52 protein-coding genes and 1 pseudogene (1 of these 53 cut by a window edge) are annotated in these 57671 nt (G+C 64.8%); 12 read left to right on the top strand and 41 right to left on the bottom strand.

Translation table 11 applies throughout. From position 1 onward, the window contains the following. Positions 1-542, top strand: partial view of a flagellar biosynthetic protein FliR gene (fliR, locus tag HWY30_RS04755; RefSeq protein WP_090802523.1) — the 3' portion only. It extends 241 nt beyond the left edge of the window; only the last 542 of its 783 coding nucleotides appear in the window; the start codon falls outside the window, past its left edge; its stop codon occupies positions 540-542. 68 nt (positions 543-610) lie between these two features. Here the strand turns inward: fliR and flgL are convergent, their stop codons facing one another. The 12 genes from flgL to flgB form a co-directional block, all read right to left on the bottom strand. Further along, positions 611-1837, bottom strand: a complete 1227-nt coding sequence (gene flgL, locus HWY30_RS04750; RefSeq protein WP_090802522.1) for a flagellar hook-associated protein FlgL — start codon at positions 1835-1837, stop codon at positions 611-613. A gap of 9 nt (positions 1838-1846) precedes the next feature. Further along, positions 1847-3841 (bottom strand): flagellar hook-associated protein FlgK, encoded by a 1995-nt coding sequence (gene flgK / locus HWY30_RS04745; protein WP_090802520.1) that lies wholly within the window; start codon positions 3839-3841, stop codon positions 1847-1849. Between the two features lie 235 nt (positions 3842-4076). Beyond that, on the bottom strand, positions 4077-4850 hold the full coding sequence (locus HWY30_RS04740) for a flagellar brake protein (protein ID WP_176078843.1): 774 nt from the start codon (positions 4848-4850) through the stop codon (positions 4077-4079). A gap of 355 nt (positions 4851-5205) precedes the next feature. Then, positions 5206-6210 (bottom strand): flagellar assembly peptidoglycan hydrolase FlgJ, encoded by a 1005-nt coding sequence (gene flgJ / locus HWY30_RS04735; protein WP_090802517.1) that lies wholly within the window; start codon positions 6208-6210, stop codon positions 5206-5208. 12 nt (positions 6211-6222) lie between these two features. Beyond that, positions 6223-7392, bottom strand: coding sequence for a flagellar basal body P-ring protein FlgI (locus HWY30_RS04730; RefSeq protein ID WP_090802515.1), 1170 nt, complete (start codon positions 7390-7392; stop codon positions 6223-6225). A gap of 2 nt (positions 7393-7394) precedes the next feature. Next, positions 7395-8093 (bottom strand): flagellar basal body L-ring protein FlgH, encoded by a 699-nt coding sequence (gene flgH, locus HWY30_RS04725; protein WP_090805528.1) that lies wholly within the window; start codon positions 8091-8093, stop codon positions 7395-7397. A 29-nt stretch (positions 8094-8122) separates the two neighbouring features. After that, positions 8123-8911: a flagellar basal-body rod protein FlgG gene (gene flgG, locus HWY30_RS04720; protein ID WP_090802514.1), complete on the bottom strand. Its 789-nt coding sequence runs from the start codon at positions 8909-8911 to the stop codon at positions 8123-8125. Between the two features lie 104 nt (positions 8912-9015). Further along, positions 9016-9774 (bottom strand): flagellar basal-body rod protein FlgF, encoded by a 759-nt coding sequence (gene flgF, locus HWY30_RS04715; RefSeq protein ID WP_090802512.1) that lies wholly within the window; start codon positions 9772-9774, stop codon positions 9016-9018. Positions 9775-9791: 17 nt separating this feature from the next. Beyond that, positions 9792-11306: a flagellar hook protein FlgE gene (locus HWY30_RS04710; RefSeq protein ID WP_090802510.1), complete on the bottom strand. Its 1515-nt coding sequence runs from the start codon at positions 11304-11306 to the stop codon at positions 9792-9794. Positions 11307-11349: 43 nt separating this feature from the next. Further along, entirely contained in the window at positions 11350-12084 is a 735-nt protein-coding gene (locus HWY30_RS04705; protein ID WP_090802508.1) for a flagellar hook assembly protein FlgD, read from the bottom strand. Positions 12085-12094: 10 nt separating this feature from the next. Continuing rightward, the gene (gene flgC / locus HWY30_RS04700) at positions 12095-12520 is read right to left on the bottom strand and encodes a flagellar basal body rod protein FlgC (protein WP_090802507.1); all 426 of its coding nucleotides are present in this window, start codon (positions 12518-12520) and stop codon (positions 12095-12097) included. A gap of 128 nt (positions 12521-12648) precedes the next feature. Then, complete coding sequence (gene flgB, locus HWY30_RS04695) at positions 12649-13149, bottom strand: flagellar basal body rod protein FlgB (RefSeq protein WP_090802505.1); 501 nt, start codon at positions 13147-13149, stop codon at positions 12649-12651. A 218-nt stretch (positions 13150-13367) separates the two neighbouring features. Here flgB and flgA point away from each other — a divergent pair, with 218 nt between their 5' ends. The 5 genes from flgA (at position 13368) to HWY30_RS04670 (ending at position 16804) form a co-directional block, all read left to right on the top strand. Next, entirely contained in the window at positions 13368-14846 is a 1479-nt protein-coding gene (gene flgA / locus HWY30_RS04690) for a flagellar basal body P-ring formation chaperone FlgA (protein WP_090802504.1), read from the top strand. Positions 14847-15023: 177 nt separating this feature from the next. Further along, positions 15024-15383 carry a flagellar biosynthesis anti-sigma factor FlgM gene (flgM, locus tag HWY30_RS04685; protein ID WP_090802502.1) on the top strand — a complete coding sequence of 120 codons (360 nt, stop codon included), beginning with the start codon at positions 15024-15026 and terminating at the stop codon, positions 15381-15383. Positions 15384-15477: 94 nt separating this feature from the next. After that, the gene (locus HWY30_RS04680) at positions 15478-15924 is read left to right on the top strand and encodes a flagella synthesis protein FlgN (RefSeq protein ID WP_090802500.1); all 447 of its coding nucleotides are present in this window, start codon (positions 15478-15480) and stop codon (positions 15922-15924) included. 290 nt (positions 15925-16214) lie between these two features. Continuing rightward, entirely contained in the window at positions 16215-16397 is a 183-nt protein-coding gene (locus HWY30_RS04675; protein WP_013090886.1) for a type II toxin-antitoxin system HicA family toxin, read from the top strand. Further along, positions 16394-16804, top strand: coding sequence for a type II toxin-antitoxin system HicB family antitoxin (locus HWY30_RS04670; protein WP_090802498.1), 411 nt, complete (start codon positions 16394-16396; stop codon positions 16802-16804). The genes HWY30_RS04675 and HWY30_RS04670 overlap by 4 nt, the downstream gene beginning before the upstream one ends. Before the next feature lie 93 nt (positions 16805-16897). Here HWY30_RS04670 and HWY30_RS04665 read toward each other — a convergent pair whose 3' ends face one another. The 20 genes from HWY30_RS04665 to flhD form a co-directional block, all read right to left on the bottom strand. Next, complete coding sequence (locus tag HWY30_RS04665; protein ID WP_090802497.1) at positions 16898-17632, bottom strand: RNA polymerase sigma factor FliA; 735 nt, start codon at positions 17630-17632, stop codon at positions 16898-16900. A 30-nt stretch (positions 17633-17662) separates the two neighbouring features. After that, positions 17663-18532 carry a MinD/ParA family ATP-binding protein gene (locus HWY30_RS04660; RefSeq protein WP_090802495.1) on the bottom strand — a complete coding sequence of 290 codons (870 nt, stop codon included), beginning with the start codon at positions 18530-18532 and terminating at the stop codon, positions 17663-17665. After that, a complete protein-coding gene (gene flhF / locus HWY30_RS04655; protein WP_090802494.1) occupies positions 18525-20576 on the bottom strand; it encodes a flagellar biosynthesis GTPase FlhF in 2052 nt (683 codons plus the stop codon). Before flhF ends, HWY30_RS04660 begins: the two co-directional genes overlap by 8 nt. A 246-nt stretch (positions 20577-20822) precedes the next feature. After that, entirely contained in the window at positions 20823-22925 is a 2103-nt protein-coding gene (gene flhA, locus HWY30_RS04650) for a flagellar biosynthesis protein FlhA (protein WP_090802492.1), read from the bottom strand. Continuing rightward, positions 22922-24157, bottom strand: a complete 1236-nt coding sequence (gene flhB / locus HWY30_RS04645; RefSeq protein ID WP_090802491.1) for a flagellar biosynthesis protein FlhB — start codon at positions 24155-24157, stop codon at positions 22922-22924. The genes flhA and flhB overlap by 4 nt, the downstream gene beginning before the upstream one ends. A 175-nt stretch (positions 24158-24332) precedes the next feature. Continuing rightward, positions 24333-25658 carry a DUF3443 domain-containing protein gene (locus HWY30_RS04640; protein ID WP_090802489.1) on the bottom strand — a complete coding sequence of 442 codons (1326 nt, stop codon included), beginning with the start codon at positions 25656-25658 and terminating at the stop codon, positions 24333-24335. A gap of 14 nt (positions 25659-25672) precedes the next feature. Continuing rightward, positions 25673-26218 (bottom strand): DUF2844 domain-containing protein, encoded by a 546-nt coding sequence (locus tag HWY30_RS04635; RefSeq protein WP_090805527.1) that lies wholly within the window; start codon positions 26216-26218, stop codon positions 25673-25675. Between the two features lie 337 nt (positions 26219-26555). Beyond that, positions 26556-27266 (bottom strand): protein phosphatase CheZ, encoded by a 711-nt coding sequence (gene cheZ / locus HWY30_RS04630; protein WP_090802488.1) that lies wholly within the window; start codon positions 27264-27266, stop codon positions 26556-26558. Between the two features lies 1 nt (position 27267). After that, positions 27268-27663, bottom strand: a complete 396-nt coding sequence (cheY, locus tag HWY30_RS04625; protein ID WP_018418782.1) for a chemotaxis response regulator CheY — start codon at positions 27661-27663, stop codon at positions 27268-27270. Between the two features lie 61 nt (positions 27664-27724). Beyond that, entirely contained in the window at positions 27725-28813 is a 1089-nt protein-coding gene (locus tag HWY30_RS04620) for a protein-glutamate methylesterase/protein-glutamine glutaminase (RefSeq protein WP_167368668.1), read from the bottom strand. Between the two features lie 5 nt (positions 28814-28818). Continuing rightward, the gene (gene cheD / locus HWY30_RS04615) at positions 28819-29535 is read right to left on the bottom strand and encodes a chemoreceptor glutamine deamidase CheD (RefSeq protein WP_090802485.1); all 717 of its coding nucleotides are present in this window, start codon (positions 29533-29535) and stop codon (positions 28819-28821) included. Further along, positions 29532-30503: a CheR family methyltransferase gene (locus HWY30_RS04610; protein WP_090802483.1), complete on the bottom strand. Its 972-nt coding sequence runs from the start codon at positions 30501-30503 to the stop codon at positions 29532-29534. The genes cheD and HWY30_RS04610 overlap by 4 nt, the downstream gene beginning before the upstream one ends. Before the next feature lie 204 nt (positions 30504-30707). Continuing rightward, positions 30708-32564, bottom strand: coding sequence for a methyl-accepting chemotaxis protein (locus tag HWY30_RS04605; protein ID WP_090802482.1), 1857 nt, complete (start codon positions 32562-32564; stop codon positions 30708-30710). Positions 32565-32603: 39 nt separating this feature from the next. Beyond that, complete coding sequence (locus HWY30_RS04600) at positions 32604-33137, bottom strand: chemotaxis protein CheW (RefSeq protein ID WP_090802480.1); 534 nt, start codon at positions 33135-33137, stop codon at positions 32604-32606. 78 nt (positions 33138-33215) lie between these two features. After that, entirely contained in the window at positions 33216-35576 is a 2361-nt protein-coding gene (gene cheA, locus HWY30_RS04595) for a chemotaxis protein CheA (RefSeq protein ID WP_090802478.1), read from the bottom strand. 96 nt (positions 35577-35672) lie between these two features. Further along, positions 35673-36050 (bottom strand): response regulator, encoded by a 378-nt coding sequence (locus HWY30_RS04590; RefSeq protein ID WP_018418789.1) that lies wholly within the window; start codon positions 36048-36050, stop codon positions 35673-35675. Between the two features lie 83 nt (positions 36051-36133). Further along, positions 36134-37144, bottom strand: a complete 1011-nt coding sequence (gene motB, locus HWY30_RS04585; RefSeq protein WP_090802477.1) for a flagellar motor protein MotB — start codon at positions 37142-37144, stop codon at positions 36134-36136. Positions 37145-37166: 22 nt separating this feature from the next. Then, entirely contained in the window at positions 37167-38027 is an 861-nt protein-coding gene (motA, locus tag HWY30_RS04580; RefSeq protein WP_090802475.1) for a flagellar motor stator protein MotA, read from the bottom strand. A gap of 136 nt (positions 38028-38163) precedes the next feature. Further along, positions 38164-38814 carry a flagellar transcriptional regulator FlhC gene (gene flhC, locus HWY30_RS04575; RefSeq protein ID WP_090802473.1) on the bottom strand — a complete coding sequence of 217 codons (651 nt, stop codon included), beginning with the start codon at positions 38812-38814 and terminating at the stop codon, positions 38164-38166. Beyond that, positions 38814-39134, bottom strand: coding sequence for a flagellar transcriptional regulator FlhD (flhD, locus tag HWY30_RS04570; RefSeq protein WP_090802472.1), 321 nt, complete (start codon positions 39132-39134; stop codon positions 38814-38816). Before flhD ends, flhC begins: the two co-directional genes overlap by 1 nt. An 800-nt stretch (positions 39135-39934) precedes the next feature. Between flhD and HWY30_RS04565 the strand changes: the two genes are divergently transcribed. Continuing rightward, complete coding sequence (locus HWY30_RS04565) at positions 39935-40999, top strand: glycosyltransferase family 4 protein (RefSeq protein WP_090802471.1); 1065 nt, start codon at positions 39935-39937, stop codon at positions 40997-40999. A 299-nt stretch (positions 41000-41298) separates the two neighbouring features. Here HWY30_RS04565 and HWY30_RS04560 read toward each other — a convergent pair whose 3' ends face one another. Beyond that, positions 41299-41601: an H-NS histone family protein gene (locus tag HWY30_RS04560; protein WP_013090908.1), complete on the bottom strand. Its 303-nt coding sequence runs from the start codon at positions 41599-41601 to the stop codon at positions 41299-41301. A gap of 287 nt (positions 41602-41888) precedes the next feature. Here HWY30_RS04560 and aqpZ point away from each other — a divergent pair, with 287 nt between their 5' ends. The 3 genes from aqpZ to HWY30_RS04545 all read left to right on the top strand — a co-directional run bounded on the left by aqpZ (position 41889) and on the right by HWY30_RS04545 (position 44152). Further along, the gene (gene aqpZ / locus HWY30_RS04555) at positions 41889-42629 is read left to right on the top strand and encodes an aquaporin Z (RefSeq protein ID WP_090802469.1); all 741 of its coding nucleotides are present in this window, start codon (positions 41889-41891) and stop codon (positions 42627-42629) included. A gap of 173 nt (positions 42630-42802) precedes the next feature. After that, complete coding sequence (locus tag HWY30_RS04550; RefSeq protein WP_090802467.1) at positions 42803-43570, top strand: histidine phosphatase family protein; 768 nt, start codon at positions 42803-42805, stop codon at positions 43568-43570. Between the two features lie 288 nt (positions 43571-43858). Further along, a complete protein-coding gene (locus HWY30_RS04545) occupies positions 43859-44152 on the top strand; it encodes a PXPV repeat protein (protein WP_090802466.1) in 294 nt (97 codons plus the stop codon). Between the two features lie 101 nt (positions 44153-44253). On the opposite strand, the gene HWY30_RS04540 is transcribed toward HWY30_RS04545, so the two are convergent. Together HWY30_RS04540 and HWY30_RS04535 are read right to left on the bottom strand one after the other, a co-directional pair. Continuing rightward, a complete protein-coding gene (locus HWY30_RS04540; RefSeq protein ID WP_090802464.1) occupies positions 44254-45075 on the bottom strand; it encodes a Cof-type HAD-IIB family hydrolase in 822 nt (273 codons plus the stop codon). Between the two features lie 47 nt (positions 45076-45122). Then, positions 45123-46013, bottom strand: a complete 891-nt coding sequence (locus HWY30_RS04535) for a glucosamine kinase nucleotide-binding domain-containing protein (protein ID WP_090802463.1) — start codon at positions 46011-46013, stop codon at positions 45123-45125. Positions 46014-46153: 140 nt separating this feature from the next. On the opposite strand from HWY30_RS04535, the gene HWY30_RS04530 reads away from it, so the two are divergent. After that, positions 46154-46750, top strand: coding sequence for a DNA-3-methyladenine glycosylase I (locus HWY30_RS04530; RefSeq protein ID WP_090802461.1), 597 nt, complete (start codon positions 46154-46156; stop codon positions 46748-46750). Positions 46751-46912: 162 nt separating this feature from the next. Continuing rightward, positions 46913-47337, top strand: a pseudogene (locus tag HWY30_RS04525) (hypothetical protein). 100 nt (positions 47338-47437) lie between these two features. Here the strand turns inward: HWY30_RS04525 and rpsU are convergent. The 6 genes from rpsU to HWY30_RS04495 all read right to left on the bottom strand — a co-directional run bounded on the left by rpsU (position 47438) and on the right by HWY30_RS04495 (position 57314). Next, on the bottom strand, positions 47438-47650 hold the full coding sequence (rpsU, locus tag HWY30_RS04520; RefSeq protein WP_006050883.1) for a 30S ribosomal protein S21: 213 nt from the start codon (positions 47648-47650) through the stop codon (positions 47438-47440). 418 nt (positions 47651-48068) lie between these two features. Continuing rightward, positions 48069-49010 carry an aldo/keto reductase gene (locus HWY30_RS04515; RefSeq protein WP_090802459.1) on the bottom strand — a complete coding sequence of 314 codons (942 nt, stop codon included), beginning with the start codon at positions 49008-49010 and terminating at the stop codon, positions 48069-48071. Between the two features lie 1143 nt (positions 49011-50153). Beyond that, a complete protein-coding gene (locus HWY30_RS04510) occupies positions 50154-53588 on the bottom strand; it encodes an O-linked N-acetylglucosamine transferase family protein (protein WP_143037126.1) in 3435 nt (1144 codons plus the stop codon). Positions 53589-53799: 211 nt separating this feature from the next. Beyond that, positions 53800-54099, bottom strand: coding sequence for a flagellar protein FliT (fliT, locus tag HWY30_RS04505; protein ID WP_090802452.1), 300 nt, complete (start codon positions 54097-54099; stop codon positions 53800-53802). Between the two features lie 19 nt (positions 54100-54118). Beyond that, positions 54119-55747 (bottom strand): flagellar filament capping protein FliD, encoded by a 1629-nt coding sequence (gene fliD, locus HWY30_RS04500; RefSeq protein ID WP_090802450.1) that lies wholly within the window; start codon positions 55745-55747, stop codon positions 54119-54121. 148 nt (positions 55748-55895) lie between these two features. Continuing rightward, entirely contained in the window at positions 55896-57314 is a 1419-nt protein-coding gene (locus HWY30_RS04495; RefSeq protein ID WP_090802449.1) for a flagellin N-terminal helical domain-containing protein, read from the bottom strand. Positions 57315-57671 lie beyond the last annotated feature (357 nt).

The raw sequence follows: 57671 nt of genomic DNA, 5'->3' as shown, positions 1-57671 counted from the left end.
TCGGCATCGCGCTCGGCGTGACGATGCAGGTCGTGTTCCAGGCGATCGACGCGACCGGCTACTTCATCGGCCTCGGCATGGGCCTTGGCTTCGCGACCTTCTTCGACCAGCAGGCGACCGGCTCGGGCGTCGTGATCTCACGCTACATGACGACGATCGCGACGCTGGTGTTTCTCGCCGTCGACGGTCATCTGCAGATGATCGCCGCGCTCGTGACGACGTTCCAGTCGGTGCCGGTGTCGGCGAACCTGCTCGCGCCGCACGGTTGGCAGACGCTCGCGAACTGGGGCGGCTCGATCTTCTCGGCGGGGCTGCTGCTCGCGTTGCCGGTCGTCGTCGCACTGCTGATCGCGAACCTCGCGCTCGGCATTCTCAATCGCGCGGCGCCGCAGATCGGCGTGTTCCAGATCGGCTTTCCGCTGACGATGCTGGTCGGCCTGCTGCTCGTGCAGCTGATGCTGCCGAACATGATCCCGTTCTTCGTGCGCTTGTTCGATAACGGCATCGATGAGATGGGACGGGTCGCGGCGGCGCTGGGATAACGCCGAAAATCGCGGACATAAAAAAACCGGCTCGCGCCGGTTTCTTTATTGCGCCGCCGGGAGCGGCATCAGCTGTTGATGTACTGGAACAGCGACATGTTCTGGATCTGCACGAACGCTTGCTGCGAAGCCTGCAAGGCCGCCTGCTCCATCGAGTACTTGCTGATCGTCGAGACCATGTCGGTCTGGGTCAGGTCCGCGAGATCGCTTTGCGTTTGCAGTGAGTTGGTCTCCGTAACCGTTTGCAGCGCCTTGACTTCCTGCTCGCGGCCGCCGACCGATGCCTGCACCGCGGTGACGTTGTTCAGCGTGTTGCCAAGCTGCGACAGGCCCGTATTCAACGCGTTCTGCAGGTTCGCCGAGGCCGCGGGGTTGCCGCTCACCGGCTGCTGGAGCGCGGCGATCATCGCGTTCAGGTTCGCGAACACGTTGGTGCCCGCCTGGTTGGCCGGCTGCACCGTGAATTTGTCGTTGGCCGCCGGCGTGCCTGTGATTTCGACGGTCTGGCCCGCGATCGTGATGTCCGAGCCCGCCGTGTACGGCTGCGCCGTGCCCGCGACGCCGGTCGTCGTGTCAGTGACCGTGTAGGTGAGCGAGCTGCCGCTGCCGCTGAACTGGATCTGGTACGAGTCCGCGTTCCCCGCGTTGGTCGGATCCTTGACCGACACCGCGCCGATCACGCCGCTGCCGGTATTGGCCGGGTCGCCCGAGGCGATCGGCTGCGCGTTGGTCGCGCCGACGCTCATGAACACCGACAGCCCATTGTCACCGGTCGAGACCGCGTTGCTGCCGGTGACCTGCACGGTGCGCGTGCCCGTGTCGCCCGTATAGGTGACGTTGCCGGCCGCATCGGTCGTGAAGGCCTGGGTCGAATTCTGGAAACCGGCGAACAGCGCATTGCCCGAGCTGTCGGTCGCATTCGCGGAGGTGACGAGCTGGTCGCGCAGGGCGGTCAGCTGCGCGGCGATCGCCGTGCGGTCGGCGTCGTTCAAACTGCCGTCGCCGGCGCGCAGGCCTAACGTGTTCGCGCTTTGCAACGTCGTAATGACGTTGGAGAGCGTCGAGTCCTCGGCCTGCAACGACGTGAGCGCCGCGTTCTGGTTCGTCGCGTACTGCGACAGCGCGGACGCCGTCGAGCTGAGCTGCACGGCCTGCGCGGCGCCGAGCGGATTGTCGGCGGGCGTGGTCAGGCTCTGGCCGCTCGAGATTTCCTGATAGATCTGCGACAACTGAGCCTGCTGATTGCTCATGTTCGCGACGTTCATGCTGAAGTACTGCTGGGTCGAAATTCGCATGGTTCCGCCTTACGAGAAGATGCCAAGCAAAGTCTGGAACAGCGTCTGCGCCGTCTGGATGACCTTGCTGTTGGCCTGATAGAGCTGCTGGTACTGAAGCAGGTTGGCCGCTTCCTCATTGATATTGACGCCCGACACCGACTGCTGCGCCGACGTGATCTGCGCGACGAGCGTGCTTTGCGCGGTCGCCGAGGTCTGGATCTGCGTGGTCTGGTTGCCGATGTTGTTGACGTAGCTCGCGTACGCGCCCGTCAGCGTCGAGGTGCCGCCGTTGAGCGCCTGCGCCGAAGTCAGGTTCGACAGCAGTTGCGCGTTGCGGCCGTCGTTGGTCGCGCCGGTGTTCGGTCCGATCGTGAACGAGTCGCCGTTGGCGGGCGTGCCGCTGATCGTGACCGTCACGTTGTTCATCGCGCCCGCGCTCGTCGAATTGCTCGGGTTGGTGATCGTCAGCGTCGCGCCCGAGCTCGGCGAGTATGGCACCGCGGTCGTCGCCGAGCTGATCGTGTACTGCGTGGACGGCGAGCCGGCGACTGTCACCACCGTGCCGACCGGGAAGCCGGTCAGGCCGGTGCCCGCGGTGTAAGTGATCGTCGAGGTGCTGGTCGGCGCGCTGTAGCCGGCAGATACCGTGCCTTGCGTGATCGTCCCGGTGCCGGTGTTCGACGTCGACGCCGACGCGAGCACCGGCGCCGCGGCCGCGATTGCCGACGCCGACGTGGTGGTCAGCGCGAAGCCGTCGAGCGCGCCGCGGGTCGGTTCGACCGAGAACGAGTCGCCGGCCTTCATCGTGCCGCTCGCGACCGAGAACTGCAGGCCGCCGATCGGGTTGGTCAGGTTCGCCGCCGAACCGACGATGCTGCCGGTCTGGTTGTCGGTCAGCGTGTAGGTGCTGCCGTCGTACGAGAGCGTGTAGTCGCCCATGGTCGGCTGGGTCGCGTCGGCGAACGAGACGCCGAGCGTAGCGTTGCCGGTGTTCTGCGAGTTCGCGTACACGGTCGGCGAGCCGACCGTGAACAGCGCGCCGCCCGCGGTGCCGTTCAGCGTCAGGCCGAGTTCGTTCTGCGCATTGACCTGCGCGGCGAAGCTGGTCGCGATCGCGCCGAGTTGCGCCTCGGCCGGATCGAGCGTTTGCGAGCGGAATTGCAGCAGTCCGCCCAGCGTGCCGCCGGACACGCTCGTGTCGGACAGCGTCTGCGGCGTCGGTGTCGGCTTTGCCCCGGCCTGCCCGAGATACTGGACCGACAGCTCGCTCGGATCACCCGACGAAGTCGCCGTGCCGAGATTGAAGCTGTTGCCGGCCAGCACGAGCGGCTGTCCGCTCGACATGAACAGGCTATAGCTGCCGTTGTCCTGAACGACCGACACGCCGATCAGCTGGGACAGGTTCGACACCGCCTGGTCGCGTGCGTCGAGCAGCTGGTTCGGCGGCTGGCCCTGGTTGCTCGCCTGCGTGATCTGCGTATTCAGCGACGCGATCTGCGCGGTGTAGGTGTTGATCTGCGCAACAGAGTTGCTCAGCTGCGTGTTGACGCTCGAGCGCAACTGGTCGTACTGCTGGCCCGCCGCGTTGATCTGGTTCGCGAGCGTCTGCGCGTCGCTGACCGCGGTCTGCCGCGCCGACACGCTCGACGCGTTGTTGGCGACGTTCTGCAGCCCCGTGAAGTAACCGCTGATCGCGCTCGCAATCCCGGCGGTCGGACTGCCGACGAGGTTGTTGAGCTGGGTGATCATCGTGTTGTACGCGGTGAGCGCGCTGCTCGACGACTGCGCGTTGTTCAGCTGGGTCGTCAGGTACTGGCTGTACGCGCGCGTCACGGTGTCGGTGGAGACGCCCATCGGCAGGTAGCCGGAGCCGGTATACGTGCCGCCCGTCTCCGAATACACCGGGGTTTCCATCGTATAGCCGGGTGTCGACGCGTTGCTGATGTTCTCACCAGTCGTCGTCAAACCCCACTGGGCCGCGTTGAGTCCGCTAAGGCCGATATTCAACAGATTGCTGGACATGCGTCATCCTGAAGGGCGGCATCGCAGACATGCCACCGCGTTAGTGGAACATCCTCTTTAACGGCCCGACGTGCGAAAAATTGAGGGCCATGCCACTTCGTTTGCGCTCGCCGCGACGTTTGCGCGACCTTGCCGCGCCGTTGCCTCCGACGCGAGTGCAACGTTTGCTTCGTCGGCCAAAGCGTTCGCGCGGTGCCGGGCGTCACGCGCACGGCACCGCGCGTTGGCTCGCCGCTCAGCGCGCCAGCGAGCGGCGCTTCATTTCGAGCTGCGTGATCAGCCGCTGCAGCGTGTTTTCCGCGCTGCCCGGCAGCGACAGGAAACGGAAGCCGAGCTGATAGCGCTGCGTGCCGTTCGGCAGCGCGAGCGAGCGATGCGACACGAGCTGCAGATCGAGCGACAGACGGCCGAGCGCGCCGAGCGTGAGCTCGCAGTCCATCAGGCGCGCGCCCATCGGCAGCGCGGCGACGCGCAGGTCGGTCGTGCGCATCCCGACGCCGCCGAGCGACAGGTCGTGCACCTCGAAGCGGAACGTGTCGCCCTCGGGCAGGCGGCCCGTACACATGAACGGGTCGAGAATCGGCGCGGCGACGCGGAAGTACTCGCGGCGCTGCACGTAGAACAGCACCTCGGGGAAGTCGGCCTCGAACGCCGGCATTCCCTCGAAGCGCGTCTCGCGTGGCGTCGGGGTCGTGAACTCGACGCGCACGCCGTCGGGCGACGCGTGGAACTGGCAGCGCGGCGCGTTGAGCAGCCCGTTGTTCTGATCGGCAAGCGCGCCCCAATCGAAGGTGAAGGTGCGCTCGCGCACGTCGACGTCGAGCAGGCGCGTGACGATCTGCCCGCCCGCATATTCGACGGTGAGGAAATCGCCGCGATTGACGATATTGCGCAGCTGCACGCCGATTTCCAGCGGATTGCGGCGGCCGAAATCGGAAGCGCTCTCGTTTTGCGGGACGTGCGGCTGACCGTTCGTGTCAGTCAGGCCGTTCGACTGGTTCATATCCATGGGCTTGCCGGTAAGCATGTTCTTGCGGGCACGTGCCAGGGCCTAGTCATGGACTCTGAGGGTCTTCATGCAAAGCCGCAACACACGCGTTCGACCGGACCTTACAGCGCTATTCCGGTATCGGGTCTAACTCGTTAGCGGCAGCATCGAGCCAAAATTTAGGGGCTCAATTTAAATATTCGCCGGAAAATTTCGCGCAAACGTTAAAAGCGTATCTGCCCTATTTTTCCGCGACCTTGCTCGCCCCGGACCCTGCGGAGCTTTTTACCGATGCCGGTTTTTCTGCTGCCTTTATCGCCGCTTTTACCGACATCTTTAAAACCGCTTTAATGCCCGTCGCGTGCGTTATTTTTAATCAGCTCATTTTCTGCATGATCGACAGCAGCTTTTTCGCGTAATGCGGATCGGTTGCATAACCGGCGCGCTGCATGCCGTTCGCAAAACCGTTCACGTCGCGCGACGAATTGATCACCTGCGCGTAACGCGGATTGCTCTTCAACATGCCCGCGTAATCGGCCATCGCTTCCTGGTATGAGTCGTACGCGCGGAATTTCTCGACCGTGCGCTGCGGCTTGCCGTTCACGTATTCGGTCGTGACCGTCGACACGGTCTTGCCGGTCCAGTCGTTGCCCGCCTTGATGCCGAACACGTTGTGGCTCGTCGAGCCGTCGGCCTTCTTGATCTCGCTCTTGCCCCAGCCCGATTCGAGCGCGGCCTGACCGATGATGAAACGCGCCGGAATGCCGGTCGCCGCGCTCGCGGCCTGCGCCGGCGTGGCGAGCTTGTCGACGAAGGCGTCGACCTTCGACGAGCTGCCGTCGCCGCGCACCGGCGGCGTCAGCGCGCTATTGGCCGAGTAGGCGCGGCCGAGCCCGAGCTGACCGTTGGCCTGGGCGTTGCCGTAGGCACGCGCGAGCGCGTTGAGCGCCGCGCTCTGGCCTTCGTCGCCGCCGCTACCGCCGCCGAGCGCGTTGGCCATGCCGGCGAGACCACCCGCCGCGCCCGCGCCGCTCGCGCCACCCACCTGCATGCCCTGGTTGCGCATCAGCTGCTTGAGCATCGCGTCGGCGACGCCGATGCCCTTCTTCGACAGCTGCTGCGCCATCTGCTGATCCATCATCGACGTGAACGTCGCCGTATCGTGCGAATCGAACGGACCGTCCTGCGGCGTTGCATCGCGCATGCTCTTCAACATCATCTGCGTGAACACGGCGTCGAACTGCTGCGCGGCCATCTTCATGCCGGCTTGCGGCGAGGCCTTCGCCTGCGCGCTGAGTGCGCCGAAGCCCTGCACGTCGAGCGCGAACCGGCTGGTCAGATCGTTGGCGGAGTTGACGCTATTGGTCGTATCGGAATTCATCTCGCGTGCTCCTTAGATGATTTCAAGGTCGGCGCGCAATGCGCCGGCTGCTTTCATGGCCTGCAGGATCGACATCAGATCCGCGGGCGTCGCGCCGAGCGCGTTGAGCGCTTTCACCACTTCGGCGAGGTTCGCACCGGCGTTCACGAGTTTCAGCGAGCCGTTGTCCTGCTTCATCTGGATCTGCGACTGCTGCGCGACCACCGTGCGGCCGTTCGAGAACGCGCCCGGCTGGCTCACCACCGGCTGCGTATTGATCACGACCGACAGATTGCCGTGCGCGACCGCGCAGTTCTGCAGCGTGACCATCTGGTTCATCACGATCGAGCCGGTGCGGGCGTTCAGGATGACCTTCGCGGCGGCCTGCCCGGGCCGCACTTGGAGGTTCTGCAATTGCGCCATGAACGAGACCTGCTGCTGCGGATCGGCCGGCGCGCGCAGCTGGATCGTGCGGCCGTCTAGCGCGGTCGCGGTGCCGCTGCCGAACGCGTTGTCGATCGCCGCGACGACGCGCTGCGTGGTGTCGTAGTCCATGTCGTTCAGATCGAGCTGCATGGTGCCCCCCTGCGACACCGCCGTCGGCACCGAGCGCTCGACGATCGCGCCGCTGGTGATGCGCCCCGCGGCGAGCTGGTTGACCTGCACCTTGCTGCCGTTCGCGCTCGCGCCCGCGCCGCCCACGGCGACGTTGCCCTGGCCGAGCGCATACACCTGGCCGTCGGCGCCCTTCAGCGGCGTGAGCAGCAGCGTGCCGCCGCGCAGGCTTTTCGCATTGCCGAGCGACGACACCGTGATGTCGATCGCTTCGCCCGGCCGCGCGAACGGCGGCAGCACCGCGGTCACCATCACCGCGGCGACGTTCTTCAACTGGATGTTCGACAGCGACGACTGCGAGTTGCTGGAGCCCGCCGCCTGGTTGTTGATCGAGATGCCGAGGTTCGCGAGCATGTTCGCGAGCGTCTGCGTCGTGAACGGTGTCTGCGTGGTCTGGTCGCCGGTGCCGTCGAGGCCGACCACGAGGCCGTAGCCGATCAGCGGGTTGTCGCGCACGCCCTGAATCTGCACGAGGTCCTTCAGGCGCTCCGCGTGCGCCGGCGTCGCGGCCGGCAGCGCCGCGCAGGCGAGCGCGACGAACATCAGTGCGCGGCCCGCGCGCGACAGCGTGTTGAAGACGGTACCCATGATCACCACGGCGCCACGTTGAGGAAGAACCGCTGCAGCCAGCCCATGGTCTCCGCTTCGTTGATGTAACCCTTCGCGGAGTATTCGATTTTCGCGTCGGCGACCTGGGTTGAGTACACGGCGTTCAGACTCGAAATCGTGTTGGGATTCACGACACCGGAAAAGCGCACGAATTCATTGCCCTGATTGATCAGCATCTGTTTCTCACCGCTCACGATCAGGTTGCCGTTCGCCTGCACGCCGGTCACGGTCACGGTGATCGTGCCGTTGAACGTATTCGACGCGTTCGCGCCGCCGGTGCCGGTAAAGCCGTTGGCGCCGGTCGCGTTCAGGTTGGTCTTGGCGAACAGGCCGCCGAGAAAGCCCGCGGTCGGCACGCTGAAGTTCGTGCTGCCGTCGCGGCTCGCATTCGCGCCCGAGTTCTTCGTTGCGTTGATGTTCTCGGCGATCACGATCGTGATGATGTCGCCTACGTTGCGTGGCCGCTGGTCTTCGAACAGCGGCCGACCCGCGAAGCCCGGGTTGTAGATCGAGCCCGGCGCCTGCGCCTGCGGTGGCATCGGCGGCACCGCGTTCATCGGCTGCTGGGTGATCGGTTCCCTCGGCAGTTGGGCGCAGCCGCCGAGCGCGGCGAGCAGCGCGAGCTGCACGAGCGCCTCGGCCGTGCGCGAATGAACCGGAGTGCGAGTGGAGTGCGACATCATCGTTTACCGCCTTAAATTTCCAGTCCTCAAACCTGCATCTGGCTCAAGGTCTGCAGCATCTGGTCGGAGGTCGTCACGGCCTTGCTGTTGATTTCGTACGCGCGCTGCGTCTGGATCATGTTCACCAGTTCCTGCACGACGTTCACGTTCGACGCTTCCACGTAACCCTGGTTGAGCGTGCCCGCGCCGTTCAGACCCGGCTGCGACACGTTCGGCGCACCCGACGACGCCGTCTCCGAAAACAGGTTCTCGCCCTTGGCGTCGAGGCCGGCCGGGTTGATGAAGGTCGCGAGCTGCATCGTGCCGAGCTGCTGCATATTGCTCGAGTTGGCCACGGTGATCGACACCGCGCCGTCGCTGCCGATCGTCAGCGAGGTGGCATTGGTCGGGATCGTGATCGCCGGAATCACCTGGTAGCCGCTCGACGTGACGAGCTGACCCTGCGCGTTGGTCTGGAACGAGCCGTCGCGCGTGTAGGCGGTCGTGCCGTCGGGCATCTGCACCTGGAAGAAGCCCCCGCCGTTGATCGCGACGTCCTTCGAGTTGCCGGTCTGCTGCAGGTTGCCCTGCGTGTACAGACGCTCGGTCGCGACCTGTTGCACGCCGGTGCCGAGCTGGATGCCGGACGGCAGTTCGGTTTGCTGCGTCGAGTTCGCGCCCGGCTGGCGGATGGTCTGGTACAGCAGATCCTCGAACACCGCGCGCGAGCCCTTGAAGCCGTTGGTGCTGACGTTCGCGAGGTTGTTCGAGATCACGTCCATCTGCGCCTGTTGCGCATTCATGCCGGTGGCGGCGATATACAGTGAGCGGTTCACTTATGGTTCTCCAATGTCGGGCGGAGTTGGCGCTTTAGCGCTTGCTCCGGGCCCATGCAAAGCGGTCTCGGAGCGCGCCTCGTAGGGCGCCCCGTGGCAATCCGTTAGCTGAAGCTGAGCAGCTGGTTGGCGGACTGATCGTTCTTGTCGGCGTTTTCCAGCAACTGCGTCTGCATCTGGAACTGGCGCGCGTTGGTGATCATCGAGACCATCGCGCTGACCGGATTCACGTTGCTGCCTTCGAGCGACGCCGGCGCGAGCGTCACGGTCGGATCGGCGTCGGCGGGATTGCCGTCGGCGGTGCGAAACAGACCGTCATCGCCGCGCGTGAGCGACTGCGGATCGGGATTGACCAGCTTCAGCTGATCGACGGTGACCACAGCGGTGGGCGGATCGCCCGGCGTCAGCGCCGACACCGTGCCGTCCTTGCCGATCGTGATCTGCGCGCCCGGCGGCACCGATACCGGCCCGCCGTTGCCGAGCACGACCTGATTGGTCGCGTTCACGAGCTGGCCGTTTTCGTCGATGTGCAGATTGCCCGCGCGCGTGTAGGCCTCGTTGCCGTCGGCGGTCTGCACCGACAGCCAGCCCGGCCCCTGAATCGCGACGTCGAGCGGATTGCCCGTCTGCTGGATCGGCCCCGGCGTGTAGTCGGCGCCCGGTGTCGACGACAGCACGAAGGTGCGGGTCGTGTCGTCGTTGATCGCGCTGCCGTCGCCGAACGACATCGGCACGGCGCGGTAGGTTTCGAGCTGCGCGCGAAAGCCCGTGGTCGACGCGTTCGCGAGGTTGTTCGCGACGATCGCCTGCTGTTCGAGCGCCTGCGCGCTGCCCGACATCGCGGTGTAGATCAGCCGATCCATGAAGAGGTCCCGTTCGCTTACAGGTTGATCAGGGTCTGGTCGACGGCCTGCTGGGTCTTGATCGTCTGCGCGTTCGCCTGATAGTTGCGTTGCGCGGTGATCAGGTTGACCAGCTCGCTCGTCAGATCGACGTTCGAGTTCTCGACCGCGCCGCCTTGCAGCACGCCGTGATTGGTCGAGCCCGGCGTCGAGATCTGCGCGACGCCCGAGGCGGCCGTCTGGCCGTACTCGTTGTTGCCGAGGTCGACGAGGCCGTTCTGGTTCGAGAAGTTCGCGAGCACGATCTGGCCGAGCGCCGCGGTCTGCCCGTTCGAGTAGTTGCCCGTCAGCGTGCCGTCGGAGCCGACCGTGAAGCTCGTCAGCTGGCCCGCCGCGTAGCCGTCGGTCGACAGGCTGTTCACGCCGTCCTTGCCGCCGTACTGCGTGGTGCCGGCCATGTTCAGCGTGACGTTCTGCGGCGTGCCCGAACCGTCGGTGGTCGGGATCGACATCGTGAACGCGCCGAGCGTCGCGGTCGCGAGGCCGGTCGTCGCGTCGGTCGTGCTGACCAGCGTGCCCGATGAATTGAAGTTCGCCGTGCCGATCAGGGAAGCGGTGCCGGTCGACGGGCCCGCGTACACGTTCCACGTGCCCGAGCCCGTTTTCGCGAAGTACATATTGACGGTCTGCGAGCCGCCGAGCGTGTCGTAGACGGTCGTGCTCGTCGAGTAGTTGTAGGTCGACGAGCTGTTCTGGTTGAAGGTGGTCGGGTTCTGCGTGATCGTGTAGCTGTCGTTGGCCACCGGCGCGCCGCTGAACGTGATGCTCTCGCCGTTGCCGAGCGTGATCGCGGTGCCGGCCGTGTAGGGCTGCGACGCCGTGGTCGTGCCGAGCGTGTTGTCCGTGACCGTGTAGGTGGTCGGGCTCGTGAAGTTGATCGTGTACTGGTCGGTGTTGGTGCCCGCTGCCGCGTTGGTGATCGTCGCGCCGGTCGTGTTCAGCGTGCCGGCGTTGGTGCCGCCCGGCGTCGCGGTCGGCGCGCCGAGCATGATGTTGTCCTGCGCGTTCAGGTTCAGGCCCGCGGTGATCGAGGTGGTCGCCTGCGGCGCGATGTTCGCGGTTGGCACCTGCAGCGGCACGGTCTGCGCGGTGTTGACGATGCCCGAGCTATTGGCCGCGTAGCCCATCAGATCGAGGCCCTGCGCGTTCGTGATGAAGCCGTTCTTGTCGAGCTGAAACACGCCGTTGCGCGAATAGGTCAGCGTGCCGTTGTTCGACATCTGGAAGAAGCCGTTGCCGTTGATCGCGACGTTCAGCGCCTGGTTCGTCGTCGTGAGCGTGCCTTGCGAGAATTGCTGCTGCACTTCGGAGAGTTGCGTACCGATACCGATCTGCTGGCTCGTCGCGGTCGCGACCGAATTGGCGTACATGTCGGCGAATTCCGCGGTGCCGCTCTTGAAGCCGACGGTGTTGGCGTTGGCGATGTTGTTGCCGATCACGTCGAGATCGCTAGACGACGCCGACAGACCGCTCAAACCTGTTTGGTAACTCATGACGTACTCCGTATCTGTAAAGTCGTAACTGAATGGATCCGGACTACAGGATCGCTGCGACGCCGGTCAGGTCGACCGTCGAGCCGTTCGACAGCACGAGGCCCGGCGTGCCGCTGCTCTGCTGGACGACGCTTTCCACCGTCGCGCCGGTGAGCGTGGTAGCCGTCGCCTGCTGGCCGTTGATCGTGCCTGTCGCGGTGATCGTGTAGGTGCCGTCGGGGAGCGTGTTGCCCGCCGAATCGGTCGGCGTCCAGCCAACCGGAATCGTGCCGGCCGACTGCTTGCCGAGATCGAGCGTGTTGACGATCGTGCCGGCCGAGTTCTTCACGACGATCTGCAGGTCGCTGACGGAGTTCGCGAGCGTGACGCCGAACTCGTTCGTCTTGCCGCTCGCCACGGTGATCGAGTTGCCCGGTGCGAGCACGGTCGAACCGATCAGCAGCGCGGCCTGCGACTGCTGGCCCGCCGACAGCTGCGTCGACAGCGAGGAGAGCGACGTATTGAGCTGGCTGATGCCCTGCACCGTGCTGATCTGGGCGAGCTGCGAGGTCATCTGCGAGCTGTCCATCGGATTGGTCGGGTCCTGGTTCTGCATTTGCGCGACGAGCAGCTGCAGAAAGGTGGTCTGCAGGTCCGCCGCCGACGTGCCCGACGTGCTGCTCGACGTGCTGCTCGTCGAGCTGGTCGCGCTCGAGCTGCTGCTCGTGCCGTTCATCGTGTCGAGCAGCGTCGGCGAAACGGTCGTGCCGCTGCCGCCGATCGTGGTGTTGGTGGTCAAGGCTCTCTCCTCAGGTTCCGATCGTGAGCGTTTTCAGCATCAGGGTTTTGGCGGTGTTCAGTGTTTCGACGTTGGCCTGGTACGAGCGCGAGGCCGAGATCATGTTGACCATCTCCTGCACCGGGTCGACGTTGGGCAGCGTCACGTAGCCGTTCGAGTCGGCGGCCGGATTGCCGGGTTCGTACGCGGTCTTCATCGGCGACGGATCGTCGACCACGCCCGTCACCTGCACGCCGCCGACCTGCTGGCCGGAGCGTGTGCGCGCGCCGCCGAGCGGGCTCACCGCGAACACGACCTGCTTGGCCTTGTACGGCTGACCGTCGGGGCCCGTCGTGCTGTCCGCGTTGGCCAGGTTCGACGCCGTCACGTTGAGCCGCTCCGACTGCGCCGACATCGCGGAACCCGCGACACCAAAAATGTTCATCAGGGATGGCATGTTTCCTGACCTCTCCTGCCGGTTCGCACCGGCTTTACGTTAAGTCCCGTAGCGTTTCTGTTCGTGCGTGCATGCTGCCTGTGTTCAGCTGCTATGCGCCCTGCCTGGGTGCCGTGCTCTTGCCCGGCTTACGACGAGCCCGACGTGATCGCCGACAGCATCGTCTTGATCTGGTTCGACACGACCGTCATACCCGACTCGAAGTGCACCGTGTTGTCGGCGAACTGCACGCGCTCGGTGTCGACGTCGACCGTGTTGCCGTCGAGCGCCGGCTGCAGCGGAATCCGGTATTGCAGGTTGCCGTAATCGTCGGGGCTGCCGCCCGTCGCCGTCAGCGTGGCCTTGCCGCTCATGTGGCCGGCCTCGGTCGTGTTCATCGACATGCCGCTCGTCACGCCCGCGGGTTGCGTCATCGCGAGCGTCGAGCTGTTCGATGCGCCTTGGCCCGCGGTGCTGCCGCCCGTCTTCTTCAGCGCGCCGGCGAGCGACGACGCGAAGTCGATATCGCGCGCCTTGTAGCCGGGCGTGTCGGCGTTCGCGATATTCGACGACAGCAGTTCCTGCCGGTATGCGCGCACATCCATCGCCTGCCGGCCGAATGCGAATTCGGCATCGAGCTTGTCCAGCATCGGAATCTCCCGAGAACGTTTCCAAGGCCGTCCCGTGTGCGCATCGTGAGAGACACGCGGCGGGCGCGAAGGCCTTTTTGCATGTGATGCATCTTATGGGCCGCGCGCAAGCGGCAATCGGACGAATAACCGGGAAAGGGGGCTTCTATTCAACGTTTGCGCGAAAGCGGGGCTCACTAGAATGCAAGGCGTACCGATGCATTCGATGGAGACCCGCGATGGACCAGCCCACCAACACCTTGCCGCGGCCGGCGAGCAGCACGACGATGCGTCGCGTGTGGGGTGGCCGGGTCGATGAACGGGGCGATGGTTCGGAGCGCGCGCTCGCCCAGCCGGTGCCGCGCTCTTTCTCGCGTTGCCTTGCGCATTGCCTGACGCGGGCGGCCGTCAACCTCGCGGTATGGGTTGCGGGCGGCATCGTGTTGCTGCCGGCTACGACCCACGCGCAGGATGCGGGCGGCCCGATCGTGATTGCCGGGCCCGCCGAGAAAAATCCCGCCGCGCTGAACGATCTCGCGCAACGGATTCAGACGCCGGCGCAGCGCAGCGCGTCGGCGGCGTCGCTCGCGGCGGTGACCGCACAGTCGCTCGGCCGCGCGAGCGCGTCGCGCGACACCGATACGTTCGGGCGTGCCGCGAGCGCAAGCGGCGCGATCGTCATTCCGGGCGCGGGCGAGCCCGCTGCCGCCGCGCCGGCCATCATCCGCACCAACTTCAAACCGGACGCCAACGGCGTCGTGACGATTCCGCCGGCGGCCAGCACTGGGGCGTCGGGCGTCGCGCGCGTCAATGTCGAAGCGGGCCCGGCCGCCAGCGTCGCGAATCAGCGCGTGGTCGCGGCCAGTGCGCCGCAAGGCGACGGTTTCGACAGTCTCGCCGCGCGCGGCGAGCCACCCGAGTTCGGCGCGAATGGCAAGCCGATCGCGGCCGCTGCGGCGCAGTCGGCGCATCCCGGGATCGCGAGAACACCCGCGACGTCGCCTGGCTCGCGCCAGCCGGCGGCCGTCATTGCACAGAGAACGCCGCAGACCGCTACCGCCGCGACGGCTGCGCAAGCCGCCGCGCCGCTGCCTGGCCAGCAGGACCCGGAAGCGATTCACGCGAGCGCGCTCGCGTTCCTGCAACAGCAGGCCGTCGGCCTGCCCGGCAAAGCCGACATCACGGTCGCGTCCGCGTTTCCGCGCGGCCTCGCCGCGTGCACGTCGCTCGAACCGTTCATGCCGACCGGCGCGCGCCTGTGGGGCCGGCTGACGGTCGGCGTGCGCTGCGCGGGCGAGCGGCCGTGGACCATCTATCTGCAGGCGCGCATCTCGCTGCATGCGACCTACTACCTCGCCGCCCGCGCGATGGCGCCGGGCGAAGTGCTCACGGCCGCCGACCTCGTCGCGCGCGAAGGCGACCTGACCGGCCTGCCGCAGGCGATCGTCACCGACCCGTCGCAGGCGGTCGGCTCGGTCTCGCTCGCGCGGATCGCGGGCGGCATGCCGCTGCGCCGCGACATGCTGAAGAGCGCGTCGGCGGTGGTGTTCGGCCAGACCGTGCGGGTCATCGCGGCCGGCGACGGTTTCTCGATCTCGTCCGAGGGCAGCGCGATGAACAACGCGTCGCCGGGCCAGCAGGTGCGCGTGAAGACCGCCAACGGCCAGATCATCTCCGGCATCGTCAAGGACGGCGGCACGGTGGAGATCCAGATGTGAGCGGGCTGGCGGCCACGAGCACCGTCGAAACGGTCGGCGCCCCGGTGGCCAGGGCAGACGGACGGGGATTGAAAGGGGTAGATGGCCACCTGGCGGCGAGCCGGGTGTCGAGCGATTGCGCTAAAGTTTTGATCAGCGGTTGCCGTTATCAGGATCAAATCGTTAGGGAAGCCAATCGTGAAAGTCGATCCCACCACCTCTTCAAATCTGCCGTCGTTGAAAGACGCTTTGTCCCGTTCGCAACAGAGCGACGAAGCCACGCCGGCAGCCAGCACCACCCAGGGCGCGACGAGCACGGCCGCGCCGGCCGCGAGCAGCGCGTCGGGCGAAACGAGCGTGAGCCTGTCGGGTCTGTCGCAGCATCTGCGCAGCCTCGCGGCCTCCGGCTCGGCCGACATCGACACCGCGCACGTCGAGTCGATCAAACAGGCGATCAAGGACGGCAAGCTGCAGATCGACTCCGGCAAGATCGCCGACGGCGTGCTGCAGACGGCGCGCGACCTGTTGCAGAACAAAACCTCGTCGACCGGCAACTGATCGGCATTTCGCCGCGCGGTGATCTGCCGGGCGGCGTCCGACCAACCCGGTTCGCGCGCCGTTCGCGAGCCAGTGTGCGTAGCGAGTTGTTGATATGAAAGACGCCCTCGTTGCTACCCTGATCGAAGAATATTCGACCGTCGAGGCATTCGCCTCGATCCTCACTCTCGAAACCAAAGCGCTGACGGCGATCTCGCCGCTGGAGCAGTTGCCGGCGATCGTCGAGAAAAAAACCGAGCTGATCGGCGTGCTCGCGAGGCTCGAAGCCGCGCGCGACTCGCATCTGGCCGAACTCGGCTTTCCGACCGGCTGGTCCGGCATGGAGCTCGCGGCCAGCACCGACGCGCGCGTCGCGACGCAATGGAAGCTGCTGCAGAAAGCCGCGGATCGCGCGCGGCGCGTCAACACCAACAACGGCGAGCTGATCCGCGTGCGGATGGACTACAACGAGCGCGCGCTAAAGGCGCTGCAAGTCAACGTGCCGCGCAAGACGAATCTGTACGGGCCGGATGGGCGAGTTCCGGCTTATTCGGGACTTTGATCGGCCCGCCTGCCCGGCCTGCAATCGAGCAATCTACGAAATGAATGAAAAAGCCCGTCATCGACGGGCTTTTTCGTTTTCCGCCGCCGCTTGTCCACCCACTTCCCTGTCCGTTCCGCGCTGCGTTAGCCGTTCGGCTAGCTGGCGCTAGTCCACCTCGTCACGTTGAAATGGTGACTTCGTTCGAGCTTTCGCCAACGCCGCGGCTTCGACGCGGCCGCAATTCGACGGGCGGAAGCTTGTTTGCCCGTTAGTTTGTGTAGGCGTGTGTATAATGGAGGGTATGATGTATGAACAGTGCCGAGGTCGTCAAATTGATTCAAGCGAATGGCTGGCAGCTCGTCCGCATAGCGGGCAGTCACCATCATTTCAGGCACGCGGGAAAACGGGGGCTCGTGACCGTCCCGCATCCGAAAAAAGATTTGCCGGCCGGCACCCTGAACAGCATTCTGAAACAGGCGGGGCTCAAATGAAGCATCTGATCTTTCCGATCGCCATCGAACCCGGAGACAACACGCACGCGTTCGGCGTCGTGGTGCCCGATATTCCAGGCTGCTACTCCGCGGGCGACACGCTCGAACAAGCGTATGTGAACGCGAAAGAGGCAATCGAATCGCATCTCGAAACCTTGCTCGACGAAGGACTGCCGCTGCCCGAGCCTCTCACGCTAGGCGAGCATCGGCGCAATCCCGAGTTCGCGGGGTTCACATGGGGTTTCGTGACGACGCGCAATATTCCGGCGTTGAAGAAGGCGGTTCGCATCAACATCTCGCTGCCCGAGGTGCTGGTGCAGGAGATCGACGCGTATGCGCAGGCGCGCGGTATGTCGCGCTCGGCGTTTCTCGCGCTCGCCGCCGAGCATGAGATGGCGAACGCCTGAGCAACGGCAGGCGGCACAGGCGCGCATCGGCATCGGCGCACCGCCGCATCCGAAGGCGGCGTTTGAAAAACGGCGTGCGGCGCCGCGGTGGCGTCAGTTCGCTTCGGCGTTCGCCCAGGCCATTTCGCGCAGTCGGGCGCGCAGGCGTGCCACGGCCTGGCTATGCAACTGGCACACGCGCGATTCGCTGACTTCCATCACTGCGCCGATCTCGCGCAGATTCATGCCGCGCTCGTAGTACAGCGACATCAGCAACTTCTCGCGCTCCGGCAAGCGGTCGATCGCTTCGATGAGCGCCGAGCGCAGGCTGTCGTCGAGCAGCGCCGAGAGCGGATCGGAATGATCGACGCAGTAGCGGTCCAGAAAAGGTTCGTCGTCGGCGGAGCGGTCGAAGTCTTCGTAGTAGATCAGCTGGCTGCCATGCAGGTCCTGCAGCATCGACTGATATTCGTCGAGCGGCATTTGCAGGTGCTCGGCGACCTCCGCCTCGCTCGCCGAGCGGCCGAGGTTCTGCTCCACCTTGTGCACCGCGGATTCCACTTCGCGCGACGTGCGGCGCAGGCTGCGCGGCAGCCAGTCGTTGCTGCGCAGCTCGTCGAGCATCGCGCCGCGAATCCGCTGGCTGGCATAGGTCTCGAACTGCGCGCCCTGGTCTTCCTTGTAGCGGCCGGCGGCATCCAGCAAACCGATCATGCCGGCCTGGATCAGGTCGTCGAGATCGACGCTCGCCGGCATTTTCGCGACAAGCTGCAAGCCGAGTCGACGCACGAGCGGTGCGTACTTCGTCAAAACTTCGGCCTGAGAAATCTTTCCCTGAGCGTTGTACATCGTGCTCCCCTTGTCCTTCGTGCACGCCTTTCAAGCGTGATGCGCGGACGGTTGGTCGGCGTGGTGCGCCGCTGTAACTGTCGCAGGCGCCCGCCAGGGCGTTTGCGACGACATCGCTGGCCGCATCGGCCAGTACTGCAATTCGGCGGCGAGATGGCGGAAGTCGCGCGCGGCCGGTGTCGACGGAAACGCGTCGACCACGCAGCGCGACAGCTCGAGTGCCCGTGCGATGCGCACGTCGGCCGCAATGCAGCCGGCGTTTTCCAACGCGACGCTCAGGTAACGGCCGGCCACGCCGGCGAGATTCGCGAACGCGGCCTGCGCGTCGTTGGCGCTTTGCACGTGATTCGCGAGCACGCGCAACTGCGCGATCGCGTGCGCGTAATGCAAACGCTTGATGCACGCATAGGCCTCGGTGATCGCCTCGCCCGACATGCGCGCGACGACCATCACGTCATGCGCCTGCCTGGCGAGCGGCGACAGATGCCCTTCGTCGTCGAGCTGCGCGTCGATCAGCACGATATCGGCCGAGCCGCCGAGCAGCACACCGAGTTCGGCCTCCGTATGCCCCTCGCGGTTGTTGCGCGAGGCGGACAGCACCGAAAAACCGAGCGCGTGACGCGCGGCGGCGAAATCGACCGGGCTCTCGCCGCGCATCACCGCCGCGAAGTTACCCGCGCCGCGCAAGCCGCCAAGCATCGCGCTCACCGATTTCTCACCGACGCATTCGTCGATCACCAGCACGTCCTTGCCCTGCTGTGCGAGCGCCGCGGCGAGGTTGACCGCCACGGTCGTATTACCGACGCCCGACGACGCACCCGCCAACGCGATCACGCGCGCGCCGCCGCGCCCGAGCAGCCGCCGCAACCCTTCGGCTTGATCTGAAACGAACTTATCCAAAGCGAACCTCGTGCAGCTCGGCCGTCGAACGCGCGGACAGCGAGGACAGCAAAGCGGGGATGTCGTCGTCGTGCGGCACGAACGGCGAGCTGTCGCGCGGAATGCAGAAGGTGCTCTTGATCAGGAATTTCTTCGTCGCGACGTAAAGGTTCTCTGGCACCTTCTGTCCGGTCGATACGTAATGCACCGGCAGCTTGTAGCGGATCACCGTATCGAGCACGCCGCCGAGGTTGGTCGCTTCGTCGAGCTTGGTCAGAATGCAGCCGGCGAGCGGCTGCTGGTCCGGCGCGCGCTGATACGCCTGCACGACTTCGTTCAACGTGTCGCCGTGGCTCGTTGCGTTGAGCAGCAACAGACGCTGCACCGGCTGGCCGGCGCGGCTTAGCATCGCGATCTGGTCGGACACGAGCCGGTCGCGCTGGCTCATACCGATCGTATCGATCAGCACGATGTGCTTGTTGCGCAACTCCGAGAGCGCCAACTGCAGATCGGCGCTGTCCTTCACCGCATGCACCGAAACGCCGAGAATCTTGCCGAAGATGCGCAACTGTTCATGACCGCCGATGCGGTAGCTGTCGGTCGTCAGCAGCGCCACCTTGCTCGCGCCGAAGCGCATCACGCAGCGCGCTGCGAGCTTCGCGGTGGTCGTCGTCTTGCCGACGCCGGTCGGCCCCATCAGCGCGAATACGCCGCCGCGCTCCATCAGCGCGTCTTCGTCCTCCATCACCGGCAGGTTCGACTCGAGCACCGAGCGCACCCAGTCCATGCCGCCGTCCATCGTGTCGACCTCTTCGGGCAGGTTGTCGACCAGCATCTGCACGAGCTGCGCGGAAAAGCCGGCGGCGAACAGATGCTTGGTGAGCGCGGCGCGTGCGGGACTGCGGCGCTGTCGATCGCCCCACAGCAGACCCGCGAAGTGCTCTTCCATCATGTCGCGCATCGACGACAGCTCGTTCATCACGGTGTCCTTGACGACCTGCTCCATGCGCCCCTTGATCGCTTCGGCGACGGCGGACGGCGTGCGGCTTTCGTCAGTAGCGGACGGCACGGGCGCGATCTTCTGAGCGGCGCGGCGCGCAGCGACCTCGGCGGCTTCGCGCGCCCAGTCGGGCGTGTCGATCACCGGCGGCACGGCGGCCGGCCGCGCGTCGACTGCGCTGCCGAGGCCTTTGGCGGTCGCGACGGCGGGCGTCATCGCGGCGGGACGCGCGCTGTATTGGCCGCTCTGTTGCTGCTGCTCGGCCGCGAGGCGGCGCGCGTGATCGATGAGCCACGGATTCGACTCGGCCATCGTGCGCGGCGCGGCGGCTTCGTTCGATGCGATAGCCGGCGGTACCGGCACGCCGGCAGCTTTCAGCACATCCGCGCGGATGTCTTTCGACAGGCGCGCGGCCGCGGCGCGGGCGCTCGCGCCGGAAGGCGCGGCGGCAGCGGCGGGCGTGGCCGGTGCGTTGAACGATGTGGCCGCGCTGGACGCCGACTGGCTCACGGCGGGCGCGGGGCCTGTCGCGATGGCCGCGGACGCGCCGCTCGCGCCCGGCATCGCCGGGCCGATTGGCGAATTGCCGGGCAACGCGGCGGCGGACGCTGCTTGATTCGCGGACATGCTGAGCGCCTGGCTGAGCGCCGAATTGAGCGTCGAATTGAGCGCCGTCCTGTTCACCGAGCCGGCCATGAAATCCGCAGCCGCATTCGCCGGCTCGATCGCCGGCGTCGCTTCACCACCCGCTTCCGGGCTCGCGCCGAACACCGACGAAAACACGTCCGGCATTGCGCTCGCGTACGGATTCGTCGGCGCCGCGAACAAGCCGCGCGGGGCCTGCCTCGATGCCGCACCTGAGCCCGTGCCGAGCGCCGCGGCCTGCGCGCCTTCGCGCGCTTTCGGCGTGATCGCGGCGAGGTCGCTATCGGCGAGCGCGACGATTTCGACGCTGCCGTCGTCCATCGTGCGATTCGACAGCACGACCGCATCGGGGCCAAGTGCTTCGCGAACGAGACGCAACGCATCGCGACTGGTAGCACCGACAAATTTACGAATGTTCAAGCTGGACCCCCGATGAGGTATACGGACTGACGGACCGGCGATACACCGTTTCCCATTGCGATCAATTATTGCGAAAGGCGTCGGGCGACGATCGATGGATAAAGACCGTTAAAGGTGGGTAATTCGCGCGATGGACACACGGCAGACGCATCGTTCGACGAGCCTGGGGGAGCCGTGCAAACGCAAACCGGCGCCCCATTGGAGCGCCGGTTCGTTGTATCGACAGCCGCGGGCGAGCGACCTTCGTCAGCCGTGCGCGCCGATCAGATTGACCACCTTGACGTTGCGCGTATCGGGCACTTCCGCATACGAGAGCACCTTCAGCTGCGGCAGGCTGCGGCGCAGGAAGCGCGCGAGCATCGGCCGCAGTGCGTGCTGCACCAGCAGCACCGGAGCGAGGCCAAGGTTCTGCTGACGCGTCATCGCTTTCTGCGTTTCGGTGAGCAGCGTGTTCGCGAGACCCGGTTCGAGGCCCGGGTTCGGTCCGGTCGATAGCGCCTGCGACAGCACCCGTTCGAGGTTCGCGTCTAGGCCCATCACCTGCATGTCGGCGGTCCCGGGGAACCACTGCTGCGTGATCGCGCGGCCCAGCGCGAGCCGCACCGCGGCGGTGAGGTCGTGCGGGTCGGTGAGCTTGGTCGCGTGTTCGGCGAGCGCTTCGAGGATCGTGCGCATGTCGCGAATCGGCACGCCTTCTTCGAGCAGGTTCTGCAGCACCTTTTGCAGCGTGGTGAGCGGCAGCATCTTCGGCACCAGATCGTCGACGAGCGACGCCGTGTCCTTCTGCATCCGCTCGACCAGCGACTGCACCTCGCGGCGGCCGAGCAGCTCCGACGCGTGCGTGACGACGAGGTGATTCAGGTGCGTCGCGACCACCGTGCTCGAATCGACGACCGTGTAGCCGTATACCTGCGCCTGTTCGCGCAGATTCGTGTCGATCCAGATGGCGGGCAGGCCGAACGCCGGGTCCTGGGTCGGCGTGCCCGGCAGCGCGGCCGATACCTGGCCCGGGTTGATCGCGAGCCACTGGCCCGGATACGCCTCGCCCGAGCCGACCTCGACGCCCTTCAACGCGATCCGATAGCCGTTCGGCCGCAATTCGAGGTTGTCGCGGATATGAATGACCGGCGGCAAGAAGCCGATTTCCTGCGCGAACTTCTTGCGGATGCTCTTGATCCGCTTGAGCAGCTCGCCGTCCGAGTTCTTGTCGACGAGCGGAATCAGCCGGTAGCCGACTTCGAGGCCGAGCGTGTCGATCATCGTCACGTCGTCCCAGCTCGCCTCGGCGTTTTCGATCGGCGCCAGCGCGGCCGGCGCGACGTCGACGAGCGCCGGTGCGTTCTTGCGCTCCTCGGTGCGCTTCTTCATCGTGCGGCCGAGCTGGATCAGGCCGCCGCCGAGAATCAGGAACGCGAAGTGCGGCATGCCCGGGATCAGGCCCATCAGCACGAGAATGCAGCCGGTGATCATCAGCACGCGCGGGTTCGTGAACAGCTGGCCGGTCAGCTGCGTGCCGATGTCCTCGTTGGTCGCGACGCGCGAGACAATCACGCCGGCCGCCGTCGAAATCACCAGCGACGGAATCTGCGCGACGAGGCCGTCGCCGATCGTCAGCAGCGTGTAGTTCTTGCCCGCCGCGGCAAAACTCATGTCGTGCTGGACCATCCCGACGATCAGCCCGCCGATGATGTTGATCACCATGATCAGGAGGCCGGCGACCGCATCGCCTCGCACGAACTTGCTCGCACCGTCCATCGAGCCGTAGAACTCGGCTTCCTGAGAGATCTCCTTGCGCCGCGTGCGAGCCTGCTCTTCGTTGATGAGGCCGGCGTTCAGATCGGCGTCGATCGCCATCTGCTTGCCGGGCATCGCGTCGAGCGTGAAGCGCGCGGACACTTCGGCGATCCGCCCCGCGCCCTTCGTGATCACCATGAAGTTGATCACCATCAGGATCACGAACACGACGATACCAACCGCGAAGTTGCCGCCCACGAGGAAGTGGCCGAACGACTCGATCACCTGACCGGCCGCATCGGGACCGGTATGGCCTTCGAGCAGCACGACCCGCGTCGAGGCGACGTTCAGCGACAGCCGCAGCAGCGTCGAGAACAGCAGCACGCTCGGGAACGCGGCGAAGTCGAGCGGCTTCATCGTGTACATGCTGACGAGCAGCACCATCACCGACAGCGCGATGTTGAACGTGAACAGCAGATCCAGCAGGAACGGCGGCAACGGCAGAATCATCATGCCGAGGATCATGCAGATCAGCACCGGCCCGGCGAGGGCGCGCAGGTTGGTGCTGCTCAGCGCATCCGAGCGTCGGGCGAGGAAACCGGCGCGAGCGTTCATGCGGAGGCTCCGTTGTTGTCGTCGCTAGTGGCGTCGTTGGCGTTGTCGTCGGCCGGGTTCAGCGTGTTGGCGGCTTCCTCGGCGGCGTCCTCGTCCGATACGCCGCCCTTGTCGAGTTCGGGCGGCACGTCGAGTTCGGTCGGCGCGACCGGCACGTCGCCGCCTTCGGCCTTGAAGCGGCGCAGCTGATAGACCCACGCGAGCACTTCCGCGACCGCGCCATAGAGCGGCCCCGGAATCTCGCGATTCAGATCGACGTTGTGATAGAGCGCACGCGCGAGCGGCGGCGCTTCGAGCAGCGGCACGTTGTTTTCGGTGGCGATCTCGCGAATCCGCGCGGCCACGAGGTTCACGCCCTTCGCGACCACCTTCGGCGCGCGCATCTCGCCGTCCGTGTACTGCAGCGCGACCGCGAAGTGGGTCGGGTTGGTCACGACCACGTCGGCCTTCGGCACTTGCGCCATCATGCGGCGCCGCGCGATCGCGCGCTGCTGCTGGCGAATCTTGCCCTTGATGTGCGGATCGCCTTCGCTCTCGCGATGCTCACGCTTCACTTCTTCCTTCGTCATGCGCAGCTTCTTGTGGAACGACCACAGCTGGTACGGCACGTCGAGCGCGGCCACCGCGAACATGCCGGCCACCGTCATGCCGCAGCACACCGCGATCAGATGCACGGAGTTGGCGAGCGCGAGATTGAGCGGCTGCGTCGCGAGCGCGAGGAATTGCTCGTGGCGATTCCAGATCGCCGTGCCGCCGATCAACCCCACCACCAGCGTCTTCGCGAGCGACATGCCGAGCTGGATCGGTCCGTTGATCGAAAATATGCGGCCGAGGCCCTCGATCGGGTTCAGCCGGCTGAACTTCGGCTCGAGCCCTTTCGCCGACAGCAGCCAGCCGCCCAGCGCCATCGGTGCGAGCAGCGCGGCAAGTCCGGTGACGCCGAGTATCGGCACGAGCGCGTAGAGTCCTTCGCGACCCGCTGTGCCCGCGCCGATCAGCATGCGGCTGGTGTCGAACGCGCTCGCGTGGTTGAAGGTGAGCGACGCACGCAGCATGTTCTGCAAATGCTCGCCGATGCTGCCCGACATGCCCCATACGCCGTAGAACCCGGCCGCGAGCAGCGCGAAGGTCGACAGCTCCCGCGAACGCACGATCTGCCCCTCCTCGCGCGCCTTCTGCAGGCGCCGAGGGGTGGCGGATTCGGTTTTTTCGAGGTCGCTGTCCTCTGCCACAAAGCTCTCCAGTCGGCCGAGGCACGGCGCCTCTTTCCAGTGACAGCGATTATTCCTGCTCGACGCAAGCGCCGATCGGCGGATAAGGGCGGAGAAACGGGGGTATTTCGACGGATGAGCGGACGGCTCGCGCGTCTGTCACGCAAGCCGTCCGGCATTGGATCGACGTGCGGCTTCAGTAGCCGACGAAGGGGGAGGGACCGCCGCTCGCGGTCTGATCGAGGTGGTAGTACACGTAGCGGCCGAAGAAGTACGGCAGACCGAGGTCGAAGCTGGCGCTGCCGCCGATCTGGCCGGCGAGCGTGTTGAACGCGTAGTTGCTGCCGTTGGCGAACAGCGTCTGCGCGTTCAGAATGCCGATGCTCGCGACCGCCGACACGTTGTTCTTCCCGACCAGCGTGACCGTGCGGGTCTGCGCCGACGACGGGCAATAAAATCCAGAGAACTGGCTACCGCACTGCGTGAGCGTGCTATCGCCGAAGAAATAGGCGTTCGAGCCGGAATCGAGGAACGCCTGGACGGTCGTGCCGTTAAAGGTGCTGTTGTTGAGGTCGCCGTATGGGTCGGTCGTGAATACCTGCGCAGCGGCAAGCGGGTTGTTCCCCTGCGTGCCGATGCCGAACACCAGCGTGCCGGTCGCCGACGCCTGCCCGGTGTTCGAGACCGGCGCCATCTGCACGATCACGCCGTTGTTGTCGAGCGGGAAGTTCGCGACCGGGTTGGCGACCTGTTGCGTCAGCGGCACCGCGGTGCGCGTGCACGACGTGCCGTTCGGGCAGGCGAAGTAGTTGCTGTAGTTCGCCGCGGTCGCCGGGTTCGCGCACGTATTGCCGCAATCGGTCAGCGCGGTGCCGATGCCGAGAATGCCGTTCGCGCCGAGATCGCCGACCGTGTTTTCGGCCATGCCGCTGCCGCAGGCGCTCGTGGGCACCGTGCTCGCCGACTTGTCGCCGATGATCTGCAGCGGGATGCTGCTGGTCGTCGTTTCACCGCCGATCGTCACGATCGCGGTGCGCACCGAGCCCCACGTGTAACCGTCCGCGAAAGTCGCGCACTCGGCGAGCTGCGCGCCGTTGCTGCCGATCGTGCTGACCGGCAGCGCGCCGAGCAGCGTCGAATTGAGCGTGGAACTGACCACGCGCAAGCCGAACGACCCGGTGTCGACCTGGATATTGTCGATGGTCTGACAGTTGCTGGTCGAGCCTGGCGCGCAGATCCTCACGCTGACGGTCGGGATGTTGATGACACCGGCCACGCCCCGGCCGACCGTGATCGGCACCGTGTTCGACGCGTTCGCGGAGATCGGCTGCTGGGTCGGGCTGGCCGGCAGCGAACCGCCGTTCAGTCCGTTCGAGGTGTTGCCGCCATTGTTGGAACTGGAGTTGTTGTCGCTACCGCCGCCTCCGCCTCCGCCGCAGGCGACGAGCGTCGCCGTGAGCAGCACGGCAAGCGCGGCCTGCATCCAGCTTTTGATGTTCGCGGTCGTGAGCATGGTTCGCATCGTGGTCCTCGCCGTTACTGGATGTCGGAACCGCTGACGCCGGCCGGCAGCGCGGAGGGCAGCCACGCGACGCCGCTGAACGCGCCCATGTGGCCGCCCGAACGCACCACCAGCCCGCTCTCGTCGACGGCGACCGGCCCCCGCGCATTGCTGCGCGCGGCCCGCACGGCCTTCACGCCGGCCACGTACTGCGGGAAATAACTGCCGAGCAGATCACTGAGATCGGGCATTTGCGGACCATGCCACGAAATGCCGAATACCGCGCCGCTCGTGCTCAGGTATTCGCGCACCACGGTGCCGTTGCCGAACGTGGTCTCGCGTACCGTGTAGGAAGCGGGTGTGGAAGATGTGGAAGACGCCGCGCTCGATTCAGAACGCATGACACTTTGCGATGTGCCGCTGGCGGGCTGCACCACGCGGGAGGACACCGACGCGTCGGACGGGGGGGTAAGCGGCGCGCTGCCCAACGCCGCATAAGCGGATTGCGCGGCCGTCAGGGCCAGTAACGAACATGGCAATACGAGCGCCGTGACTCCGGCGCGACCAATACGACTCCACATGAGAAGCTCCTCCCGAGCCGCGGCACGCTTCGCCGACTGCGCGAAGCGGCCGCTTATAGGCAGATGATACGGCACCGCCGCGGCCGCAACGCTGAGGGATGGCCTCACCGGGCGACTGCCCGGCGTTGCGCGGGCCGGGTGCCGTACCGCTTTGACCTCGTAGTATGCCTGCGGATTCTTTCAGCCGGCGCAAGGCGCGCCCACGCGCGCGACTTGCCGACTATTACTAGCAGGAAAACGTACGGAAGATGGGTAGCCGGTACTCATTGAATGCGTGTTTGGCGCAAATCGCGGAGAAACCACCAGCCCGGCGCGCTTGCCGGGCCGAGTCACTTGCTCAGAAACCGAGGCTCGCGAGCAGATCGTCGACCTGCGATTGATCCTGCACCACATCCGTCTTGCCTTCCGGATTGATCTGCGGACCGTTGAGCAGATGCTCCGGGCTGCCCGTCGACGACACCTCCGCCTTGAGAGCCGCGGCGTTCGCCGCGAACTGCTCGCGCCGCTCGAGCGCGATGTTCTCGACCAGCACGCCGAGCAGCTGCTGCTCGATCAGATAGACGACGTCGGTGATCTTCTTGATCACCTGGCCGGTCAGATCCTGGAAGTCCTGCGCGAGCATGATCTCCATCAGCTGCGAGTTGGTCGCGCCGGTCGCCTCGGGCACGCCGCGCAGGAAGGTGCGCGTGTCGTTCATCAGCGCGCGCACTTCCTCGCGCTCGATCGGCGCCGCGTACCACTGCTCCCAGCGAGCGTCGAGCGTGCCCGCGTCTGTCTGCAGCTGCTCCTGGATCGGCTTCGCGATGTCGATCGCCGACAGCACGCGCTCGGCGGCCTGCTCGGTCATGTTGGCGATGTACTTCAGACGATCGCGCGCATCGGGCACGGCTTCGGCCGCGCGCTCGACGTGCTTGTCGAGCCCGAGTTCGCGCATCGAATCGCGCAGCGTGCGCGTCAGTTGTCCGATGCGGGCAAGGATGCGGTCCGACGCGAAGTCGCCGCTGTCGTTGTCCGCTTCGGCGCCAGGCGTTTGGGTCGGCGGCGTCACGTCAGCTCCCGGCTTTCGCCATCTTCTCGAGGATCTTGTTGAGCTTCTCGTCGAGCGTCGCGGCCGTGAACGGCTTGACGACGTAACCGCTCGCGCCGGCCTGCGCCGCCGCGATGATGTTTTCCTTCTTCGACTCGGCCGTCACCATCAACACCGGCAGGTGCGCGAGGCTCGCGTCGGCGCGGATTTCCTTCAGCATCGCGAGACCGTCGAGGTTCGGCATGTTCCAGTCGGAGATCACGAACTCGTAGCTGCCGCTGCGCAGACGCGCGAGACCGGCCGCGCCGTCTTCCGCCTCGTCGACGTTCGAGTAGCCCAGTTCCTTCAGCAGGTTGCGGACGATCCGGCGCATCGTCGGAAAATCGTCAACCACCAGAATCTTCATTCCCTTGTCCATTTCTTTCCCTTTGCTTGATCCATGTTGCGGCGCTCGGCCGCGTCATTCCATCCGGCACGCATCATACCCGCTGAACGCGGTCACCCATCGACGACAAACGTGCCATCACGCGCCGGCTCATGTCCGGCAGCGCGGCGATTTCGTCGGCCGCGCCGAGCGCGATCGCCTCGCGCGGCATGCCGAACACGATGCAACTCGCCTCGTCCTGCGCCAGCGTGTAGGCACCGGCCTTTTTCATCTCCAGCAGCCCGGCCGCGCCGTCGCGCCCCATGCCGGTCAGGATCACGCCAACGGCGTTCTTGCCCGCTTGCTGCGCGGCCGAACGGAACAGCACATCGACCGACGGACGATGCCGGTTCACCGGCGGGTCGTCGGACAGATGCGCAATATAGTTCGCACCGCTCCTCGCGAGCAACAGATGCGCATGGCCGGGCGCGATGTACGCGTGCCCCGGCAGCACACGCTCGCCGTGCTCTGCTTCTTTAACGGTAATCCGGCACAAACCATTGAGGCGTTGCGCGAAAGATTTCGTAAAGCCCGGCGGCATGTGCTGCGCGATCAGCACCGCGGGCGCGTCGGGTGGCAGTGGCACCAGCACTTCGCGGATCGCTTCGGTGCCGCCCGTCGAGGCGCCGACGATAACCAGCTTCTCGGTACTCAGCAGCGGGTTGTTGAAGAGCGGCGCGGCGCCGGCCGGCGCCTGCGCGGTCTGGGTGGCCGCATGCTGCGCCGGCGCGGCCTGGCGTACGCGCGCGCGGGCTGCCGCGCGAACCTTGTCGGCGAGCTTTTCCGCGTAGTCGAGCATGCCGTCGCGAATGCCGACCTTCGGCTTGGTCACGAAATCGACCGCGCCGAGTTCGAGCGCGCGCAGCGTGATTTCGTTGCCGCGCTCGGTCAGCGACGACACCATCACGACCGGCATCGGCCGCAGACGCATCAGCTTCTCGAGAAAGTCGAGGCCGTCCATGCGCGGCATTTCGACGTCGAGCGTCAACACGTCCGGGTTGTGCTGCTTGATGAGCTCGCGCGCGACGAGCGGATCGGGTGCCGTCGCGACCACCGTCATGTCCGGCTGGCTATTGATGATTTCGGTCATCAGGCTGCGGATCAGCGCCGAATCGTCGACGCACAATACCTTGATCTTTTGCACAGCGCTCACGCCTCCTCTGTGGTTCTGGCGTTGTTGGAATGAGTCGGGCGCGGGCTCGCGCCGAACAGTTCGATTCTCGGCCGCGCGGCGGCGGCCGGCTTCGCGAACAGCTCGACCCGCTTGCGCGCGGCGGCGAGCCGCTCCGCGCGTGCTTCGGCGCTTTGCCGCACGAGCGCCTGCTCGCGCTCGGCGACGCCCGCTTCCTGTTGCAAGCGCAATTTCTTCACCATCACCTGACCGGTGCGCGGCATGAACGCGACCTTGCGCGGGTGCGAGCCCTGCAGGTCCTCGGCGACGATGCGGATCTTTTCGGTGGCCAGATAGCGGCGCACGAACTCGGAGTTGCGATCGCCGATGTTCATCGTCGTCATGCCCGCGAGCACCGCGCCGCCGCCGAACACCTTGGCCTCGAAGCGCTCGCGCCGCCCGCCCGCCTTGATCAGTTCGTTGATCAGCACTTCCATCGCGTACGCGCCGTAGCGCATCGAGTCCGACGCGGCCTGCGCGATGTCGGCGCCGTCGTCGGGCAGCATGAAGTGATTCATGCCGCCGATGCCCGCGGTGCGGTCCTGGATGCAGGCCGCGACGCACGAGCCGAGCACGGTTACGAGCACCATGTCTTCGCTCGTCGTATAGAACTCGTTGGGCAACAGCTTCACGCCGGGGCGCTGGAAGTGGTTGTCGTAGTACAGGTTCGAAGCGATCGGCAGCGTGCTGCTCATGCGGCCACCCCGCTCGATTGATGCGCGTCATGCGCGTCAGGCGCGTTGGCGCGCGACGGCGCGCGCGCGCCGCCCGCGTCGCGCGTCAGTTCGTAGACGGTCTGGCCGCGCAACCGGAACGCTTGCGTCACGTACGTGAAGTTTTCCGAATGGCCGGCGAACAACAGGCCACCCGGTTTCATCAGCGGCTCGAAGCGCGACAGCACCTGCGCCTGCGTCGGCTTGTCGAAATAGATCATCACGTTGCGGCAGAAGATCGCGTCGAACTGCGTGCGCAACTGGTAATCGCGATTGGTCAGGTTCAGTTGCTCGAAGCGCACGAGCGCGCGCACTTCGGGACGCACCTTGACCATCCCCGCATGCGCGCCCGTGCCCTTCAGGAAGAAGCGCTTCAACCGCTCGGGCGACAGGTGCTTGACCTGGTCGAACTGGTAGACGCCGGCCTCGGCCTTCGCGAGCACCTGGGTGTCGATGTCGGTCGCGAGCACCGACGCCTGGCGCGCGCCGCTGTCGCCGAGCGCCTCGATCAGCGTCATTGCGATCGAGTACGGCTCCTCACCCGTCGATGCCGCCGAGCACCACACGGACACTGGTTGCGCACGGCGCGGCACGAACTCGGCGAGGATCGGAAAGTGATGGGCTTCGCGGAAAAACGCCGTGAGGTTGGTGGTCAGGGCATTGGTGAACGCTTCCCACTCGGCCGGATCGTTTTCCGCTTCGAGCAGATCGAGATACTGCCGGAACGTATCGATGCCGCGCGCCCGCAAGCGGCGCGCGAGGCGGCTATACGCCATGTCGCGCTTGTGGTCCGACAGCGAGATGCCCGCCCCGCGATGAATCAGCTCGCGGATGCGGGCGAAATCGGCCGCCGTAAATTCGAAATCGCGGCCCGTCTCGACGGACCTGGCCGGCTCTGTGCCGTCAGGTGCTGCCCGCGCGGGGCGTTGTGTTGCGCGCGTTGCCATCATGAAAATTCCTGTCTGCGATATGAGCCATCACGCTCGCCGCCCAGCCGGACTGCCTGAGAGGTAGGAATTGTCGTCGCGGGGTCGCGCCCTCCCGCGAGTACCATCGACATATGGCCGGCTCGCGACACGCGTGCTGCGCGTGCTTCGATGCTTCGCCCATCCGCGGGCGCGATGCCGGTTGACCACATGTCACTCTGCCGTTGCCTAAAACGTTTCCCAGTCCGCGTCCGAACTCGCCTTCGCCGTGCCCGGCGGAGCGGCGCGCGTGGGCGTGTCGGTCGCGACGCGAGCCGCGGCTGCGGCCGGCCGGGGCTTCAATGTCGGTTCGACGCGTGCGGCCGCGTCGTGCTGCGTCGGGGTCGCCGCGCTCGCCGCGATTGCCTTCGATTCCTTGCTCGCGCCCACCGGGTTCACCGAAGTCGCCGCGCTCGCCGCTTGCGGTGCAGCCCTGGCGGGCCGCACGGGCGTCTGCGCACGCGTCGCCGGGGCGCTCTGACGCGCCGGTGTGCCGGTTACCTTCCAGCCGCCCAGCACCGCCTGCAACTGCCGCGTCTGATCTTCGAGCGACGCCGCCGCGGCCGCCGCCTGTTCGACCAGCGCCGCGTTCTGCTGCGTGACCGAATCCATCTGCACGACCGCGCGGTTGACCTGCTCGATGCCGCCCGACTGCTCTTCCGACGCCGCGCTGATCTCGCCCATGATGTCGGTCACGCGACGCACCGCCTGCACGATTTCTTCCATCGTCGTGCCCGCGCGGCCGACCAGCTCGGAGCCGCTCTTGACCTTGTCGGCCGAATCGCCGATCAGCTCCTTGATCTCCTTCGCGGCGCTCGCGCTGCGCTGCGCGAGGCTGCGCACTTCGCCCGCGACGACCGCGAATCCGCGGCCCTGTTCGCCGGCGCGTGCGGCTTCGACCGCCGCGTTCAGCGCGAGGATGTTGGTCTGGAACGCGATGCCCTCGATCACGCCGATGATGTCGACGACCTTGTTCGAACTGGTCGCGATTTGCTGCATCGTCGTGACGACCTGGCTCACCACGTCGCCGCCGCGCGTCGCGATGTCCGACGCGTTGACGGCGAGCTGGCTCGCCTGGCGCGCGTTCTCGGTGTTCTGCCGCACGGTGCCGGTCAGCTGATCCATGCTCGATGCGGTTTCCTGCAGCGACGCCGCTTGCTGCTCGGTGCGCTGCGACAGATCGGTGTTGCCCATCGCGATTTCGCGCGCGCCGGTGTCGATCGATTCGGTGCCGCTGCGCACCGCGCGCACCATCGTCGCGAGGCTTTCCTGCATCCGCTTGATGCCCGCGAACAGACGGCCGATTTCATTGTTGCTGAACACCTCGACGGGGGTAGACAGGTCGCCCCCGGCGATCCGCTCGAAACAAGCGGTCGCGTCGTTCAGCGGCTGCACGATGAGACCGCGCAGCGCGAAACGGATGCCGACCACCACCAGCAGCGCGAACACCGTGGTCACGCCGATCAGCATGATCATCAGCGACGCGCTCGACTGCGCGCTCGTTTCCTGATCGGCCACGCTCTGCCGCAACGCCTGGATCACCGCGGCGCCGGCCGTGTCGTAGGCGATGAACATCGGGCTGATCTTCGTGTCCGCGACCGCGTGATACGCGTCGAGATTGTTCGCGTTCAACGCGGCGAATTCGACGTCGACGCCGTCGTGCATCACCGTCGTATGCTTCGCGAGCACATCGTCGAGCAAGGCCTGCTCGACGCGGTGCTTCGGCGCGTCGAGATACGCCTGCCAGCTCTGCTTGCTCTTGCCGAGCAGCTCCTGCCCGCGATCGAGCGCCTTCTTCGCCTCGTCCGCGTTACCGGCGGCCGTCAGCGTGTTGAAGCGATCGATCGCGATGCGCGAACGCAACAGATACGCCGACGCATCGTCGAGCGCATGAATCGCGACCAGTTCGCCGCGTGCGATGCGATCGAGCGAGCCGCTCGCGCGATTCAGCGCAGTCAGCCCGAGCGCGCCGACTACTGCGGTCAGCGTCACCAGAAGAATCCCCACCATCGTCAGCGACGTGCGGATCGACCACCTGCTCAGCATTTCGATGCTCCTTGTGCCGGGTTCCGTTACTGCCTGCGCTCAGACGCCGAGCGTTTCGGTCAGCGACATCTCGGAGCTGGTCATCAGCTTCTCGATGTCCATCAGGATCAGCATGCGGCCGTCGACCGTGCCGAGACCGGTCAGGTATTCGGTCGTCAGCGTCGCGCCGAATTCCGGTGCCGGCATGATCTGATCGACCGCGAGCGTCAGCACGTCCGATACGCCGTCCACGACCATGCCGACCACGCGATGCGCGACGTTCAGGATGATCACGACGGTCTGATGGTCGTACTCGACGCGGCCGAGATGGAACTTGATCCGCATGTCGACGATCGGCACGATGATGCCGCGCAGGTTGATCACGCCCTTGATGAACTCGGGCGCGTTGGCGATGCGCGTCACGTTGTCGTAGCCGCGGATTTCCTGCACCTTCAGGATGTCGATGCCGTACTCTTCCGCGCCGAGCGTGAAGACGAGGAATTCCTGACCGCCGGCGTCCGCCTGCGCGTCGCGGCGGCCATTCGTACCGCTCGCGTTTGCGACGCTCGAATTGATGGATTGGACTTCTGCCACGTTAGCCCCCAAACGGTTGGGATGAATTGAGTTGAAGTTGTGTTGCGATGTCTGTCAGTGCCGCGTTTGCTGCGTGCGTTACGCGAGGCTCATCGCCTGCGCATGCCCATGCGCATGACGCGATTCGCGGTTCAGCGCCGCGACGTCCACGATCAGCGCGACGCTGCCGTCGCCCAGAATGGTCGCCGCGGAAATGCCGTGCACCTTGCGGTAGTTCGTTTCCAGATTCTTCACGACCACCTGCTGCTGGCCGACGAGTTCATCGATCAGCATCGCGAAGCGCCGTCCCTCGGTCTGCATGATCGTGACGATGCCCTGGGTCGGCTCCTGCTTCGCATCCGACACGTTGAACACCTCGTGCAGCGCGACGAGCGGCAGGTATTCGCCGCGCACGCGCACCACGCGCTCGCCGTTGGCGACCGTGTAAATGTCTTCGGCTCGCGGTTGCAGCGACTCCATCACGAAGTTCAGCGGCAGGATGAAGATCTCGTTGCCGACCTTCACCGACATGCCGTCGAGGATCGCGAGCGTGAGCGGCAGCACGATCCGCGTGGTGCTGCCCTTGCCCGCGTGCGACGTGATCTCGACGTGACCGCCCATCGACTGGATGTTGCGCTTCACCACGTCCATGCCGACGCCGCGGCCGGACACGTCGGTGACCTGCTCGGCGGTCGAGAAGCCCGGCAGGAAGATCAGGTTCCAGACTTCCTCGTCGCTCATCGTGTCGCTGACCTGCATGCCCTGCTTGGCCGCCTTCGCGAGGATCTTGTCGCGGCGCAGGCCCGCGCCGTCGTCGCTGACCTCGATCACGATGTTGCCGCCGTGGTGCGCCGCCGACAGCACCAGCTGACCGGTCGAATCCTTGCCCGCCGCGCGCCGCGCCTCGACGGTCTCGATGCCGTGGTCGAGACTGTTGCGCACGAGGTGGGTCAACGGGTCGATGATCCGTTCGATGAGGCTCTTGTCGAGTTCGGTCGCCTGACCGAAGGTGACGAGTTCGACCTCCTTGCCGAGTTTCGCCGCGAGATCGCGCACCAGACGCGGGAAGCGGCTGAACACGTAATCCATCGGCATCATGCGGATCGACATCACCGCTTCCTGCAGATCGCGCGCGTTGCGCTCGAGTTGCGCCATGCCGTTGAAGAGCCGGTCGTGCAGCGCCGGATCGAAGGTGCTGGTGGTCTCCGCGAGCATCGCCTGCGTGATCACCAGCTCGCCGACCAGATTGATCAGCTGATCGACCTTCTCGACGCCGACGCGAATCGAGCTGCCTTCGGCGCCGGCCGCCGCGGCGGCCGGACGGGCCGCCTTGCGGTCCTGATCGGCGGACGCGGCCGAAGCCGGTTTGGCCGCCGCCTGAGCCGCCGCGGGTGCCGCTGGCGGCGGCTCGATGCTGTCCGCCTGAGCGGGTGCGCTTTCGGGCGCAGCGATGAGGGCCGCTGGGGTCGATGATGCCGCGGGCTCCGTGTGAAGGACCGGCTGCGCCTGCGCTTGCGCCGCGGGAGCGGCGGGCGCGACCTGCGCGGATTGCGCCGGTGTCGGAGCGGCAGCGTCGGGCGTTCCAGGTTCGCCCTGCTGCGCGTCGTCCACCGGCGCGGTGCCACGGCCGATCGTGATCTGACTTTCGTCGATCACGAAGCAGCACACGGCGATGATGTCGTCGGAAGATACGTCGCTCGAGAGCCACAGCGTCAGATCGCTGCCGCTCTTGACCTGCCCGACGATGTTGCCCAGGTTGCCCAGCTCTTCGGCGAGCAGTTCCTGGTCTTTCTCTCCCACGCCCCGTAGCGTAATTTTCAGATGTGGGCCGGCGCTGTCGGCCGTGCCCGCGGCTTGTCCGGTCTGTGCCGGTTCGCCGTCGATCCATTCGCCCGCCGCCTGCACCGCCTGTTCGACGACGTGCTCGGGCGGGGTGCCGCCTTGCTGCTGTACCGCGGTTGCTTGTGTTGTTGTTTGGGTTGCCGTCGCCTGCGCTGCTGCGGGCGCGGGGGCGCTCACGGCCGGCGCGGTTGCGGCGCTCGCCGCCGCTGCCGGCGCGCCGCCCATGCGGCTTTCCGCGTGCAGCTGCTCCAGCTTCGCGCAGATCGCGCGCGCCGCCGCCGCATCGGGCTCGGCGCTCGCGCGATAGTCGGCGAGCTGGCCGGACAGCACGTCCTTGGTTTCGAGGAACGTGTCGATCATGTCCTTGCGCAGCACCAGCTCGTTGTTGCGCGCGCGATCGAGCAGCGACTCGAGAATGTGCGTGGTCTCGGTGAGCGCGGTGAAACCGAACGTCGCCGCGCCGCCCTTGATCGAATGCGCGGCGCGAAAGATCGCCGCGAGGTCTTCGGGGTCCGGGTGGGCCACGTCGAGATTGAGCAGCAATTGCTCCATCTGCGCGAGCAGTTCGTCCGCTTCGTCGAAGAACGTCTGATAGAACTGTGTGATGTCGAGTGTCATGCCTGGTTCACCGCGAGAGTGCCTGTCTGGCTTGAGTCGCCGTAAAGGCGCGTCGAGAGCTATCTGTACTGTGTCTAAAGGTGTTGATGACGCGGATCAAGCCGGGTCCGGTTCGGCCAGCGCCGCCACCAGCTCGGTCAGCATGTCCGGGTCGAGCGGCTTTTCGATCCAGCCGGTCGCGCCCGCCGCGCGCGCCGCCTCTTTGAAGGGTTCGCCCGATTCCGTCGTGAGGACGAGGATGGGCGTCGCCTGATAGGCCGGATTTCCGCGCAACGCGGTGATCAGATCGAGACCGGTCTTGCCGGGCATGTGCTGGTCGGTCAACACGAGATCGAACGCCATCGCGAGCGCGTTTTCGAGCCCTTCGTTGCCGTCCGCCGCGAGCGTGACTTCATAGCCGGCGCCCGTCAGCGTCGCGGCGAGGATCTGCCGCATCGATGCCGAATCGTCGATTGCCAGGATGTGCCTGATCATGAAAACCTCGCTGCGCTTAACACTGGGCCGCCGGGCGGTGCGCGCCGGTCGGGCGCGGGCCGCGGCCCGGCGGCCGCGGTCTGTTACTGGGCCGGTGGCGCCGCCGCCGGCAACTTCGGTGCAGCCGTCACCGGCTGCGCAAGTCTTTGCAGCAGCGGCTTCGAGCCGGCTGCGTCGTCCGACAGGGTCGTCGTCGTGGAGTCGTCGTGATCGAGCGCCTCCTCGGACTTCCTGTTCAACACGATGATGCTGATGCGACGGTTTTCCGGATCGAGCGGGTCCGCCTTGTTCAGGTTCTGCGTCGACGCGAGACCGAGCACGCGCATCACCTTCGCTTCGTCCATGCCGCCCGCGACCAGCTCGCGCCGCGACGCGTTGGCGCGGTCGGCCGACAGCTCCCAGTTGCTATAGCCCTTCTCACCGCCCGCGTACGGCACGGCGTCGGTATGGCCCTGCACGATGATGCGGTTCGGCACGTCGTTCAGCGTGTGGCCGATCTCGCGCAGGATGTCGCGCATGTACGGCTCGACGACGTCGCGTGCGGTCGCGAACATCGGCCGCTTCTGCGAGTCGACGATCTCGATGCGCAGGCCGGTCAGCGTCGAGTCGATGCGGATCTGCTGCTTGAACTGGCGCAGCACCGGGTTCGCCTCGATCGCCGCCATCAGCTTGACCTGCAGGTCGTGCAGACGCACCTGTTCCTGGCGTTCGAGCGCGCCCGTCAGCTGCTTCACGGAGTCGTCGTCGTTGTGCGACGCGGTGCGCTCGGCGCGGCTGCTGCTGCCGTCGGTCGAGCGGGTCACGCCCTGCGCGTCGGTCGAGATGTCGCGACCGCCGCCCTTCAGGATGCTCGAGTCTTCGGCGCTGCGATCGCCGCCCCACAGCGTGATCTTCAACGGCTGGTTGAAGTAGTCGGCGATACCTTTCAGCTGCACGGTGGAGGCCGAACTCAGCAGCCACATCAGCAGGAAGAACGCCATCATCGCGGTCATGAAGTCCGCGTACGCGAGCTTCCACGCGCCGCCGTGATGACCGGACTTTTTCGGCGCGCTGCGCTTGACGACGATTGCGCGGTCTTTGTCCTTGCTGCTCATCGGATCGGTTCCCGTCGCCTGCTTATTTCGCCTTGACGCGGCGCACGTGCTCTTCGAGCTCGGCGAACGACGGGCGCTCGGTCGAGAACAGCACCTTGCGGCCGAACTCGACCGCGATCGCCGGCGCGTAGCCGTTCAGGCTCGCGAGGATCGTCACCTTGATGCACTGGAACATCTTGGTCGACTCGGTCACGCGCTGCTCGGCGACGCTGGCGAGCGGCCCGATCAGCCCGTACGAAAGCAGAATGCCGAGGAACGTGCCGACGAGCGCCTGCGCGATCATTTCACCGAGCACCGCGGGCGGCTTGTCGGCCGAGGCCATCGTGTGCACGACGCCCATCACCGCGGCGACGATACCGAACGCCGGCATCGCGTCGCCGACCTTGGTCAGCGCGTGCGCGGGCGCCTCGCCTTCCTGGTGGTGCGTCTCGATCTCCTCGTCCATCAGGCTTTCGATCTCGAACGCATTCATGTTGCCGCCGACCATCAGCCGCAGGTAGTCGGTCAGGAACTCGATGATGTGCTTGTCGGCGAGGATCTTCGGGTACTGCGTGAAGATCGGGCTCTTCGACGGATCGTCGATGTCGGCTTCGAGCGTCAGCGTGCCTTCCTTGCGCGCTTTCGCGAGCAGCACGTACAGGAGCCCCATCAGCTCCATGTAGACGTCCTTGTTGTACTTCGCGCCCTTGAACAGGGTCGGAATGACGCGCAGTGTCGCCCGGATCGTCTTCATCCCGTTACCGAGAATGAATGCGCCGACTCCGGCGCCGACGATCATCAGCACCTCGACGGGTTGCAGCAGCGCGCCGAGATGGCCGCCTTCGAGCGCGTAACCGCCGAAAACGGACAACAGCGTCACGAGTGTTCCCACGAAAATCAGCACTGCCGAGCCCTCACAAAAAAGCGACGGTTACCGTCGTTAGTCAGGTTTACGGCACCGGGGCGGAAAACTTTGGGGAAAAAGACGGCGCTCGAGTCCGGTGTAAACCAGAGGCTTGCGCTGCCTCAACGCGTGCTGCTCAGACTTCGGCGGTGACGACGGTATCGAGCGTGGGGGCGGGGCAGCGGGCCTCGTGAGCTCGCGCGTCGGACACTTGCGGCACCTCGGCCGGGACTCGGGCGACGGCGATTTGCCGCTCGGCCCGCGTTTGCGCCGCCTTCTTCGTCTTGCCCGCGCGCGACGGCGGCTGACACAGCCCGCACACGAACCCGTGCTGCGGATCGTGCGCGTGCGCGACGAAGTGGCCGCCGCAGCGGCGGCAGGCGCTCATCTGCAGCATGCCCGAGTCGAAGAAGCGCACCAGCGTCCAGGCGCGCGTGAGACTGAGCACCGGCTCGTCGTCGTGCAACTGCACGTGCTCGAGATACAGCCGGTAGCTCTTCACGATCGATTCGATCGCGCGGCAGCCGCCGTGACCGGCCATGAAACGGTAGATGTTGTAGAACAGCGACGAATGAAAGTTCGGCTGCCAGGTCATGAACCAGTCGGTCGAAAACGGCAGCATGCCCTTGGGCGGCGACACCCCTTTCAATTCCTTGTACAGCTTGACGAGCCGGTCGCGCGACAGGCTGGTTTCCGCCTCCAGCAATTGCAGACGCGCGCCCAGTTCGATCAGCTCGATCGCGAGGGTGATTTCCCGGACTTCGAGTACGACGCTCTTACTGGCCATCAGCCGATCTGCTCGACCGGCTGGCTCGCCATCAGGATCGCCGAATGAGCCTGCGCCATCGCGCTGGACTTGTCCTTGTCCGCGAGGGCGGACAGCACCGCGTGATCGTCGAAGCGGAAGCGGCACAGCATCTGGTTGGACGCCGCGAGCTTGACGGTCTGCGCCAACGACAGATTGGCGAGCACGTCGGCCAGCTGGTCCGAAATACCCATGCGGAACATGCCCATCGGCTTGTCTTCGCGCAGCAGACGCTGGGCGAGCAGCAGATAGGAAAGATTGACTTCCCTGATCTCACTGAGCATATGGCTAGTCGTGCTCATGATTTCCCCCGTTCGTATGCCCGGCTGGTCAGGCCGATTTTTTGCGGAAACGTTTGCTCGAACGCGCGCGCTGAATCCGCGCGAATCCGCTCGTCTCTGGTCTTGCAAGCATTGTCTCGAAAGGGGGCACAGCCGAAAATCGGAGAGACACCCCAGCTGGGTGACGGATTAATCCGTCATTTGTGTAGGAATTATTCCTACAACCCGGGTTGCGGCGAGGCACGAATTGGGTCGAATTGATGCGCGGGGCGGGACTGACGATGCGCGCTGGGAATTTATACGGCTGCGGCGTGTACCGGATGGTGAGTTTTCAGAACTTCGCCGCCGCACCGTAAAACGGTGGAAAAGAATTATAAGACGTTTTCACCCGGCTGCAATCTGGCTCGGTTAGAGATCTTTCCCGGCGCATCCCGACCCTCGGGTCCGCCGCTTGCTACGGTGCATTTCGCCTGTCGAGCCTGATTAAGTCGGTGGAATTACGCTTCCCGATGATGGGGACCTGTTGGCGGCTCGACCTTGCGCGGCAGCTGTAACGGTCGATGTTTCGCGCTGTAACAACATTAAGCGTTTGAAAAATAACTCGAATTACCGCGGTCGATCCCGATAATGAAGGCTAAGGGATTACCCGATAGCTATTTCGGAGCACCCTCGGGCGGGGCAAACCGCGCCCAACCGTCCGGTTAGGCATACGTACCACGCGCCATTCAGCCGTGGTGCGAAGCCCCGGTAAGTATCAAAAATCCGCATGGGATCCGGGTCGGCGCCACAGCGCTAACTCTGATCGACACAGGAGAAAACGCATGCGAATCGCACAAGTCGCGCCGCTCTACGAAGCTGTCCCACCGAAACTCTATGGCGGCACCGAACGTGTCGTGTCGTATCTGACCGAAGCGCTGGTCGAGCTCGGCCATGACGTCACGCTGTTCGCGAGCGGCGACTCGGTCACGTCCGCCAATCTCGAGGCATGCTGGCCGCGCGCGCTGCGCCTCGATCCGACGATTCGCGATGCATTGGCGCCGCACGTGCTGATGATGGAAAAGGTCCGCAAGATCGCGCACGAGTTCGACGTGCTGCATTTTCATCTCGACTACCTGCCGTTCCCCCTGTTCACGACGATGGACACGCCGTTCGTGACCACGCTGCACGGTCGTCTCGACCTGCCGGAATTACAGCCGGTGTTCGACGCGTTCTCGCATGTGCCGGTCGTGTCGATTTCGGATTCGCAGCGTCTGCCGCTGCAGCAGGCCAACTGGCTCAACACGATCTATCACGGTCTGCCGGACCAGTTGCTGACGCCGCAGCCGCACAAGAAGCCCGAATATCTCGCGTTCCTCGGCCGCATCTGCCCGGAAAAACGCGTCGATACAGCTATCAGGATCGCCGCGCAAAGCGGTCTGCCGCTGAAGATCGCCGCCAAGGTGGACAAGGTCGACATGGAGTACTTCAAGCGCGAGATCGAGCCGCTGCTGTCGATGGCGCATGTCGAGTTCGTCGGCGAGATCAACGAGGCGCAGAAACCCGAGTTTCTGTCGGGCGCGAAGGCGCTGCTGTTCCCGATCGACTGGTCCGAGCCGTTCGGCCTCGTGATGATCGAGTCGATGGCCTGCGGCACGCCGGTTATCGCGTTCAACCGCGGCTCCGTGCCTGAGGTGATCGACCACGGCGTGACCGGCTATATCGTCGAGGACGTGCAAGGCGCGGTAGCGGCTCTGCAGCGTCTCGACGAGCTGTCGCGCATCGAAATCCGCGCCCAGTTCGAACGCCGCTTCAGTTCGAAAACGATGGCGCAGAACTATATCGACGGCTATTCCGCCTTGATTGAAACGTCGCGGCGCCCGGTATTGCGCCAGGTCGCGGTCGGCTAGGCGCGCCTGAAAACGGCCGGCGCTTTTACGGCTGGCCGTTTTCGGCCCGCATTGAAGCGGCGCTGTGAACCTTCGCTTATAACGCCGCAATAGCGGCGAGTCCGGCATCGGAATCGTTTGCGCGAGCGAAAAACGAAGTCTTTTGGCTGCCGGACGCGAAAAAGCCGCCCTGTATGGGCGGCTTTTTTAATACAGGGATGGTTGCGCTTCCACGGTGGATTTGCGAGCGGCGAATAAGCCAAACAGCAAAGAAACCTTCAGACCGCCTTCACCTCGTCTCACATCAGGTCGGGCGAGCGTCACGCCGAGCCAATCAGAAATCGCTCGCGATTCTTGCCGACGATCCATTTGGGCGGCTTGCCGCGCCCGCTCCATGTATTGCCCGACTTCGGGTCCTGATATTTCGCCGGCAGCGGCGTCTTCTTGGGCGGGCGGCCGCGCTTGGCGGCGACCGCGAAACCGAGATCCTGCGCGGTCAGACCGTATTCGGCGATCTTTTGGCGGATGTCGGCGACGACATTGTCGATTTCCGTGCGTCGCGCTTCTTCTGCCTGTGCCTGCAATTTGGCAATCTGCGCCTTGAGGTCTGCATATTGAGACATTCGGTTCTCCCCTTTTCTAGAACTCATTCGACCGCAGACTAGCTGCAATTATAAAAATTCGCAATGGCGACTAATACCGGTTTAGCGAATTTTCCTCTGATAATTATTAAAGAGTGTGAATTGTAAAACCTGCGCTTTATCTCGCAATAGTTTATAAATTCTGTGCGGATTGACAATCTTTGACACTCAATTTGGCGCTGTCTGCCTAGAATTGCGCGCTCAAGGTACGTACTCGCCCTTTTCGATGCGTGCTTCTGAAGTACCCATTCTTTTTAGGATCACCAAAAATGCAGTTGTCAAAGCGCCTCGTTGCCGAATTGCTCGGCACCTTCTGGCTCGTGCTCGGAGGCTGCGGCAGCGCGGTCCTCGCCGCCAACTTCGCCGGGCCGGTTCACGGATTGGGCATCGGCTTCGTCGGCGTGTCGCTGGCCTTCGGCCTGACCGTGCTGACGATGGCTTTTGCGATTGGCCACATTTCAGGCTGCCACCTGAATCCGGCGGTGAGCGTCGGACTGGCCGTCGCCGGCCGATTTCCGGTGCGCGATCTTCTGCCCTATGTCGTCGCGCAGGTGGTCGGCGCGGTGCTCGGCGCATTCGTACTGTCGCTGATCGCGTCGGGCAAGCCTGGCTTCGACCTGGTCGCGAGCGGCTTCGCGACGAACGGTTACGGCGAGCAATCGCCGGGGCACTACTCGCTCGCCGCTGCCTTCATTTGCGAAGTGGTCATGACTGGCTTCTTCCTGTTCGTGATTCTCGGCGCGACCGACCGCCGCGCGCCGGCCGGCTTCGCGCCCATCGCGATCGGCCTGTGCCTGACGCTGATCCATCTGGTCTCGATTCCTGTCACCAACACGTCGGTCAATCCGGCGCGCTCGACGGGCCCGGCGTTATTCGTCGGCGGCGTGGCGATCGATCAGCTGTGGCTGTTCTGGGTTGCGCCGATCATCGGCGCGGTGATCGCAGGTGTCGTCTATCCGCTGATCGCTGAGGATCGCAGCAGCGAGGCGCGCAAGCTGGCGCTCGACTGACGGCCAGTTCGACGCCCCGGTCTCGCGATCGTCGCGTAGTGGGTATGAATGGGCGCCTCGGCGCCCATTATTCATGGCGCTCGCCAATGCGATATGAATGCCGCGCCGGCCGCGTGCCGGTGGGCACCGCTGCTAGAATCGGGCGACTTCCCAGCCTCGCACAGGTGCTTTCGATGAACCGTTTCCGCGGATTCCTGCATGGCGTCGCACTGTCGCTCGGCGGCCTGTGCGCGAGCACGATGGCGTTGCCGGCCGCGCCCGCGGCGACGAACACGGCGACCGTCGTTGCGACCGCGGCCCCCGTTGTAGCCGCGGCGGGCGGCAATATCGAAACCCTCGTATTCGTTCGACACGGCGAGAAACCCGCGCAGGGGTACGGCCAGCTAGACTGCCAGGGGCTCAACCGTGCGCTCGCGTTGCCGGCTGTGATCGCCGCCAAATTCGGCAAGCCCGATGCGATCTACGCACCCGACCCCGGCCAGCAAAAAGACGACGGCGGTCATCCGTACTATTACGTGCGCCCGCTCGCGACGATCGAACCGACCGCGATTCAATTCCAGATGCCGGTCCAAACACCGTACGGTTTTGCGCAGATCGACCAGCTCGGCAACGCGCTCGTCGACCCGGCCAATCGCGGCAAGCTGATCGTCGTTGCCTGGGAGCACAAGCTGATCGAGAAGCTGTTGCGGCAGATGTTGAGCACGCATGGCGGTCGCGCGGCCGACGTGCCGAAATGGCAAAGCGACGACTTCGACAGCATTTATATCGTCCGACTCGACTGGCAGAACGGCACGCCGCGCGCGAGCTTCAAACACGATCGCGAAGGGCTCGACGGGCGGGCAACCGATTGCCCTTGCGCGGCCTTGCCGGGAGTGTCGGCATCTTCGGCAGGAGCGGCCTCTTCCGCAACTTCGGCCGCTTCGGCGCCCGCGGCGGATTAATTGAGCAATACAGATGTAAGCCGTGTTTACGTGCGCCGGCGCGGCAAGCGGCGAGCGTGCGCGACGAGCCGCCTGCCGGCTTGAATTGATCCGCCGCAAAGCCCCGTGCGGCGCGGCTGCAAGCGAAGTAAGGTATTTGCGCGCAACGTCCGCGCGAGCGTTTTTTTCTAGCTTCGCTGACTTCGACGATGCTTGCAGTCCGTAACATCTGGTCGCAGTCCTGCCCGCCTCGAGTGCGTACATTGGTCCTGCGCGACAAACCTACGTCGCCTCACAGGAGAGACCAACATGAAACGCATCGTCACTCACTTGCTGGTTGCTGCCGGACTCGCGGCGGGCGCATGCGGTGTCGCGCAGGCGCATACGGATCTGAGCGTCGGCCTATCGCTCGGCGCCCCGGTTTATGCAGCGCCCGCGCGCGTCTACGCGGCGCCGGAGCCGGTGTATTACGGCGGCTGGGATCATCGCTACCCGCGTGGTGACTACTACCGCGACTATCACCGCGATGATCGCGGCTGGGGTCACGACAACCATCGCTGGGGTCATGACAATCGAGGCGAGCACCGCGGCTGGCGGGATTGACGAGCGCAAGCGGAGCGCACGCTGCGCGCTTCGGGAGCAACTTTTGCGGCCCGCATCCACGCGAGTGGATGCGGGCCGCTTTCAATCGCAGTGACTACGGTTCAAGATGCCAGTTCGTCGTTGAGCGCAAACAGTTTGCGCAGATGATGCGCAACGCCCGCCTCGAAATTGTTGCCGATGCGCGGCACATGCGGCAGACGGGTGATCAGATCGGGATTGGCGTTGTTCATCATGAATGGATGGCCGGCCGTCTCGAGCAGATCGATATCGTTCATGTTGTCGCCGAACGCGACGCAGTGCGACGCGTCGACACCGAGACGCTCGAGCACGATCTGCAGGGCGCGCCCCTTCGACACATTCGCGGTCATCACTTCGAGACAATCCGGCAATGAATACGTCACGTACAGTCGCTCGCCGAAGTCGCGTTCCAGATTGGCGGCCACCTGCGCGAGATCGGCGGGGTCGCCGATATACAGCGCCTTGGCAATGTCGACGCCATCGTGCTTCGGCAGGTCGGTCACTTCGTACGTGAAGCCGGAATCCTGGTGAAATTCCAGCAGATGGGGCGCGTCGCGGTCGATGAGCCACGCCTCGTCTGCAAACAGACTGACGATCACTCGACCATGCGCGCCGACAATTTCGGGCTGCACAAGACGCTGAACGATCGCCGGCGGCAAATCGTCGGCGTGGATCACCGTGTTGCCAGGCGCGTGAATGCGCGCGCCGTTCGAGGTGATCAGATACGGATTGATGCCGAGCAGATCGCGGATGCCCGCGACGTCGCAGTAATGCCGCCCGGTGGCGATCACGAACTGCAGCCCGTCGCTTTCGAGCTTGCGCACCGTGGCGACCGTGAACGGGTCTACCTGGTGATCGGCATTGAGCAGTGTGCCGTCGAGATCCGTGGCGATGACTTTATACATGGTGAGTCCGGCGGCTGAACCGTCGAGGCAGCGGCAAAGCGGGTATTTTACAGGTCTCCCCGAGCCAGCCGCTGCGCCTCGCGCCGCGCCAGTTGCAAGCCGCCATGCGCCGAATCCGCGCGCGGCTCGCGCAGGCGCGCCTGATACGCCTGCGGCACGTACTCGCGCAACGGCGTACCGAGGCCTCCGCATAACGCGACCGGCAGCGCGCCCGTCGCGTCCAGCGCGGCGATCATCTTGCCGACTTCGACGCCGGCCTCGCCGAGCAGCCGCGCCGCGAACGGATGTGCGCGGTGTTCGATCGCGATCGGCGCGAGCCGCGCGTAGGCAGTCTGATTGGCCGTGCACAGCCACACGACGAGACTGTCGCGATCCCGCGCGCCGGTATGCGCGAGCAGCGCTTGCGTGAGATCGTCGACGGCAACGCGGCCATCCAGCGCCTGTTGCGCGTGCACGATCAGCCGAAGGCCGAGCCATGCGCCGCTCGCTTCGTCGCCCGATGGAAAGCCGTAGCCGCTGGCCATGCGGAATTCGCCGTCGCTCGCGAGCGAAGCCGCGACGCTGCCGGTGCCGAGTGCGACGATCACGCCGGGCGCGCCGTCGTGCGCGCCGAGCAGGGTCGTGTAGGCGTCGGTTTCGACGGCCAGTCCGGCGAGCCGCGGCGCCTGCTGGTGAAACTCGGCGAGCCAGTCGCGATTGTTGACGCCCGCCAGTCCGCAACCGAGCACGCAGCGCGACCAGTCCAGCGCGACTCCGGCTCGCTGGAACGCTTCGCCGCAGGCGGCCTGAATGGACTGCCATGCGCGCGGGATGCCGAGCCCAAGGCCCGATGGGCCGCTTGCCGCTTGCACCAGTTCGCGGCCCTGCGCGTCGGCGAGCACGACGCGCGTGCCGGTGCCGCCGCCGTCGACGCCGATCAGAAAGAAGTCGTGGTTCATCGAATCGAATCAGTTCCGTGGGTGAATAACGCTTAGCGTGGCAGGTCAGTTTGAATCGCACAATTAGCCGATTGGCCAGCTTGCGGCGCACACCGCTTCCGCTATGCTGGCGAACGACATGACCAGGCGGGGGCACGACAGTGACACAACGATGCAACTGGGTATCGAGCGAAGCGCTCGCACGGTACCACGACACCGAATGGGGTGTGCCCTCGCGCGACGACCAGCACCTGTTCGAGATGCTCGTGCTCGAAGGCGCGCAGGCCGGTTTGTCATGGTCGACGATCCTCAACAAGCGCATCGGCTACCGCCGTGCATTCGCCGACTTCGACATCGACAAGGTCGCGGCCTTCACGCCGAAGCGCGTGGATGCGCTCGTCGCCGATGAAAGCATCGTTCGACATCGCGGCAAAATCGAGGCGGCCATCCTGAACGCGCGCGCTGTGCAGCAGATTCAGGCCGAACATGGCTCGCTCGCGAACTTCGTGTGGTCATTCGTCGACGACACGCCGATTCAGAACGAATGGACTTCGTATAAGCATGCACCTGCGTCGACGGAAGTATCCGACGCGCTAAGCAAGGCGCTCAAGCGCTACGGCTGCAAATTTGTCGGTTCGACGATCTGCTACGCATTCATGCAGGCGATCGGCATGGTCAACGATCATGAGACGACCTGCATGTGTCGTGAGCGATGCGTGTCGCTGGGCAAGAAGGGGCGTGGTCGGAAGGCGAGGTGAGGCCACGGCGTCCGCGGGACGCGCAAACGCGTGAATTGGCGCCCTTTCATGCTCGTAGTCGGCCCTTCGTCGGACGACGCACGGCGGATACTCGTCGCCATGCGCTCAGGCGATGCGCGCTCAACAACAAATAACTACCGCCTCGGACGCGGGAGACCAACCATGAAAACACTTAGCTTCCTGACCCACCAGGACATTTACGATCAGTCCGTCACGCATCTGTTCGAATAGAAACGCGCTGCATTGCTACTGAGGGGCGGGGGCGCCTACCGCGGCTATTGCGGCGGCTGCCCGGTCGGCAATCTGATCAAGCCGCGCGATTACATGACCGCAATGGAAGGCGTTCCGGTGCGCTTCATCGGCAAGCCACCGGCCGAAGTGCCCGCTTACATGGATGTCGGCTTGGCCGCGCTGAAAAAAGCGCTGCTTCGCGCCCGCATCAACGTATACGACCCGGTGACCATCGCTTTGCTCAGTTGCCTGCAAAACGTGCACGACGTGTTCGGCACATGGGAGTGGCACGACCGGCTGGCTCGATCGCGCGCGAGTTCAGGCTGTCGGCCGAGCGGCTGAGGAGCGCGGCGTAACGGCTGCACGCAGGGGCAAAATCCGACGCTATGAAAGCAAAACGGCGATGTGGCTTCTTTCGAAGCCCACACCGCCGTTCGGCGTATCTAAAAAGCGTGTTTAGTGCAGCTTTTTCGGCAGCATCTGGCTGCGCAGACGCTTGTGCAGGCGCTTAACAGCTGCTGCCTTCTTGCGCTTGCGAGCCGTGGTCGGCTTTTCGTACGACTGGCGTTCACGCAGTTCAGCGATCAGGCCATTCTTTTCGATTGCGCGACGAAAGCGGCGAATTGCCACTTCGAACGGCTCGTTTTCCTTCAGAAGAATCGTCGTCATGTAATTCCTAACTCAATCACTAGATACGGGTTTAATTGCATGGCGGTGACCGCTCAGGTCACCACTCACGCGCCGGCCCTCCGGTCGCTCCGATTCATGGCCAGTAACAGGCAAACGCGAGGCTGATAAACAACCCCGGCCAAACCACGAATGAAGCGAGAGGCAAAGCGGCCACGGAGGCCGGAAAAGAGAGGTGGGGAGTTCACCGCGGAACGCGGACAGACGTAATGCAAAAGCCGCGTCAGTTGCCGTTTCGCCAACCTTTCATCAACGAAGAACACTGACGAAACAGGCAAAGATCTCAATTCACTCCCGATCATATCAGGAAACTCTCCATCCTACCAGGGGTTTACCGATTGCGCCAGGCTATTCCCTGGCGCGGATCGCCGCCGCGTTGGCGGCCGAGGTGTTTGCCTTATCAGGCGCTCGCTTCGTCCAGCTCACGAATATCGTCGGCGGAGAGGGATAGCTGGACGGCCGCGACCAGGCTCTTCAACTGCTGGACCGAGGTTGCGCTCGCAATAGGGGCCGTAACGCTCGGGCGCGCGATCAGCCATGCAAGCGCGATCGCGGCCGGCGTGCTGCCGTGCCGTTGCGCGACGCGGTCGAGCGCGCCGAGAATCCGCAAGCCGCGCCCGTTCAGGTATTTTTCGACCCGGCTCCCGCGCGCCTTGCCGGCCAGATCGGCCTCGCTGCGGTATTTGCCTGACAGGAACCCGCTCGCGAGGCTGTAATAAACGACCACGCCGAGATGATTCGCGAGCGCCACCGGCTCGCTGTCGCTCTCGTATTGCGCGCGGTCGTACAGGTTGTATTCGGGCTGCAGCAACTGATACCCGGGCAGCCCGTGCTCGCGCGATACCGCGAGCGCTTCCTCGACGCGCGCGCCACTATAGTTAGACGCGCCGATCACGCGCACCTTGCCCGCCTCGATCAGCTTCTGATACGCACCGAGCGTTTCGGCGAGCGGCGTCGCGGTGTCGTCGTCGTGGGAGAAATAGACGTCGATGTAATCGGTTTGCAGGCGGCGCAGCGAGTCTTCGACCGCCGCCTGGATATTTGCGGCCGATAGCCCCTTGCGCTGCGGATGCTTCGACACCTTGGTCGCAAGCACGATCCGCTCGCGCTTGCCGCTCTGATGGAACCACTTGCCGAGGATCGTCTCCGACTCGCCGCCCTGGTTGCCGGGCACCCAGGCCGAGTAGACATCGGCGGTGTCGATGAAATTGAGTCCGGCTTCAACGAACGCGTCGAGGATCGAGAAAGAGGTGGCTTCATCGGCCGTCCAGCCGAATACGTTGCCGCCGAACATGAGCGGGGCGACCTGCAACGAGGAAGTGCCGATCCTGCGTAGTTCCATGATGGCTCCAGGTATGAGTGGGCGAACGCAATGCGGGAAATGGCCGGGCAAACCCGGGACCGTTGAGCATACGCCGCCTCGCACTACGTTGCAGCCCCGGGCACGAAGGCTACGCCGCACGCCTCGCGCTTGAACGCGGTCGATGCGTGGCGCAAAAGATGGCGCAATAGTTTGCGCGCGCCTCAAGTTTATTCAGAACACCGCTGGTGTTCACGAATGCCGCCGGCGGCAGCGTCACGAACAACCGCGACGCGGGCACGCGCGACGTGCAGGTGTCGGTCCCGCGGCAGATCACGATCATCGACAACGGTCAGACGCTGTTCCAGATCCAGAGCGTGCAGGCAGACGGCTCCGCCTACCTCGCCGCGGCCGGCTCGTCCAATCAGGGCAAGGGCACGTTAGGCACGTACACAGACGTCTCGGTAATTGTGGCCGGCTCCGTCTTGAGCGTCCCGATCTCGAGTACGCCCGAAGGACGGCGACGCGTTCAGCGTGACGCCCGGCAATGCGAGCGCCAACAGGCAACACGCCTGCGGGTACGGCGGCGTTCGATAACGCGCTCACGACGGGCGAGGCGCGGCTCTCCAACTCGTACTCGAACGTGGTCACGATCCTGGCTTCGGTAGGCGGAGGCGTCGCAGAAAACCTTCTCGTCCGCGCAGAACCTGTCGCTCTTCCAATACATCAATCCCTGGTGTGGGCGAGAGGCTGGCACACGCCGCCAGGCACACCAGCCTCCCCGCAAGCGCAGCCGCACAGCGCATATTTTTCAAGCGCGCTCCCAAAGCGCCCGCTCAGCCCCTTGGTCGTAGCGCCGCTGCCACGCACCCCAGCTCCTCGACACATTCTCGCGCTGCTCGATGCGCTGCTGCCGGAATTGCGCGTCGGTCTCGTTTGGCGGGGCAAGCCGCAACATCACAACGACGCAAACCGGTCGTTGCCGGCGGTCGCATTGCTCGCGCAGCTCTGGCGGAAGAGGTGGTCGAGCGGGTGCGGGAGAAGTTGGCTAGTTGGCCCTCATTGAGTGCACGCCCATGGCTACGGGATACCATGCATTAGCACCGCCGATAGTCTGTCGCCTGAACTACTGCTCTACCCCACGTGCCCGCAACAAAGCTTTAGTTGACCGACCAGGCGCAATGGTCACTTCAGGAACGTGGACCATGCCTGGTGTTTGCGGTAGTACTGATCCTCCGCAGCATCCAGTCCGTTGTCCTTGTACCAGGGCAGATGCCTGCACGTGTACCGTCCACCGAAACGCACCGCAGCCAGATGAGTTTCGCGGCGGAAGTACCGCTTGTTGTAGACCGCAAAGGTCGTATCGATCGGCGCGCGAAAGATCGGGTCACCGTTGGCGCCCGCCGCGATCTGCTGTTGCCAGAAGCGTGCTTCCCAGTCGATCAGCCCATAGTTCTTCACGCCGTCCGACTGCATGATGGAGAGTGCTTTCTCGTCCATCAGCGCGGGTTGCGAGATGTCGAGAGCAAAGCCGGCCTTGCCGATTTTCAAAGCTTCCGTGGCGTCTATCAGGTCGAACAGGAAAGTATCGGGCAACTCGGGATTCAGTTCGAGATCGGGATCGGTAATGCAGAAAATGTCCGGCAGCCGGTGATAGATGACGTCTGAAAGCAAGAACGCGCGCGGCCCGACATTGTGGTCGAGCCGTGCGACGCTCACCGTATCCTGGATGCTGGCGAGGTAGTCGAGCATACCGGGGGCGCTCGATGCGTTGTCCACGACGATGAGATTGCGCAATCCTCTGCCTTGGAGCTGCGACACCATCCGGCGCAGATATGTGACGTTGTTAAAGGTCGGGATCAGAACCGGCACGTTGGCGATCAGGGCGCCGACTGGATGCCGGTATTGCCGGCTATCCGCCCTGAGCGCTGCCAGCTCGCTCGCTGGCTCAGCCCGGTCGACCGGCGCGATGCGCTCAAGATCGCTCACGTATTGTGAGACTCGGCTCAGTTCCTGGCGGATGTTCCTGTCGTTCGGCAGCAGAGTATTGGCCTTGCGCAAAGGCTCCAGTGCCTCAAAGGGTTTCCCTTGCTGCAGTAGCGACGTCGCCAGCATGTGCCATGCCTTGCCGATTTCTGGCAAGAGCGTGGTGAACTGGCGGGCTACAGCTTCGGCCTCGGCAAACTGCTGCTTGTCGAGCAGGAGCGTGAGCGTATCGACGAATTCACCGGCCAGCGCGGCGCGCTGCTCGGGCGACAGGCCTGCTGGGTTGTCCACGGCGGTGTGCGCATTGCTGACATGCGCCAGAACCTCGAAATGCTCAGGCTCCAGTCCGTCGCACCACCGCTGCCACATGGTGCGAAACGCGCGCGAGGCGGCGTTGGAGATCGCGCCGGCGTCGATCAGGACCGACTGTCTGCAGTACTCGCGCAGCTCGCCGCGCACTACCGCGAGCGCTTCGGGGTCGGCGGCCAGCGCGGCGCACTTGCGCACGAAGTCGTCCTTGTCCTGCGCAACGAAGGCTGAGTCGAGCCCGAGGTGCGAGAGCCACCCCGTGCTGCCGCGGCTCGCCATCGAAACGCCGGGCAGGGTCATGGTGGGCACGCCCATCCACAACGCTTGCATGGTCGTGGTCGAATTGCCGAAGGGCAACGTGTCGAGACAGACGTCGATCAGATTGTGCTGCTGCAGGTAAGTCGAGACATTCCCGCGCTGCAGAAAACTGATACGGCTCAAGTCGATCCCTTCGCTCGCGAACAGCCCGGTCAGCTTGTCCATCTGCTCCCGTGCCGTAATCGCGCCGATGACCATGCGCGAATCCGGTACCTCGCGCAGCACGCGTGCCCAGAGCGCCACGACTTCAGGCCCGATCTTGACGATGCGGCTGAAGCTGCCGAACGTGATGAAGCCGTTTTTCAGGGCAGGTAACTCGTTGACGTCCGGCGCTTGCGGGTGCGGCTTGAACGGCGCGAGCGCCGGCAGGAACACGAGCTTTTCCGAGAACTGGCGCTCGAATTGTTCGAGCGGCGTGACAAAACGGTCCGACAGGTAATAGTCGACGGCATCCAGGCCCGTCGTGGCCGGATTGCCGATCCAGCTCGCCTGGACCGGCGCCGGCTTGTGCGCGAAGGCCACGAGCCGGTTGCGGCCGGTATGGCCGGACAGGTCGATGAGGATATCGATGCCGTCGTCGCGGATCTTCTGCACGACTGCGTCGTCGCTCATGCCGAAGATTTCGCTCCACGTCTGCGCATGCGCACGAATCTGCTCGGTGAAGCCGTCGGTCACCGCGTAGTTCGAATAGATGTGCAGTGACAGACTCGAATCGAGCGCCAGATGCTCTAGCACCGACAGGAAGAAATACGCAACCGGGTGACCGAGCAGATCGCCGGAAACAAAACCGACTCGCAGGCGCCGCGACGGATCGCGGTCATTGGTGTGCCGGGGCCGACGCGCACGCAGCGGCGCTTCGTGGCGCGCTGCAAACTCGCGGAACTCCGCGAATGCGCTGAGCGCGTCCAGATCGGGCTTGTGCATCAGGGTGAACAGCAGGTTGCTGTGGGTTATCGCCTGCATCGGTGCCAGTTCGAGCGCACGGCGGAAGGCGGTTTCGGCTTCGTCGTACAGACCATGCTTGAGCAACAAGAGGGCAAGCGCGTCGTACTCGAGGGCGTCGTTCGGCGCCAGTTCCACGGCACGGCGGAGATGGACGATCCCCTCGGCGTACCGGCCCATCTCCTGTAAGGCGGTACCCAGGTTGCGATGTAGCACGGCGCTTTCGGGATATTTTTCGAGCGCTTGGCGGCAATGCGTTTCGGCTTGCTGATACTGGCGGGTGGTGATCAGCCCGTCAGTCAGCATCGTCCGGGCGGCAATGAAGTTGGGCAGCAAGCGGGCGGCGTGCTCGGCTGCCTCGACGGACTCGTTGTAGCGGCCCGTGCGTTGCAGGACACGCCCAAGTTCGTACCAGCATTCGCCATGCGACGGATATTGATGCGTCAGGCGGCGGGACACATTCAGCGCCGCTTCGAATTTCCCGCTGTTGAAGAGATGCTGGAGCTGGCGCATCTCCTTGAGGCTTGCGCGGCGCGTATCGAGCTTCACGCGCTCGTCCGTATCGGATGCCGCAGGGGGGCGCGAGTCGCTCCCGCTCGCATCAGCCTGGGGAGCGGGAGCGGTCGCAGCCTCGGGCTCCGGCGTGGCCGGGAGCGGCGCTTCTTCCCCACTGATGCGCGCGTGCAGCATCTGGACGGCCGCCTCGGGCAGGCCTTGATGCCGCGCGAGGTCGAGCACGACGCGCGCCGCCTCGGTCTGCTGGCTGGCGACGAGGGCGTTGATGTAGTAGACCCAGATCTGCCCATTTTTCGGCATCTGCCCAAGCGCCGCCTCGAAATGCGGCACTGCTTCGGAGGGCCGCCCCGTTTGCATGAGCAGCACGCCGAGGTGGTAGTGCGCGTCGGGGTGATCGCTCGCGGCCTCCAGGACAGAGGCATAGCGCGCGGCCGCCTCCTCATATTCCTGCTGGCGATGATGTTCGATCGCGCGCTGCATGGTGAGCGAAATGTCTTGATTCTGCTGCAATTTGGCAGCAGGTGTGGCGGTGCAGAGGAAGGCGGTCATGACGAAGGCGCGCGTACGCGTCAAGAACTCGGACCGTTCGAATTATGGGCGGCGGCCAATTACGCCGATCGTCCGAGCTAGCGCCAAAACGGCCGCCAATTTGCCTTCGATGAACTCTCAGGGCAAAGAAACGGAAAAGAAAAAGCCCGCACAAGGCGGGCCAGGGTACGCGCTTGCGCCGCGAAGGACGCAATGAACCGTTGCTCCTGCTTCAGTACCGCGCCATGCTCAAATACTGCCCGGCGTTGCGGCTCGCCTGCATGCTCGCCTGATACTCGGCGCCCAGCACCTGCTGCGCGGCCTGCGCGGCCTCGACGATGCGGCTGTCGATCTCGTGGATCTCCTTGAGCCGCGCGATGACCTCCTGCGGCTGGGGCACGCCGAGCGCCGTCAGCAGGGGCGAGCGCTCGTCCGCGAGCTGCGCGGCCCGCTCCCACTCGCCAACAGCGACCGCCAGTTCGAGGTCTTTCGTTATCTGCCAGATGCGCTCGATCGGGGCGACGTTCTGCATGGCTCGCTCCTCGTCGCGCTCAGCTCTTGTTCGTGGCGAGCGCGCCTGCGCTGTTGGTGCCACCGAACAGTTGCGTGAGGTATTGCGAGTTGTTGTTCATCGTTGCCATCAGTGTGTTGAGCGCTGTGAACTGCGCGGTATACATGCTGGTGAGCTGAGCCTGCCACGCTGTAAGCGTCGTCTGCTGGTTCGAGAGGCTAGTCAGGTCGGCGTTGATCGCGTCCGTACGGTTTTGAATGATGCCGCCGGACGAGGTGTAGTTTGTGATGCTGTCGTCCAGTTGCGCGGCGATGCCATTGGTCGAATTGAACAGCGAGGCTACAACCGACTGGTTGTTCTGCAACGCATTGCTGAGCGTCGTGTTGTCCACCGACAGCGTGCCGTCCGCCTGGAGCGTAATGCCGATCGCGGCAAGCGTCGTCTGCGAAGTACCGGTGCCCACGCCGCCGCTCACGATCTTGGCGAGCTGGTTCTGGATCGTGCTCAACGTGGAATCGCCGATTAGCACGCCCTGCGACGTCGAGTTCGCGTTGTACGCCGTCAGCGCCCCCATCGTCGTGACGAGCGTGTTGTAGAGGCTGACGAAATTGTTGATCGCCGAGGACTCCGCGCTGGTGTTCTGCGCGATCGTGAGCGTCTGCGTGGTGCCGACCGCCGCTGCCGTGAGGTTCAGCGTCACGCCGGACACGGCCGTCGTCACGGAGTTCGAGGAGCTGGTTACGCCCACGCCGCCGAGCGTGAAGTACGCATCCTGGGCGGCCTGCGTCTGGGTCCAGCCTGTGCCGGAAATGGTCGACTGGCTAGGGTTGTAGGTCTCCGGGTTGCCGTTGCTATCGAGAACCGGGTTGCCACTGCTATCCAAAACTTGAGCGGTGAGGTCGCTCGCGCTGGAGATCGCCTTGCCGTTGGTGGTCGTCACCGCGAGCTTGTTCAGGCCGTCGGTCGAGCTCGAATCGTTGATCGCGATGCTGATGCCGCTCGACGCGCCGGTCGAGGTCGATTGCAGCACGAGATGCGCGCCGTCCGCGCCGGTCACCACGGTCGCGACCACGCCGGGATTGTCGTTGGCCGAATTGATCGCCGATGCAATGCCGGCAATCGTGCTGTTCGAGCTATTCAGGGAAATCGTGCTGGTCTTGCCGTTGACCGTCAGGGCCATCGTGGCCGCGCCGGAAGCCAGGTTTTGGGTCGAGCTGTAGCCCGCCGAGGTGAGCACTTGCGACGTGGCGACCTGCGCCACATTGAGCGAGTACGAACCTGCCACCGCGCCCGTGCTGGCTGTGGCGGTAACGCCGCTGCCGCTCAAGGTGGACGAGAACGAGTTGAGCGTCGCACCGTCGCTGAGCGGCTCGGCGGCGGCCTGCAACGCGGACAGTGCCGCGGAGAGCGTGCCGTAGGCCGAGATCAGCGTGTTGTCCGCAGTCTGCTCGGCAGCGATGGTCGCGGCCTGGCCGGCAGACTTCGAGTTGACGAGCGCGGTGACGAGCGAACTTGTGTCCATCGACGAATTGGTCGAGCCGCTGATGATCGACTGGGCGGCTGCCTGCACCGTAGCGTTGGCGTCGGCTGTCGTGGTGGCGACCGCACTCGCGATCGCGCTGGTGGTGGATCCGGTTACGGTGGAGGTGGATCCGGTTACGGTGGACATGAGGAGGCTCCGTGCGTCGGCAATGCCGGTTAAAGCGATTTAACAAGCGGGGTAACGCGGGAAAAGACCATCGGGAGGCAAGCCTCCCGACGGGTTTGCGTCCGGCGCGCATCGAGCCGCGCGCCGGCTGCCTGCAGCGGGAAGCGCCTTACTGGAGAAGCTTCAGGATCTGCTGCGGCTGCGAGTTCGCTTGTGCCAGCACCGAGATACCGGCTTGTTGCAGAACCTGTGCCTTGCTCAGGTTAGCCGTTTCTTGTGCGAAGTCGGCGTCCTGGATCGACGATTGTGCGGTCGACAGGTCGGTCGACTGAGCTTGCTGCGTCGTGCCGATTGCGCTGAAGCGGTTTTGTGCCGCGCCGAGCGTTGCTTGCAGGTTGTTGACAGCGTTCAGCGCGTTGTCGATGGTCAGCATTGCTGCCGAAGCGCCGTCCTTGGTCGAGATGTCGATCTGCGAAACCGTGTTCGACTGGCTCAGCTTGTCGATGGTCGCGCCCATTGCGTCTGTAGTCTTGCCCGCAGCATCGAGATTCGGGTTATCGCCGGCCGCTTGACTCGCGGTCGCGATAGCGCCCGTTACCGCTTCGACTTCGGTCGCCATAGTCGCACCGGTGTCGCCAGTCAGCGTGGTGTTGCCGTTGCTGTCCGTACCAACAGTACCGCTGGTGAAGACTGCGCTAGCAACAGCGTTAGTCAAGGCCTTACCGTTCTGGTCCGTGAGCGTGAAGCCGCCCTTACCGTCGGCAATCACGTTGATCTGCGAGACAGTAGCGTTCTCGCTGCCGTTCGTATTAAGCGTCCACGTCTGCGAAGCATCACCTGCTGCAGCCGGAAGCGCGGCGCCACCGGTCACTTCGCCCGCGGGGGCATTCGAGAAGGCCGTGATCGTCGAAGCATCGGTGATGGCGTTACCGTTTTGGTCCGTGTACGAGACCGAATTCGTAGCGTTGTCCCACGAAGCCGTGACCGACGTGATACCCGCAGCCGCCGCCGCAGCGCCGTTGCTATCCAGCGAGACCGAGAACGAGCCGAGCGTGTTGCCCGCTGCCGGAACGCCGCCGCCAATCGAAGCAGCGGACATCGACTGCGAGAGATTCAGCGAGATCGACTGACCGACGTTTGCGCCGACCTGGAACGACACGTTGCCCAACGAGCCGTCGAGGACGTTCATGCCGTTGTACGTCGTTTGCGACGCGATACGGTTGATTTCCGAGACTTGCTGGTTCACTTCCTGTTGAAGTGCAGCACGGTCGTTGTCGGTCATCGAACCGTTAGCTGCTTGCGTAGCAAGCTGGCGGATACGCTGGAGCGACGAAGTCAGCGACGACAGACCCGACGATGCCGTTTGCACCATCGACGTACCATCGTTCGAGTTCGACACACCCTGGTTCAGACCGTTGATCTGGGTCTGCATGATGTTCGAGATCGCAAGACCTGCTGCGTCGTCTGCTGCGCTGTTGATGCGCTTGCCCGACGACAGACGCGTGATCGCTTGCGACAGTGCGCTACCCGAGCCGGTCAGGTTTTGTTGCGCGACGAGCGAGTTGGTGTTGGTGTTGATTCCGAGCATTGAGATTCTCCTGATGGGGCCATCGGCCCAGTAACGGCAGCGGTTCGTTGGCCGGCCGCCTTGTTTGTGATTACGACCCCACCTGGAAAAACTTTAGCTGCCTTGTTGATGCGACCCTCTGGGCTGACGCCCTTCCCTCGCCCGCGTGCGGTGGGGAGGCGCTTTTCAAGATGGGGGACGCCAGGCTTCGTCCTTCAGCGGTTTAAGGCCCGCAGGCGTCGAAGCCACTTCGCGTCGCAATGCTGATTGAGCATCCGATCGCCCTTGATCTGCACCCGGCCTTACGGCTTCGAAAGACAAAGCCCTCGCAGCACGTCATCGGTCGAATTGAACCGAGCTGCCAGCTCAATTCGGGCC

Source organism: Paraburkholderia tuberum STM678, from assembly GCF_902833905.1.
Taxonomy (GTDB): domain Bacteria; phylum Pseudomonadota; class Gammaproteobacteria; order Burkholderiales; family Burkholderiaceae; genus Paraburkholderia; species Paraburkholderia tuberum.
The sequence above is the reverse complement of the archived record's forward strand: the minus strand, read 5'-3'. Positions and strand labels throughout refer to the sequence as shown.

Excerpts from the sequence above, each read along its gene's own strand:
- HWY30_RS04640 (WP_090802489.1), bottom strand. The coding sequence starts at position 25,658 with ATGCGAACCATGCTCACGACCGCGAACATCAAAAGCTGGATGCAGGCC.
- cheD (WP_090802485.1), bottom strand. The coding sequence starts at position 29,535 with ATGAGCAGCACGCTGCCGATCGCTTCGAACCTGTACTACGACAACCAC.
- flgC (WP_090802507.1), bottom strand. The coding sequence starts at position 12,520 with ATGCCATCCCTGATGAACATTTTTGGTGTCGCGGGTTCCGCGATGTCG.
- flgJ (WP_090802517.1), bottom strand. The coding sequence starts at position 6,210 with ATGAATTCCGATACGACCAATAGCGTCAACTCCGCCAACGATCTGACC.
- HWY30_RS04540 (WP_090802464.1), bottom strand. The coding sequence starts at position 45,075 with ATGTATAAAGTCATCGCCACGGATCTCGACGGCACACTGCTCAATGCC.
- flgB (WP_090802505.1), bottom strand. The coding sequence starts at position 13,149 with ATGCTGGACAAGCTCGATGCCGAATTCGCATTCGGCCGGCAGGCGATG.
- HWY30_RS04565 (WP_090802471.1), top strand. The coding sequence starts at position 39,935 with ATGCGAATCGCACAAGTCGCGCCGCTCTACGAAGCTGTCCCACCGAAA.
- flhC (WP_090802473.1), bottom strand. The coding sequence starts at position 38,814 with ATGGCCAGTAAGAGCGTCGTACTCGAAGTCCGGGAAATCACCCTCGCG.
- aqpZ (WP_090802469.1), top strand. The coding sequence starts at position 41,889 with ATGCAGTTGTCAAAGCGCCTCGTTGCCGAATTGCTCGGCACCTTCTGG.
- HWY30_RS04495 (WP_090802449.1), bottom strand. The coding sequence starts at position 57,314 with ATGCTCGGAATCAACACCAACACCAACTCGCTCGTCGCGCAACAAAAC.
- HWY30_RS04730 (WP_090802515.1), bottom strand. The coding sequence starts at position 7,392 with ATGGGTACCGTCTTCAACACGCTGTCGCGCGCGGGCCGCGCACTGATG.
- flhA (WP_090802492.1), bottom strand. The coding sequence starts at position 22,925 with ATGAACGCTCGCGCCGGTTTCCTCGCCCGACGCTCGGATGCGCTGAGC.
- HWY30_RS04635 (WP_090805527.1), bottom strand. The coding sequence starts at position 26,218 with ATGTGGAGTCGTATTGGTCGCGCCGGAGTCACGGCGCTCGTATTGCCA.
- HWY30_RS04560 (WP_013090908.1), bottom strand. The coding sequence starts at position 41,601 with ATGTCTCAATATGCAGACCTCAAGGCGCAGATTGCCAAATTGCAGGCA.
- HWY30_RS04545 (WP_090802466.1), top strand. The coding sequence starts at position 43,859 with ATGAAACGCATCGTCACTCACTTGCTGGTTGCTGCCGGACTCGCGGCG.
- HWY30_RS04550 (WP_090802467.1), top strand. The coding sequence starts at position 42,803 with ATGAACCGTTTCCGCGGATTCCTGCATGGCGTCGCACTGTCGCTCGGC.
- HWY30_RS04675 (WP_013090886.1), top strand. The coding sequence starts at position 16,215 with ATGAACAGTGCCGAGGTCGTCAAATTGATTCAAGCGAATGGCTGGCAG.
- HWY30_RS04680 (WP_090802500.1), top strand. The coding sequence starts at position 15,478 with ATGAAAGACGCCCTCGTTGCTACCCTGATCGAAGAATATTCGACCGTC.
- flgK (WP_090802520.1), bottom strand. The coding sequence starts at position 3,841 with ATGTCCAGCAATCTGTTGAATATCGGCCTTAGCGGACTCAACGCGGCC.
- HWY30_RS04605 (WP_090802482.1), bottom strand. The coding sequence starts at position 32,564 with ATGCTGAGCAGGTGGTCGATCCGCACGTCGCTGACGATGGTGGGGATT.
- HWY30_RS04590 (WP_018418789.1), bottom strand. The coding sequence starts at position 36,050 with ATGATCAGGCACATCCTGGCAATCGACGATTCGGCATCGATGCGGCAG.
- HWY30_RS04665 (WP_090802497.1), bottom strand. The coding sequence starts at position 17,632 with ATGTACAACGCTCAGGGAAAGATTTCTCAGGCCGAAGTTTTGACGAAG.
- flgH (WP_090805528.1), bottom strand. The coding sequence starts at position 8,093 with ATGTCGCACTCCACTCGCACTCCGGTTCATTCGCGCACGGCCGAGGCG.
- flgL (WP_090802522.1), bottom strand. The coding sequence starts at position 1,837 with ATGCGAATTTCGACCCAGCAGTACTTCAGCATGAACGTCGCGAACATG.
- fliT (WP_090802452.1), bottom strand. The coding sequence starts at position 54,099 with ATGCAGAACGTCGCCCCGATCGAGCGCATCTGGCAGATAACGAAAGAC.
- motB (WP_090802477.1), bottom strand. The coding sequence starts at position 37,144 with ATGAGCAGCAAGGACAAAGACCGCGCAATCGTCGTCAAGCGCAGCGCG.
- HWY30_RS04535 (WP_090802463.1), bottom strand. The coding sequence starts at position 46,013 with ATGAACCACGACTTCTTTCTGATCGGCGTCGACGGCGGCGGCACCGGC.
- cheA (WP_090802478.1), bottom strand. The coding sequence starts at position 35,576 with ATGACACTCGACATCACACAGTTCTATCAGACGTTCTTCGACGAAGCG.
- HWY30_RS04740 (WP_176078843.1), bottom strand. The coding sequence starts at position 4,850 with ATGGATATGAACCAGTCGAACGGCCTGACTGACACGAACGGTCAGCCG.
- rpsU (WP_006050883.1), bottom strand. The coding sequence starts at position 47,650 with ATGACGACGATTCTTCTGAAGGAAAACGAGCCGTTCGAAGTGGCAATT.
- flhD (WP_090802472.1), bottom strand. The coding sequence starts at position 39,134 with ATGAGCACGACTAGCCATATGCTCAGTGAGATCAGGGAAGTCAATCTT.
- flgA (WP_090802504.1), top strand. The coding sequence starts at position 13,368 with ATGGACCAGCCCACCAACACCTTGCCGCGGCCGGCGAGCAGCACGACG.
- HWY30_RS04670 (WP_090802498.1), top strand. The coding sequence starts at position 16,394 with ATGAAGCATCTGATCTTTCCGATCGCCATCGAACCCGGAGACAACACG.
- HWY30_RS04710 (WP_090802510.1), bottom strand. The coding sequence starts at position 11,306 with ATGAGTTACCAAACAGGTTTGAGCGGTCTGTCGGCGTCGTCTAGCGAT.
- cheY (WP_018418782.1), bottom strand. The coding sequence starts at position 27,663 with ATGGACAAGGGAATGAAGATTCTGGTGGTTGACGATTTTCCGACGATG.
- HWY30_RS04515 (WP_090802459.1), bottom strand. The coding sequence starts at position 49,010 with ATGGAACTACGCAGGATCGGCACTTCCTCGTTGCAGGTCGCCCCGCTC.
- HWY30_RS04610 (WP_090802483.1), bottom strand. The coding sequence starts at position 30,503 with ATGATGGCAACGCGCGCAACACAACGCCCCGCGCGGGCAGCACCTGAC.
- flgF (WP_090802512.1), bottom strand. The coding sequence starts at position 9,774 with ATGGATCGGCTGATCTACACCGCGATGTCGGGCAGCGCGCAGGCGCTC.
- fliD (WP_090802450.1), bottom strand. The coding sequence starts at position 55,747 with ATGTCCACCGTAACCGGATCCACCTCCACCGTAACCGGATCCACCACC.
- HWY30_RS04510 (WP_143037126.1), bottom strand. The coding sequence starts at position 53,588 with ATGACCGCCTTCCTCTGCACCGCCACACCTGCTGCCAAATTGCAGCAG.